The following is a 57,671-nucleotide window of genomic DNA, read 5'->3' on the forward strand; positions in this document are numbered from 1 at the left end:
AGCTGCCTCTGGAATGGCGGATGATCTTCCCAAAACATGGATGACAACACGCGGCAAACTGCTTGCCAGCGAGGATTTTGAAAAGCCGATGGCTCCGTTTACCGGCAAGCCCGTGGGTTTTGCCAGTGGGTTCAGCGGCTGGCGTTACAACTCGGGACCGACGGGCGGAAAGACCGGGCGCTGGCAGGTGGCGGACGGCACCTTCACGGGCATGGAGAGTCCTGAGGCGCACCATCCGGCAACGGCCTCGTTTGGCCTGCAATACAAGGATGCGATCATCCAGTGCGATGTGCGTCTGAACGATGTTCCGGCGGAGGGGAGGCAGTATCGCTCAGTGCTGATCAAGGCCACGGACACCACCGACTATGTGATTTCATTCGGCATGGGGCTTGGTTCCGCCTACCTCATGCCCAGCGATGCAGACCGCATCAACCCCGCAACTAAGCAGCGCATGACCGGCAAGCCCGCTGTGGCGCGAAACCCCGGCAAGCTCAACGAATGGCACACGCTGGTCATGGAGATCAAAGGCGATGAAGTGGTCGGCACGGTGGATGGGAAAAGTGTGGCGTTGAGCAATCCGCTCATCGCCACGGACAAGCACAGCGTCATGCTGGTGGCCGCCACGGAGGTGAGCTTTCGCCATTTCCGCGTGTGGGAGGCGCTGCCGAATCCTGAGTGGCCCGCCAACAAAGCCGCGCTCCTGGCGGCACAGAAGGCGGAGGAGGCCGAGGCAGCGGCGGCGAAATCTGCCGCCACCTTTCGCGCTGAGAAACTGGCGGAACTGGACGCAACCATCGAGCAGGCCATTCATGACTCCATGATCGTCGGCGGGGCGCTGTGGGTGGAGCATGACGGCGTGGCCTACCACAAGGCGTATGGGCAGCGTGCGCTCAAGCCCGTGAAGGAGGCGATGACCGAGGACACGATCTTTGATGTGGCCTCCGTCACCAAAGCCTTGGCAGGTGCCAGCGCCGCGATGCTCTGCCTGGAGCGCGGCTTGTTCAAGCTGGACGATCCCGTGTCGCAGCATCTGCCTGAATTCACCGGCGAAGAGCGGGAGAAAGTCACTATCCGGCATCTTCTGGTGCACTCCTCCGGCCTGCCGGTGAATCTCGATCCGCGCACGCAATCCTTCACCACGCATGACGAAGCCATCGCGCAGATCTGCCGCACCAAGCTGCTGTTTGAGCCCGGCGCCCAGTTTTCCTACAGCAGCGTGGGCACCATGCTGCTGGGCGGAGTGGTCGAGCGCGTGACAGGCAGGAAGTTCGACGAATTTTGCACCACGGGCATTTTCAAGCCGCTGCGCATGAACGACAGCGGGTTTCGCCCGCAGGGCGAGAAGCTGATGCGTGTCGCACCCAGCAGCGCGCCGCAGCGCGGGCTGGTGGATGACACCGTGGCGCGGCTCTCTGGGAATGTCTCGGCGCATGCCTCGCTCTTCACCACCACGGCGGATGTGGCGCGCTTTGCCCGCATGATGCTGAACCTCGGCGAACTCGATGGCGTCCGTGTCTTCAAACCCGAGACCGTCAAGCTGATGACCAGCGTGCAAAGCCCGGCGGGCCTGACCAGCCCCGCTGCCAGGAACCTGCCCGTGCGCCGCGGGCTCGGGTGGGACATCGACACACCCTACCGCACGCCGCCGCATGACTACACGTTGCATCGCGGTGCGCTGTTTCCCACCGGCGGCTATGGTCACACTGGCTGGACCGGGCAGATGCTGTGGATCGATCCCTTCTCCCGCACCTTCGTGATCTTCTTCTGCAACCGCTACGTGGAAGGCGTGCCGGACACACGCCCCGCTGTGTATCAGATGCACCACCGCATCTCCACACTGGCAGCCGAAGCCGTGAAGGGATTTGATTTCGGAAACGTGCCGGGTGCGCTGCCGAAGCATGCGAGCGCTGAGACGGCAGCTCCTTTCAGCAACAGCCTCGGCATGAAGTTCGTCCCCGTGCCCGGCACGAGCATCCTCATGTGCGCGCACGAGACGCGCCGTGCCGACTACGCCAGTTATGCGGCCATCCATCCTGAAGCCAATGCCGCCTGGAAAGACACGAAGCTGGACAGCCGCTCCGCCACCGTCGGCCCTGATCATCCGGTGGTGAATGTGAGCTGGGATGATGCGAAGGCCTTCTGCGCCTGGCTCAGCCAAAAAGAAGGCCGCACCTACCGGCTGCCAACCGACCGTGAGTGGAGCCTTGCGGTCGGCATCGCCGCGCAGGAGGCGGATGCCAAAACCACACCGCAGAGCCTGAGCGGTCAGTTGAAGGACGTTTATCCCTGGGGCAGCACATGGCCTCCCAGCAAGGGCGCTGGCAATTACGCTGACATCGAATGCCAGAAGCAAATCCCGGCGGAGAAGATCATCGCTGGCTATGCCGATGGCTTTCCCCTGACCTCTCCCGTCATGAGCTTTCCGCCCAATGCGCTCGGCATCCACGATCTCGGCGGAAATGTGTGGGAGTGGTGCGAGGACTGGTATAACGCCGACAAAAAAGACCACGTCCTGCGCGGTGCCTCCTGGGGCAGCAGCGCCCCCATGCCGCTGCTGGCCTCCTTCCGCGGTAATCAGCCCTCCACCCGCCGCTGGCGCTGCGATGGTTTCCGCTGTGTCGTGGAGGTGGTGCCGTAGCGGGGAATCATCCGTCCGCCTGCTGCTTAAACGCAAGCTGCTGCACCAAATGATGCAGCACCTGCTTCCACTCCGGCGCAGCTCCCTCATGGTCCGTCAGATGTCACACGTGCTTTCATTGACCCACCGGCTCTCACAGGAAGCAACCTGCGCGTGCGGACATCTTTTAGCGGGGATCGGCCCATCTCCGGCGCACCCGGGCAGCTTCACACCATCCCCAGCTTCATTTTTCCCTCGATGCTGATCATGCCCTGATTCCACGCAGGATCCCACACCAGCTCCACAGCGGCGTCATCCATGTCTTCGATCGTCATGATGCGGCTCTGCGCATCGGCGGCAATCGTCGGGCCCATGCCGCAGCCGGGCGCCGTCAGCGTCATCTTCACCGTGGCCTTGTTTTTGCCCTCGGCATCGGCTTCCACCTTGCAGTCATACACCAGGCCGAGATCGACGATGTTCACCGGGATCTCCGGGTCATAGACATTTTTGAGCTGGTTCCACACCTGGCCTTCCAGATCGCTTACATCCGCGGGAATGTTGGAGGAGGTGCTCTCCTGCTCCTTCTTGCTCGCCTCAGGGTCGATCCCCAGGGCATCCACATCCGCCGCCTGAATGCGCGCCAGCCCAAAGTCCGTGGCCACCGTGTAAGTGCCGCCGAGCGACTGCGTGATGATCACCTTCATGCCCATCGGCAGTTTGATCAGGTCGCCGCTGGGAATCTGGACGGCATCGACTTCGCGTTTGAGTTCAAGGGAGGAGTGCATTTTTGGAAATGAGGAATGACGAATTTAGAATGTCGAATGACCGGACTAGCTGGTTAAGACGATTTTGATTTTGCCCTGCGTTTTACCCGCGGCGCTCAGCGCATCAGCGAGAGTGCCGGATTGATCGACGGCCATGGGGGCGGCGGGAGCAATGGCCGCAGGCTGCTTCTCAGCCTCCAGCGCCGCACGCAGCGCGCCTTCCACCATCTGCCCGCAGTGGATCTTCATCGGCGGCAGCGGGCCCAGCGGCTTGCTGAGCTCTTCAGCCGAAAGCGACAGCGCCTCCTCCTTCGTTTTGCCGCGAATCAGCTCGGTCGCGATGCTCGCCACCGCGATCGCCGTCTGGCAGCCAAAGCTCTGGAAGCTCGCCTTGTCGATCACCTTCCTGCCGTCCTTCTCCTTGTACTTGATCCACAGGCGCACCATGTCGCCGCAGTCCGGGCTGCCCACCGTGCCCACGGCATCGGCATCGGGCATCTCTCCCAGGTTCTGGGTGTCCGTGAGGGCTTGCTGGAGGGCGGCTTCGTCCATGGTCGTGATTCAGTCTTCGATTTCGATACGATAGCGCGGCAGGCTTGGATCAACCTGTGTGCTGTAGGCGTCGATGCCGCCCGTCAGACACTTGGTCTCCGCAAATCCATGGCCGATGAAGTACGCTGCCGCATCCAGCGAGCGCGAGCCCGTGTGGTCATACAGCACCAGCGTCTTTGTCTTGTCGCCGTTGGTAAAGATGTCCTGCACCAGCTCCTGTGTCAGCAGGCGCGCGCCCGGCAGCTTCACCGCCTCATGCTCCTCGCGCGTGCGCACGTCCAGCAGCATCAGGTCCGGCATGTTGCGCAGCAGCACCTCCAGCTCGTGCGGGGATATCTGCAGCGAGGCATCGCCCTTGTGGCTTTCCTGAATGTGCGCCACCGCCTCCGCCACGGGAATGTTTTCATTCCGCTCGCACACCTGCGCCAGCGTCTCCCCCGGCTGAAAGCCACAGCTCCGGCAGCCCCCGATGTGATACTTCGCAAACAAAGCCCGCTGCGCCCCAGGGTAGGCCTGGAGCACCTGGCTCATCGTCATGTCGCCGGTCAGCGGCGGAAGTTCAGCAGTGGGCATGGTGGAAAAAGAGGGGGGGAAGAATGCCATACCGGCAAAACCACTCAATGCAAGCCGGAGGGGAGACAGGGCGCGAGGAAGCACTCCCCCCCCGCCATCTCACTCGGTCACGTTCGGCTCCTGCTTTTCTTCCCCTTCGCCCCACGGATGCTTCAGCAGCCACGTCAGCGCCTTGCGCATGTCCGCCCCCTCCTGCCTGCCGATCCATTCACGCATCTCCTCCGGCCGTATGACCGCCCAAACCCGCAGGGCGCAAAACGTGCGGTCGATCATGCCTCCTTCGTCGGCAAATTCATCCTCGCCGCTAAAAAAGCGCAGCAGGTTTTCCCTGCCAGGCCATTCCTTCTTCCAGCACGGCATGCGTCCGGTTCCAGTTCCGGCTGCCGAAGCCATACACCGCAGCCGTGGCCACTTCTTCAATCGAGTCGCCGTCCTGCGCGCGGACTGCCAGCTCCATCGCCAGTTCCGGGTTCCATGGTGCCAGCACCGCCAGATGGCTGCTCAGGTCTTCCGGTTGGATGCCAGACAGCCACTCCGCCCGCCGGGCTTTGTCCACCTTTGAAATCATGATGCATTTGGCCAGCCATGCTTCCTTGGATTCCTTCATTTCCTCAGAGTCGGCCCAGGCTTCCAAGGTGCCCGGACTGGCCTGGAACCACGTCTGCAAAAACTCTGCCGAGATGGAGGCGTCATGGGCGGCGATGGATCGCATGGCATCCGCATTCCAGTGCTGATGCCGGATGCACTTTACGATGGCAGCCCCTTCCTGCGGACGCTCCACAATCCAGCGGCGCAGGCCCACCTCAAAAGCTTCCGGCAGCATGATCCCATGCGAGTTTACATCGCCTCGTCGCATCCCCTCATACGAGTAAGCTTGAAACATCTTCAGCACCTCCCCGCCCTTGGCGAACCGCTCTGCCGGTGTACCCGGCCAGCTTTTAAACTTTTCAAACCAGAGGTCGGCAAAAGCCTTCATCAAACGCACCCTTTCTGCCTCAGACGCCTTGGATGCCTCCACTCCAAGAGGGTAGGTCAGCAGCGCGTTGCGGCTCAGCCAGTAGCGCGACGCTCGGATGGCCGCCAGATCCTGCACCCGGATCTTCGGCCGCCCCTTCCACGCATCGTACGTCAGCCAGCGATCTTCAAACCCCACCAGCCGCACAAGCTCCTGCGTGCGCTCCCACGCCTGCTGCGGATCACGCTCCGCCCAGATGCGCAGCATCAGCGACACCACGGCATCCGGCACCTGCGCGCCCTCCAGCAGCACCGCTGTGTCGAATGCATACGCAAAGTGCAGCATTGGCACCTGCCGCAGATACTCGCCTAGAACGGCGTAGCGGATGTCAGCATTCGGCTCTCGAAAAATGCGCTCCACAATCTTCGGCACCTCATGCAGTTCCAGCCCCTTCCATGGCAGCTCGGTCAGCGGCACAAAGTCCGCCGCCTTCCAATTCAGCCAAAGCGTCTGCGCCTGCACCCAGGAAATCAGCAGCAGCCAGCAGACAAAAGCCCCTTTCATGCGCCGGATCATGCTGAAACTTCGCCGGGATGTCATGCCTAAATTTCCACCGCCATCGGGTTCTTTGCCCGTTGCTCGTGCTCTCCCACCGCCTAGCATCCGCGCATGCCTCCCTCCCGCCACCCTCTCCTCTTTGCCTCCCTATGGCTGCTTTCGCTGGCGGCGGCGCCTCTTTCCCGCGCGCAGAATTCCCGCGTCACCGAAGGCGTCACCCACACCCTCTTCAAGCCCAGCGCCATCAATCCCGAATCCGACCCTCACTTTGACGAGCCGCACTGGGTCTATGTGCAGCGCGACATCGTGGTGAAGCACGATGCCAGCCTGCCCGCGGACCGCCATGAGCTGCTGCTCTTCATTCCCGGCACCCAGCCGCCCAACCTGAAGGAGCCCGAGCCCGGCAAGGTGCGTGTTTACGCCTCCCACGCGTTCTGCCTCACAGCAGCGTCTCTCGGCTACCACGTCATTTCCCTCAGCTACCCCAACACCATCTCCGCCTCCTCCTGCAACAAGGAGGCCGACCCCGAGGCCTTCGAAAAATTCCGCCTCAGCATCATCCAGGGCGGCGCCTCTCCACACGTCACCGTCAGCCGCACCAACAGCATTGAAAACCGCCTCATCGAGCTCCTCGCCGTGCTCGCCAAACGCTTCCCGCAGGAGGACTGGGGCGCCTACCGCAATGCGGACGGCAGTCCGAAGTGGGAAAAGATCGCCGTGGCAGGCCAGTCCCAGGGCGGCGGCCACGCCGCGCTCATCGGCATTCATCACCAAGTGCCGCGAGTCCTCTGCTTCGGCGCGCCCAAGGACTACAGCATCGCCCTGCAAAAACCCGCCGCCTGGTATCTCAAGTCCGGCGCCACCCCTAAAAGCGCCTACTTCGCCTTCAATCACGATCAGGACCGCCAGGGCTGCACGCCCGCCGCGCAGATTGAAAACCTCAAGGCCCTCAGGCTCGATCAATTCGGCGCTCCCACCTACGTGGACGGTGCCTCCGCCCCCTACGGCGGCGCCCACATCCTCATGACCAACTACCCCGGCACCAAGGTGGACTCCTCCACTGCCCACGGCACCATGCTCAGTCCCAAGAACAAGGAACGCTTTGGCGACGTATGGAAGTACATGCTGACGGCGGAAACGAAGAAGTGAGAATGCGCGGTCAGGTGCGTGCCTTGCCTCCTTGATCCTTTGACCATCCGCCAGCCTCACCTCTTCCCATTCGACATTCGTCATTCTGCATTCACCTTGCAGCCATGTCTCAAGCTTACGAGCCACGCATCCCGGTCCTGCCCACGCTGATGACGGCAGGAAACATCCTCTGCGGCTTCGTCGCCATCCTGCAGATTTTCGACGGCCGGCATCTGGCCATGAACCACCATTACCACTACGCCATCGTCTTCATCCTGCTGGCCTGCCTGTTCGATGCTCTGGACGGCCGCGTGGCGCGCATGGGCGGCACGGAGAGCCCCTTTGGCCGCGAGCTCGACTCCCTGGCGGACATCGTCTCCTTCGGCGTCGCTCCCGCCCTGCTGGTGCATGACATCGTGCTCAAGGAGATCGACACTCCCAAAGGCCTCGGCTGGCTGATCTCCTGCATCTATCTGGTCTGCGGCGCCATGCGCCTCGCGCGGTTCAACTGCCTCGCGGCCATGGATGTAAAATGCAGCATGAAGGGCTTCCGCGGCTGCCCCATTCCGGCGGCGGCAGGTGTCATCTCCTCCCTCACGCTCCTCATCATCTGGCTGGACAGCACCGACCACGAAATTGGAAACTGGAAGTACGCCCTCGCCGGCCTCATGGTCCTCCTCTCCTACCTCATGGTCAGCAATCTGGAGTACCCCAGCTTCAAGGCGGTGAACTGGCGCACCAAGCGCTCCTTCCACTGGGTGCTGGTCAGCATCTTCGTCATCGCCTTCACCGTGATGAACTGGCACTGGATGCCAGCCGTCCTGTTTGTGAGCTACCTGATGTATGGTCTGGTCCGCCCCTGGGTCTCCCGCAAATGGCGCCAGGAGATCGAGATCGAGGCCGAAACCGTCGAAATCGACCCCGAGGTGGAGACCCTGGCGCTGAATGGCACCGACGGCGTGGAGGACACGCGGCAGCAGCCACCGCCTTCAGCGGGCGGCGACAGCACCGTGCAGATTTGAACATTTTCGTTTCACGCCGCGCAGGGACTGTGTAATTGAGGGCCCTCCAACCCCATGGCAGACTTCTATCAGCACGCGCGCGTGCCCACCCTTCACCACCTGGCTCACGCGGACAGCTCCGCACGTGAGGCCGAGATGCTGGACTGGGCGCGGGACAAGCCCGTGGCGCTGCTCCTGCCCGCCCTCTACGCCGAGTGCGAGCGCCCCGCCCTCCCGCGCATCCTTGAGGAAGTCGCCCAGGCCGGCCACATCTCCGAGGTCATCCTCAGCATGAACGGCATGAACGCCGCCGAGCACGAGCGCGCCCTCCTCTTCCTGCGCCAGAATCTCCGTGGCAAAACCGCCCACATCTTATGGAATGACGGTCCTCAGCTCACCCAGGTGTACCAGCGCATGGACCAGGCCGGGCTGGCCGGACCACACGCGGGCAAAGGCTCGAACATCTGGATGGGCATCGCCTACCTGCATGCACGCGGGTTCAAAGGTGTCATCGTCAGCCACGACACCGACATCCTGAACTACAGCCGCGACATCCTCTGGCGCCTCTGCTACCCGCTGCTGCACCCGCGCATGGGCTACCGCTTTGCCAAAGGCTACTACAGCCGTGTGTCTGACCGCCTCTACGGCCGTGTCACGCGCCTGCTTATCTTCCCTCTCATCCAGGCCTGCCGTGATGTGCTCGGCTCCAAGCCCCTCCTCGAACACCTCGACAGCTTTCGCTACCCGCTTTCCGGCGAGTTTGCCGCCGACATGCAGTCTCTGGAGCACTTCTCCCTGCCCGGCGGCTGGGGGCTGGAGATCGCCATCCTCTGCGAAGCCCACCGCCACCTGCCCTGCGGCAGGCAGTGCCAGGTGGATCTCGGCTTCCACTTCGAGCACCGGCACCGCAGCCTGGCGCACGACCAGATCGGCGTGAATGAGCCCGGTCTCATCACCGCCGCCGCGGACGTCGCGCGCTGTCTCGCCTTCCAGGTCCTGCGCGAGGCCGAGCCCCGCTCTGCCGAAAGTCTCATGCGCCTCATCATTGAGCGCTACCGCCCGCGTGCCGCCGAGTGGCTGCAGCGCTACGAGCACGTGGCCCTGCTCAATGGCCTGCATCATGACGTGGAGGAGGAAAGCGCCGCCGTCACCGCCTTCGGCCAGGCGCTGGATCGTCTGCTCCACAGCATGGGAGAAGACGCCCTGCACGTCCCAGCCCTGCGTGACACCCCCTCCCGCACCTTGGAAAAGATCCCCGGCCTCGCCGCTGAGATTCTGGCCGGCGCCATCGTTGTTTGAGCGGGCCCATCCTGCTTGCTTAGCTCCGCCGCCTTGCCTAAGATCGGCCCGCCAGTTCCGGCAACGGCTTCTTTTTTGACATGAAGAAATCTCCCCAGACAGCAGCAGCCAGCCGCAAAACCAAAAGGACGGCTGCTCCCCCCGCCCGGAGAGATGAATCAGCCGCCGCCGCCACCGTCGAGCAGCTCGCCCGGTTTTACCACGATGTCGATGCCGCCCTCTTCAGCCTCACGGTCGGGCCCGGCCGGCAGTTCCACCTCTTCTCGGCCAATGAATGCTTCCTCGGCGCCGCGGGCCTGGAAGGTGCCGCGGTGATCGGCCGCTGCCTCGAGCAAATCATCCCGAAGGCCGCATGCACCCGCGTGCTGAAGCACTGCCGCGAGGCCATCCGCACCCGCCAGACCGTCCGCTGGGATGAAACTTACACCCACCCCTCCGGCGTCAAATACGGCAAGATCTCCGTGACTCCGGTCACGGATGCCAAAGGCCGTGTGACTCACCTCTCAGGCAGCGTGCAGGACATCACCCAGCACCGAAACTCGGAAGCGGCCCTGCATGAGAGCGAGGAGCGCTACCGCCGCATCGTGCAGACCGCCGAGGAAGGCATCTGGACCATCGATGCCGATTCCCTCACCGACTACGTCAACCCCAAGATGACGCGGATGATGGGCTGCACCGCGGAAGAAATGATCGGACGGCCGATCAGCGACTTTCTGGACGATGAAGGCAAGGCCCTCCTCACCGCCCACATCCGCAACCGCAAAAGCGGCATCTCCGACCAGTTCGAATTCAAGTACCTCCGCAAGGACGGCACGCCCCTCTGGGCCTTTGTCTCCACCAATCCCATCACCAACGGCCAGGGGGACTACGTCGGGGCCATGGCCCTGCTCACGGACACCTCCGCCCGCCGTGCCGCCGAGGACGCCATGCTGGAGAGCAACGCGCAGTTCCGCGCCATCTTTGAGCAGGCCGCCGTCGGCGTCGCCCTCATCGACAGCAACTCCGGCCGCTTCCTCAATGTCAACCAGCGCGCCTGCGACATCGTCCGCCTCACCCGCGCCCAGATGATGGCCACCACCTTCAGGCACATCGCCCATCCGGAGGATCTGCAGTCCAAGATGGAGCACATGAAAAAACTCAGGGACGGCAGCATTCAGACCTTCACCATGGAGAAACGCTGCCTGAATGGAGACGGCTCCGTCACCTGGATCAGCCTCACGGTTTCCCCCCTGTGGAAAAAAGGCGAGGCCCCCTCCCGCCACATCGCCATCATGCAGGACATCACCGAGCGCAAGCAGGTGGAGCAGTCCCTGGCGCGCACCACCGATCTGCTGGAACGCACCGGCGAGATGGCCCGCATCGGCGGCTGGGAGCTGGACGTCGCCACCCAAAAGCTCTTCTGGACGCTCGAGACCTGCCGCCTCTTCGAGATCGAGACAAACGAGGCCCCTTCTCTCGAGCAGGCCATCCTCTTTTACGCGCCAGAGTCGCAGCTCGCCATCCGCAAGGCCGTCAGCAAGGCCATCTCTCACGGCACTGCCTACGAGCTGGAGCTTCTCGCCGTCACCACCAAAGGCCGCCACTTCTGGGCGCGCTCCCAGGGTTCCGCCATCCGGAAGGACGGCAAAACCATCAAGCTCGTCGGCACCTTTCAGGACATCACCGCCCACAAAAAGGCGGAGCAGGACTTGATTGAAAGCGAGGTCCGCTTCCGCGCCGTGTTTGAGCAGGCCGTCGTCGGTGTCGGCCTGGTGGACATCACCACCGGCCGCTTCATCGATGTGAACCGCCGCTACTGCATCATCACCGGCAGGTCCCGCAAGGAGATGCTGAAGATGACCTCGGATGAAATGATCCATCCGGACGACCGCGTCAGGAACCGCCGCATGCACTCCCAGCTCAAGTCGGCGCGCTCCTCTGAATTTCAGCTCGAAAAACGCTACGTGCGCCCGGATGGCTCCGTCGTCTGGGTGAATCTCAACGCCTCCCTGCTCAGCACCATGAGCGGCCGCCCCAATCAGCTCCTCGCCATGGTGGAGGACATCACCAGCCGCAAGCTGGCGGAGGCAAACTTCCGCCGCGAGCAGGCCTTCAATGAGATCCTCGCCAGCCACACCTCCGCCATCATCATCCTGCTGGACCAGCACGGCCACCTCATTCACGCCAATGAGGCCACCCTGCAGATGCTCGGCTACAGGCAGAAAGATCTTGTGGGCAAGCCCCCGCCATGGGAGTCAGACTTCATGGACGCGGCGGAGAAGGTCCGCTCCCAGAAACGCTTCAAGGAAATGCTCGCGGGAAAAAACATCCCCTCGCGTGAGGTCACCCTCATCGGCAAGGACGGCAGGCGCCATGTCGTCGCTCTTTCCAGCATCATCACCAAGACCCCCGAAGGAACGGTGGACCGCATCATTGTCACCGGCACGGACCTCACCGAGCGCAACCGCCTGCAAAAGGAGATTCTCAAAATCTCCGAGCAGGAGCAGGCGCGCATCGGCCACAATCTCCATGACGGCGTGGGCCAGACCATGACCGGCGTGGCCACCCTCATCGGCGCCCTGGCAGACGAGCTCACCGGCGCCCAGCACGAGAGCGCCGCCCGCATCCATCACCTCATGCAGGATGCCATCCAGGAAGTCCGCCACATGTCCCACAGCATGTCTCCCGCCTCCGTGAAAAACCGCGGCCTCGGCGGCGCGCTTCACCTCCTGGCCGAAACCATCCGCACCAATCACCGCACCACCTGCACCTGCGCCGTCAATCCCGACATCAAAATCGACGATCAGGAAAAGGAGACGCACATCTACCGCATCGCCCAGGAGGCCGCGAACAACGCCCTGCGCCACGGCCACCCAGCCAGCATCCATCTTTCCCTCCAGCGTCTCGGCAAATCAGAGGCCGTGCTGAAAATCGAAGACGACGGCTCCGGTCTCGGCAAGCGCCCTCATCAGCACGCCGGCATCGGCCTCCGCGTCATGGATTACCGCGCCAACCTCATCGACGGCAGCCTGAAAATCCAGTCGCTCAAAACCGGCGGCGTCAGCGTGACATGCCGCTTCCCATATGGCGGAAACGGCCAGGCTTGAAGGAAGACTAAAGTCCCTGGCGCACAATTTAGTCCGTGAGGTCACGCCGCCTCGCGCCGTAAAGGACAGATGGTCATCACCTCCCTCGACTTCGGCAGACCTGGCAGGCAGCAAGGCTTCCTCCAGGTGCCCTACTCCCACAACCTCGGCGGCTGGGCAAACGTGATGATCCCCATCACCACCGTCGCACGCGGAAAGGGCCCGACGGTTCTCGTGCTCGGTGGCAATCATGGCGACGAGTACCAGGGGCAGATCGCCCTCATGAAACTCGCACGCGAGCTCACGCCCGAGAAAGTCACCGGCCGCATCATCCTCATCCCTTCGTTGAATCTGCCCGCCGCCCGCGCGGCCACGCGCCTCTCTCCGCTCGACGGCATGAACATGAACCGCGCCTTCCCCGGCGAGGCCGAAGGGCCGGTGACCAGCCAGATCGCCCATTACCTCCGCACCGTCCTGTTTCCGCTCAGCGATGTGGTGATCGACATTCACTCCGGCGGGCGCAGCATGGAGTTTGTCCCCTGCTCGCACATGCACCTCGTGCCGGACCTGGAGCAGCGCGCGCGCATGTTTGCCGCCATGCTCGCCTGGGGCACGGAGTTCTGCTTCATCTATGCCGACATCGCCGGCACCGGCCTCCTGCCAGTGGAGGCGGAGAACCAGGGCAAGCTCGTCATCACCACCGAGCTCGGCGGCGGCGAGTGTATCCCCGCCAGCGTGCATCGCATCGCACAAAGCGGATTGAAAAACGTGCTCATCCACGTGGGCGCGCTCAAAGGCCGTGTACAGCCCCGCAAGGCACCTGCCATCATCACCCAGGCCACCAGTCGCGAGGACTACATCCTCGCGCCTGAGTCCGGCATCTTTGAGATCACCGTCGATCTCGGCGCAAAGGTCCGCAAAGGCCAGGTCGTCGGCCACATCCATCATCTGGAGCGCCCGGATCGCGCCCCCGAAGTCATCACCGCCCAAAGCTCCGGTTTTCTCATCACCATGCGCGCGCCCTGCCTCACGCAGCAGGGCGACTGCGTGGCCGTGATCGCCAGACAGGTCAGCGAACGCGAAGTGCTGCGTGCATGAAACCCCTTCCACCGCGCTCCGTTCCACCGCAGGCTGCCACCAGCGCCATGGTGCTCGTCGCCCTCATGTGGTTCGCGTATTTTCTCAACTACTGCGACCGCCAGGCAGTCTTCGCCATGTTTCCTTCGCTGAAGACCAGCCTCAGCATGAGCGATGAGCAGCTCGGTCTCGTGGGCACCGTGTTTCTTTGGGTCTATGCCATTGGCTGCCCGGTTTCCGGTTACCTGGGAGATCGTTTTTCCAAACGCCTGCTCGTGGTCCTCAGCCTCGTCGTGTGGAGTCTCGTCACCATCGGCACCGGACTGGTCGCCTCCGGTGCGACGCTGCTGGCCATGCGCGCGGCCATGGGCGTTTCCGAATCCCTTTACATGTCCAGCGCGGTCGCGCTCACGGCGGGCGCCTATCCTCCCGCACGGCGCTCCCGTGCCGTCTCGGTGCTCATGACGGGCCAGATCGCCGGCACGGTGGCCGGGAGCTGGTTCGGCGGCTGGATGGCGGACCGCGGCCAGTGGCGCGGCGCCTTCTTCGCACTCGGCGCGGTGGGCGTGCTCTACGCCCTGCCTTACTTCGCCTTTCTTCATCGTGTCGAGGAACCGCAGGCGGAGCAGAGTTCCACCACGGCGCGTCTCACCCTCGCCACCCTGGCCCGTGCGCGCACCTTCCTGCTCCTCTGCCTCGTGTTCCCCGTGTTCGTCTTTGGCATCTGGCTGCTGTACGGCTGGCTCCCCGCCTTCCTGCACGACAAGTTCGAGCTCAATCAGGCAGATGCCGCTTTCAACGCCACCGTCTTCCTGCAAACCGCAACCTTTGCCGGAGTGCTCGCCGGCGGGATGATCGCAGACGCCCTCCACCGCCGTCTCCAAACTGCGCGCTTCTGGCTGATGATCTGCGGCCTCATGCTTTCCGCCCCCTGCATTCACGCCCTGGGCAGCAGCGACACGATTCTCGTCACTCGCCTCGCCGCCACCGGCTTCGGCTTGTTCAGCGGCCTCTTCATCGCCAACATCTTCCCCGCCAGCTTCGATGTCGTTTCCGCCTCGGCCCGCGCCACCGCCGTGGGCGTGCTCAATTTCTGCGGCGGCATCACCTCCGGCTTCGCCACGCTTTTCGGCGGCCTGTGGAAGCAGACTCTCGGCATCGACCGCCTCCTCTCCATCACAGCCCTCGCCTACCTCGTGGCGGGCGTCGCCCTCATCATCGGCATCCGCACCCTGTTTCCACGCGACATCGCTCAGTGCCCGGCCTGAGCCCAAACTCTGAACCCGATGAAACAGCCTCTTCTTCTCACCCTCATGCTCCTGGCGCCCTGCGCCGCACTGACCGCAGAACCGCAGGACATCGCCTTCAAATCCGCGCTCGATGGCACAGAGCAGCGCTATGTGGAACTGCTGCCGGAATCCATGGAGAACCTCCAGGCGCACGATGTGCTGATCGCGTTTCACGGCCACGGCTCCGACCGCTGGCAGTTCATCAAAGACCCGCGCGGCGAATGCAAAGGACTGCGCGATGTAGCCGGGAAATTTGGCCTCATCTTTGTCTCCCCCGACTACCGCGCCAAAACTTCGTGGATGGGACCCGCGGCCGAGGCCGATGTGGTGCAGATCATTGCCGAGTTGAAGACACGCCACCATGTGAACCGCGTGTTCATCGCCGGCGGCTCCATGGGCGGCACGGCGGCGCTGACCTTTGCAGTGCTGCATCCAGACCTCGTCGCCGGTGTCTGCAGTCTGAACGGCACGGCAAACCTGGTGGAGTACGAAAAATTTCAGGAGGCCCGCACCGCCTCCTACGGTGGCTCGAAGACAGAGAAACCCGAAGAATACCAGAAGCGCAGCGCGGAGCTGTGGCCGGAAAAATTCACCATGCCGGTGGCATTCACCACGGGCGGCAAAGATGAAATCGTCCCACCGCAGAGCGTGCTGCGCCTGTTCGAAAAGCTGCAGCAGGCCGAACGCAAGGTGCTGAGCATCCACCGCGACGCAGGTGGACACTCGACGACATATGAGGACACGGTGACCGCCATGGAGTTCGTACTCCGCGAGGCAGGCACCCTGCCCCTCGAGCAGAAAGCTGTCTGGGTGGCGCGACTGTCCACATCTCCGGTGATCCAACGTTCCAATGCCGAACGAGAGCGATTGAACGCGGACATAGGCCTCTTCTCCACAGCGGTGGAGCACGCGCTGTCCTTTGACACCGGCTTTTCACCGGCCGACATCCGGCTCATCGAACGAGCTGTCGAGCGGGACACTGAGCGTGCGGTCGCTCCCACCGCCCCCTGGACCACCAAGAAGGGCAAAGTCATTCGCGGCTTTGTCTCCGCCATCGATGGCTCGACCCAGCCCTACGGCCTCATCATTCCCAAAAGCTACGATGGCAGCAAACCGATGCGGCTCGACGTGGTGCTGCACGGCAGTTCCAAACCCGTCGGCATGAGCGAGCTGAAATTCATCAGCCGCTTTGATGAAGGCGATGAAGACAAAGGCAGCGCTCCAGAGGTGGATTACATCGAGCTGCATCCGCTCGGCCGCGTGGAAAACTGCTACCGCTGGGCCGGCGAGACGGATGTGTTTGAAGCCATCGAGGCCGTGTGCCGAAACTACAAGATCGACCGCGACCGCATCGTGCTGCGTGGCATGTCCATGGGCGCTTCCGGCACCTGGCATCTCGGATTGAAGCATCCGGACCGCTTTGTCGCCATCGGTCCTTATTGCGGCTACGTGGACACCCACCGCTTCTCGGAAACCCCAATCCCCGGCTTCATCAAGGTCGGCCCGCTGCCCCCGCACCAGGAGGCCGGCCTGCACATGCTCGACTCCATCGACTATGCGGCCAACGCCGCCATGGTGCCGGAGATCGCCTGCATCGGCGACAAGGACGTCTTCTTCCAGGCGCACGTCATCATGGGCGCGGCCTTCGCCACGGAGGGCCTTCCCTTCACGAATCTCATCTCCCAGGGCACCGGGCACGTCATTGATCCGAAGACCCACGCCGAGCAGATGCGCCGCATCGCTGAGTTTGCCGCCAGGGGAATGAATCACGATCCCCGGCAGCTTCGCTTCGTCACCTGGACGCTCAAATACAACCGCTGCCACTGGCTTGAGCTCCTCAGCCTGGGCAGGCACTACGAGCGCGCCGAATTCCGCGCCAGCGTGACTGCGGAAGACGTCATCGACATCAGCGAAGTCCGCAACGTCACGCGCTTCGCCATCCATCGCCCCGTGCAAAAGCTGCGCATTGCCGGTGCCAGCATCGACCTGCCAGAGCATCACTCCGCTGACGCACTCGTCTTCACCAAAACCGGCGAAACCTGGCGCTGCGATGGCCTGCTCACCCAAGCCACGCTCAGCGGCAAGCAGCCCGGCCTTCAAGGCCCCATCGATGACGCCTTCACCACACCCTTCCTCTGCGTACGCGGCACCGGCCAGCCCTGGAACCAAGAGGTCACCGCCTGGGCTGCCGCTGAACTGAAGCGCTTCGAGTACGAATGGGCGCGCTACATGCGCGGCCCTCTTCCGGTGAAGGACGACACCGAAGTCACCGAGGCAGATGTGCGCGACAAAAACCTCATTCTCTTCGGAGATCCTGGCAGCAATCCATGGATGGCCAGAGCACTGCCGCAGCTTCCGGTGACATGGACACGTGATGAGATCCGGCTGGGGACGGAATTGCACTCCGCCAAAGACCACTCCCCTGCATTCATCACCGCCAGTCCCCTCGCCAAAAACCGTTACCTCGTCATCAACAGCGGCCACACCTTTCACGAGAAGGAGTTCTCCGCCTTCAACTACCTGCTTTTCCCGCGCCTCGGCGACTGGGCGCTGATCAAGGTGGGGGAGAAGGAGGAAATCGTCCAGGCAGGCTACTTTGATGAGGAATGGCGGAAGGCTGGCCGTGTTGCACCGTAGATAGCTCTCCCATGCCCCGCATCCTCATCGCTGAATGCAAACAGGAAGTCTCCACCTTCAATCCCCACCTGAGCGGATACGAAGACTTCACGCTGCGCCACGGCCAGTCGATTCTCGACTACCATCGCCAGGTGCGCAGCGAGGTGGGCGGAGCCCTGAGCGTGTTTGACGCCACACCGGGCGTGGAGCTCGTGCCGGCCTGCAGCGCCCATTTCATCACCTCCGGCGGCACGCTGGCAGATGCGGCGTTTGAGCGCATCGCGGAGGAGCTCCTCTCCAGCATCCGCGCGGCACCACCCGTGGACGGCATCTACTTTTCTCTCCATGGTGCCATGGCCACGCAGAGCCAGGATGATCCCGAAGGCTGGCTGCTGCAGCAGACGCGTAGGATCGTCGGTGAAAAGGTGCCCATCGTCATCTCGCTGGATCTGCATGGCATCCTCACGGACCTCATGCTGGAGCAGAGCGATGCCGCCGTGGCTTTCCACACCTACCCCCATGTCGATTTCTTCAGCACGGGCGAGCGCTCCGCGCGCCTGCTGCTGCGCATCGTGGCTGGTGAGGTGAAACCCGTCACGGCCAAAGTGCGCGTGCCCGCCCTGGTGCGTGGCGATGAACTCATCACCGCCTCCGGCTCCATCCGTCACGCCGTGAATGCCGCGATGGCTTTTGAGCAAAGCGCACACGGACTCTCCGCGGCGATGATGTGGGGCAATCCCTTCACCGACGTACCTGCCCTCGCCTCGAACAGCTTCGTCGTGACAAACAATGATCCCGCTCGCGCGGAGCGTGAGGCCCTGCGCATCGCCAGCCTGTTCTGGGAGCATCACGAAAAGATGCAGGTTCCCCTCATCAGCCTGGTGGATGCGGCGCAGCAGACGATTGAGAACACCTCCGGCACCGTCGTGCTCGTGGATGCAGCAGACGCCACCAGCTCCGGCGCTTCCGGAGACAGCAATGCCATCCTTCGCGCGCTGCTCGAGGCCGGCTATGCTGGCACGGCCTTGATCCCCATCGTGGATGCAGCAGCCGTGGCGGCAGCCTTCCGCGCGGGTGTCGGCCATGACGTCAAAACAACCGTCGGCGGCGCTCTCGATCCCGCGCGCTTCGCACCGCTGCCCATCGAGGGGCGCGTACGCATGCTCTCAGACGGCTGGTTTCACAGCGAGACCACCCGCGAGCTCTGGCAGGCAGGCCCCACGGCGGTGATCCAGACCGGCGGCATCACCCTCATCGTCACCAGCCGCGCCGTCAGCCTTTATGACCGCGCGCTCTTCCTTGCCCACGGCTGCGATCCCCGGCACTTCGGCGCCGTCGTGGTGAAGTCTCCGCAGTGTGAGCGGCACATGTTCAAAGACTGGGCCGCGCGCTACATCGATGTGGATGCGCCCGGCTCCACCAGCGCCAATCTGCGCAGCCTCGGCCACACCCGCTGCGCCCGCCCCATGTTCCCGCTCGATTCCGCAGTCCCCTTTCACCCCCAGGCTACGCTTTTCCAACGTCACCCATGAAAATCCGAGAAATCCGCTGCGCAGGTTTGCGTGGTGCCACCCCCGAAGGCGGCTGGAGCAATGAGCTCCGACCAGAAGACTGCGTCCACACCCTCATCGCCGTGCATACGGATGAAGGAGCCGTCGGCCTCGGCAGCGTCTTCACCAACGATGCGCTCGTGCGTGCCGCCCTGGCCGTGCTGGAGCCGCTTTACCGCGGCGAGAACGCACTCGAGCCCGAGCGTGTGAGCGAGAAGCTGCATCAAAACATGTTCTGGCTCGGCCGCGGGGGCTCCATCACCCACACCATCAGCGGCATCGACATCGCCCTGTGGGACCTCCTCGGCAAAGCCACCGGGCAGCCCGTCGGCCGCCTGCTGGGAGGGCGCTATCGCGAGCGTGTGCAGCCCTATGCCTCGCTGCTCATGGATGAGCCCGCAAAGCTCCGCGACCACCTTCTCCATGTGAAGGCGCAGGGCTTCCGCGCTTTCAAAATCGGCTGGGGTCCCTTTGGCCGCCGCAATGCCGCCACCGACGAGGCCATCGTCCATGCCGCGCGTGAGGCCGTGGGGCCGGACAACAAGCTCATGGTCGATGCCGGTGGCAGCGACGCCCATTGGACCAATGGCTACAAGTGGGCGCTCAACACCGCCAAAATGCTCGCCGATTACGACGTGCACTGGTTTGAAGAGGCACTCACGCCCGACTCCCTCGAAGACTTCGCCAAACTCCGCGAGCACTCCCCCGTGCCGATCAGCGGCGGCGAAGTCCTCACCCGCCGTCAGGCCTTCCAGCCCTTTCTCGAAGCACGCGCCTTCGACATCATTCAGCCCGATGTCACCAAAGTCGGCGGCATCAGCGAAGAACGCCGCATCGCCTGGATGGCGCAGGAGCACGGCGTGCAGTTCATCCCGCACGGCTGGAACACCGCCGTCGGCCTCGCCGCGGATCTCCATCTCGCCTCCGCTTTCCCCGGCACCGATCTGGTCGAATACCTCACGGGCTCCCCCTTCATTGACGAAATAACCCTCGGCGGCTGGAAGCTGGATGCCGACGGCATGCTCGCCATCCCGACCACACCCGGCCTCGGTCTCGCACTCGATCCGGACGCCGTGAAAAAATACTCCGGCGGAGAAAAGCTGCTGGAGTGATCCCTGCTGACCTCTCACCTCTGGAAAACCAAGAGGTGGCTCGGGACGGAATCGAACCGCCGACACGGGGATTTTCAATCCCCTGCTCTACCGACTGAGCTACCGAGCCTCTGACTTGAAGGGCCGGTATAGGAGCAAGCTGCCATCCGGGCGCAACGTGTTTTTCACATGTCTTGCAGATTGCGTTCGCGGGCTCATTTCCCCCTCGCGGACATCGCCACCAGCACCCAGCCGGCCATCAGGCTCAGTCCTCCCAGCGGCGTGATGGCCCCCAGCTTGGTGATGCCGGTGTAGGCCAGCAGGTAAAGCGAGCCGCTGAAGAGCACGATCCCCAGGAAAATCAGCCGCCAGGCCCACACCATGAGCGGCTTGCTCCCGCCCAGCATCGTCAGCAGCAGCAGCACCACGGCATGCGGCAGGTGATACTGCACCGCCGTCTCCCAGTTCGCGCTTTTGCCGATGACCAGCAGCTTCTCATGCACCGGCCCATGCGCCCCCGAAGCCCCCAGTGCGATGGCGAGAAAACCCATGAGGGCGGAAAGGCGAAGGCGGAAAGGATCGGGATTCATAAAAGTACTCGCGAGCTTTAGCTCGCTCTGGGGCGCACGCAAGCCATCCAGAGCGAGCTAAAGCTCCCGAGTACTTTCTTCAAATCCACTCCTTCATCACCCGCCCCGCCACATCCGTCAGGCGGAAATCACGTCCCTGGAAGCGATGCGTCAGCCTCAGGTGATCAAAACCAAACTGGTTCAGCAGCGTCGCATGAAAATCATGCAGATCCACCGGATCACGCACGATGCTCCAGCCGATCTCGTCGGTTTCGCCAAAAATCTGCCCGCCTTTGATGCCGCCGCCCGCGGCCAGCATGGTGAAGGCAAAGGGGTGGTGGTCACGCCCCGTGGCATTCGGATTGCCGCCGCGGTTTTCCCCCAGCGGCGTGCGGCCAAACTCGCTGCCAAAGACCACCATCGTGTCTTCCAGCAGCCCGCGCTGCTTCAGGTCCGTCAGCAGCGCCGCGATCGGCTGGTCCGCCATGCCCGCATTGTAGGCCAGCTCATCGTTGAGATTGCTGTGGTGGTCCCAGCTCGCATGCATGATGCTCACAAAGCGCACACCGCGCTCCACCAGGCGCCGCGCCAGCAGGCAGTTCGTGGCAAAGGCCTTGTACTGCCCCGGGCCGCCGCCACGTGAGGCCTTGATCGGCGGGTCCGCTCGGTCCACGCCATACATCGCCCGCGTCGCGGCGCTTTCATCCTTCAAATCGATCAGTTCCGGCGCCGAGGCCTGCATGCGGAACGCCAGCTCATACGCCGAAATGCGGCTCGCGATCTCCGGATCGCGCAGATGCTCATAGCGGCTCTGGTTCAGCTCCATCAGCGTGTCCAGCCCCTTGCGCTGCAGGCTCATCGGAATGCCCGGCGGATTTTTCAAATTGAGCACCGGCTCGCCCTGATTGCGAAACAACACCCCCGCATACGAACTGGGCAGGAAGCCGCTCTGCCACAGGGAGGCCCCGCCGCTGGTGCCGCGTCCCGCGCTCAGCACCACATACCCCGGCAGATTCCGCGAGGTGCTGCCCAGCCCGTAGTTCAGCCACGAGCCCACCGTCGGCAGGCCAAACTGCGCCCGCCCGCAGTGCAGCACGAGCTGCCCCGGGTGATGATTGAACTGGTCCGTGTGCAGGCTGCGGATCATGAGCCAGTCGTCCGCATGCTTCGCCATGTGCGGCAGCAGATCGCTGAAATCCATCCCGCACTGCCCGTGCTTGGCAAACTTCCGCGGGCTGCCCATCAGCCGCGCCGTTTCCTTGCGGATGAAGGCAAAGCGCACGTTCTTCGTCATGCTCTCCGGCAGCGGCTGCCCGTTCAGCTCATTGAGCTTCGGCTTCGGATCAAACAGGTCCATCTGGCTCGGCCCGCCTTCCATGAAGATGAAAATGCAGTTCTTCGCCTTCGCCGGAAAATGCGGCGCTCTGGGCGCCAGCGGATCCTGCATCACCTCCTCCGCGCCCAGCGCCGTCGAAGATGAAATCAGCCCCTGCTCCGTCAGCAGCGCACCCAGCGCCAGCGCGCCGATCCCGTTCGCACCCGTGGCAAGGAATTCACGGCGCTTTTGCAGGAGTTGATGTTCGACCGGATGCATGCAAGGATAACGCATCAAGCCTGCCTGAACTAACGACTTCCCGCCGGGTCCCGTCTCTCCGCTTCCACCTCCCGGTGATACAGCCGTCTCTCGCGCCTGATGCGAATCTCAGCCATCAACATGATAAGCAAACTGCCCATCAACCTCCCGGCCTCGAAACTGATGCTGCTTTGGCTGGGACTGGGATTTGCCACGGCACTACTGGCCGCTCCAGCCCCGCGCCAGATCCTTCATGTGCCGCCCGCCGCAGGCAGCCCCGGCATCAACAAAGCCCTGGCCGCCCTCGGCAAAGACGGCGGCGAGGTGGTCCTCTCGCCCGGCACCTATCGCATCACCCTGCCCGTCATCATCCGTCAGGACAACATCACCCTGCGCGGCGCCGGCCCTGCCACGCTGCTGCGGCTGGGGGACCTGGCCAACTGTCCGGTGCTCATCGTCGGAGACGAGGCCTCCGCCCCACGCCGCACCGTCCGCAGCGTCTGTGTTGCGGACCTTCGTATCGATGGCAACCGCACCCACCAGCACGACGAATGCTGGAACGGAGCCTGCGACACCGGCTCCCTGACTGCCATCCGCAGCTCCGGCCTGGTGATCCGCCGTGCCCGGGACATCCTCGTTCTGCGCGTGGCCGCCGACCACTGCCGCTCCGGCGGGCTCGTCACGGAAAAAGAGTGCCGTCACCTCGTCGTGGAGGACTTCTCCGCCAGTGACAACGAGTTCGACGGCCTCGCCTGCTACCAGACCGAGGACAGCCGTTTTACCCGCCTCTATCTGCATCACAATCGCAGCGCCGGCATCTCCACTGACATTAACTTTGACCACAACACCCTCAGCCACCTGCGCCTCTTCCACAACGGCAGCCACGGCATCTTCATGCGCAACTCCAGCCGCAACACTTTCGAGCACCTTCAGGTGAAAAACAGCGGCCGCGCCGGCATCTTTGTCGATCAGGTGGACAAAAACCGCCGCACCGGCTCCGTGGGAAACCGGTTCACCGATGTCACCGTTACAGCCTCTGGCGGACCTGGCTTCCAGGTCAATGCGGCAAGCTGCAAAAACACCACCCTCACCCATGCACGGCTGGAAAACAACACAGTGGGCATCTGGGCCGCCGCCCCGGACCTGGTGACCCAGGAGGAGGTGCTCGTGCGGGACAAAAACACACGAGCCCCCGTTCAGGTTGAACGCTGAGCCTCCGCCGCGCATCATTCCACCATCATGAAACGCGTGCTCGTTCTGCTCATCGAAGGCTTCGAAGACATCGAGATGATCACCCCTGTGGACCTGCTGCGGCGGGCCGGTGCCGAGGTCGTGCTGGCCTCGCTGGGCCCCGGCATTCACCTCACCAGTTCCTTGCACGTCACCCTGCATGCCGACGCCATGCTTTCAGACGCCCTCGCCTCCGGCCCCTTCGACCTCCTCATGATACCCGGCGGTCCTGGCGTCAAAGCCCTGCGCGCAGACGGCCGCGCCGCGGAGATTGCCAAAGACTTCGCTCAGTCCGCCAGGCCTGTCGCCGCCATCTGCGCCGCCCCCACCGTACTGGCAGACGCCGGCCTTCTGGAAGGCAGACGCTACACCGCTCACGATTCCACCTATGGCGAGCTGAAGCAGGCGCTCGCAGACCAGCGGGTGGTGCAGGACGGCGGCATCATCACCTCCCGTGGCGCGGGCACCGCGCTGGACTTCGGCCTGGCGCTGGTCACGCGGCTCTACGGCCAGGAGAAAGCGGACGAAATCGCCCGCCGCATCATGGCGTGAGCGCTGCTTCCCGCCCCTCCCGCACCGCCTCAATAAACCGCGCCACCAGCAGCAGATCCTTGCTGCCCGGCATCGACTCCACACCGCTGGCCACATCCACCGCCACCGGCTGCGTCTGCTTCACCGCCTCGCTCACATTCTCCGGCGTCAGTCCTCCTGAGAGCAGAATCTGCTTTCCCGGAAACATCTCCTTCGCCCGCACTGCCAGCTCCCACGGAAAGACATGCCCGCCGCCGCCATAGGTCCCGGGATTGTAGGCATCCAGCAAAATGGCCTCGCAGGGAAATTCCCCAATCTGTGCCAGCGATGCCGCATCGCGCACCTGCAGCGCCTTGATCACGTTCACCCCGCGCTTCATCAGCCGCTCCACATCCGCCGGTGTTTCATCACCGTGCAGTTGCAGCGCCTGAAACAGGCCGCTCCCCACCGCCGCGTCCAGCAGCGCAGCATCCGCGTTCACCAGCACGGCCACCAGCGCGTTTTTCGCCGCGATCTCCTGCAATGAGCCCGCCGCCACTTCCAGCGGCATGTGCCGCTTGGATTTTGGCCAGAGGTTGATCCCCACCGCATCCGCTCCCAGCGCAAACAGCACCCCAGCCTGCTGCGGCTGGGTGATGCCGCAGATCTTCACACTGAGGCGCTGGGGATCAGGAAACATGAGGAGGCGGAGAAAGAGGTGGAAAGGCCATGCCCTGCCGTTCTGGCAGCAGCTTTGCCGTCACCGAAAGAAGCACGTCCAGCTTTGGCGGCAATGGAATGCTGCCCCGCACCCGCACATCGCGCTGCAGTTCCTGAAAGCGCAGCATGTCCGCCGGTGGGATGAGAAAAATCACCGGCGGCGCCGCATGCGCCCCGGCATGCACCATCGGGTACGCCTTGCTCACCAGGCGGTCCAGCAGGTCGCCGCCCATGTCCGGCAGCGGCAGCGAAAACAAAAACAGCGAGTACTCCCTCCGCAGCGCCATCTCAAATGCCCGCTCCCCGCTCGGCGCGTCATCCACCTCGCACACGCGGAAGGCCAGCAGCGCCTCGCGGATCACACGCCTGTAGGGCAGGCTCTCCTCCGCCAGCAGGACTCTTGGGACGGCGGCTTCAACCGGAACGGCAGTGGTCATGCGGAGCGCGCTCAGCTTTCAGGATACACCGCCACGGCCATCACGCCTTCACTCGGCAGCCACCCCACCACTTCCACACGCTTCACCGGCTTCGCGGAGGACTCCATGCCCTTGCGCACCGTGTCCAAAACCTTCTTCTGCGTGTCCTCCGTCACCTTCGAGCCAAACAGCCCCGCCAGATCCGAAAGCATCGGTGCGGGCGCGCTCACTCCACCCGCCGTTGTCACCGGCGTCCGCGTCTGACCGCAGGCCAGAATCGTGTCACGAATGGCCTCCGGCGTCATCGTCCCGGACACCACCACCAGGCGGCGCAGGCGGGTCTCCGCCGTCGGCGTCTGCACAATGGCCGGCACCGGCTGCGCCACCGTGTCGTTCGCCGGCGGCTTGATCGACTTTGAAGGCTTCAGAAAGCCCCGTGGCCCGTTCGCAGGAAACGCCCCCCCGCCATTCAGCGCCTGCGGCAGCACAGGCTCCTCCGCGCTCAGAGCAGCGGCAGAGAAAAGAAAAGCGGTGACGAAACGAAGGGCGGTCAATTTCACGAAAGAAGGCGCGGTTTTTATCATGCCCCCTCTGAAGTGACAATCATAAAAAACCACGAAAAAGCGGAATTCGCCCCCGCCACCCTCTTCGTGCCCTCGGTTGTCGCTCAAAAAATGCGCCCCCTTCACGCCTGAGATCCAGTTCACGCCGCCATCGGCAGCGCGGCAGGCTGCCACGCCGCGACCCCGTCACCCCTGGACTCCCGCGCCCCCGCCTTCCCCGCCGTCACCTCCCTCCCGCACTCCACCTCATAGGCCAGCACACACAGGTCACACGTCACCCGGTTGGCATAGTGGCACAGGCAGGTTATCAGCCTCGAGTAAAACTCAGCCGCGTTCCCCGCTGGCACGCCCAGCGCCGCCGCCAGCGGCCTGCGCTCCGGCTCATAGGGATTCGCCACTGCACCCAGCGTCCGCAGCGCAAGGCCTGCCCCGGCTTGCACCCGCGCCTCACAGCCACGCCGTGCCTCCGCCGTCGCACCCCGGGCATGCTCCAGCCACAGGGACTCCACACACACCGCCGTGATCTGTGCCATCGCGGCCGCCAGCGCCCGCTGCGCCTCCACCAGCACGCTCACCTGCCCGCGCCACTCCGGCGCCGTCTCCTCCTGCTGAAACCGCCCAGCCAGCGCCGCGCCGATCCGTGTCCACGCCGCCTGCTCAAACACCGCCATTTGCTTGGAGATGGCCTCGTATTCCCGCAGAGACTCCGCCTGCGCCGCCATCACGGCCGCGCCGTTGCGCGCATCCACCCCGGCCGGAACGAGCCCCGTCACATCCTGCCCGCCCTGCGTCAGGCGGCAGGCCAGCGTGCCTCGGCACAGCCTGTCTCGCTGCTGCTTCTCACGCTCGCAGGCCGCTCCATATTCCCCCTTCCAGGCCTTCACCATGGCGGCCGCCGGTTCCCACGCCTCCGCCGCCACCATCGGCACCGGCATCAGCCTCTCCGCAGAGGGCGGATGCCCAAACATCTCCCTCACCGCCGCTTCCCCCAGCCTCTCTCTCCGCGCCTGCTCTTCGGCCTGCCGTGCCGTGCTTTCCCGCTCTTCCGCCTCCCGCTCCGTGCGCTTCCGGTTCTCCGCCAGATGCCGGTTCGGCACCTCCTCGGCCACCAGGTTGAACTGGTTCAGGTCCAGCCCCAGCTCCACGTCATACCAGTAGAGCGACACCGTCTTGCACAGCCCGGTGAAATCATGAAACAGCTCCTCTGCCGGCAGGTCCAAAGTGCACACGCCCGGCGCGGCCAGCTCCTCCAGCTTCTCCTTCCGGTCCTTCAGCGCCGGGTGCGTGCTCCACCAGGAGGTCTCCTCCGCCAGTTCCTTGCTCTTCACCTGCTTGCGCTGCGCCTCCGGCATCGCCTGTACCTGGCTGGCGATCCGCCCCGGCACATTGTCCGGCAGTTCCCCGTCCTTCAGCCGGGAGAGCATCGTTTTCACCATCGCCGTTTCCGCGTGGTCCAGCAGCCCCAGTTGCAGCAGCGCGTTCTCCATCTCGCGGCTGCCCGCCACCTTGGCCCCATACGCATCCGCATCATACTCCCTGTGCCGCGACATGAATCCACTGATCGCGCCCCCCAGGTGCATCAGCAGCAGCATCACCCTCCGCCCCAGGTTCACCATGATCCTCGCCACATTTCCCAGCATGCCGCTGTATCCCTCCGCATTTCCCAGCGCCTCCAGCCGTTCATCCCAGCCATCGCGCTCCAGCACCACGCGCGCAAACCAGCGGTTGATGCTCCGCACCAGGTAGTTCAGCCGCATGCTCCCTCCCTGCGCAAAGTGCCCAAACTCATGCGCCAGCACCCCCGCAAACTGACGTGCCGTCATCCCCGCCACCAGCGGCATGCCGATGCTCAGCACCAGGTCATGGCTGAAAAAACTCGCCATGCCGCGCCGGAACGACGCCGAGGCGTTCACCCGCGAATCCACCTCCACCATCACCGGCCGCGGCGCCCCCACCAGATCGCAGATGCGGTAGATCAAGGCAAACAGCGCCGGCTGCGAGATGGGGTCCAGCGTCACCGTCGGCGGCTGCTTCGGCAGCGGTGCAAACAGCGGCTTCATCATGAACAAAATGCAGATCACTCCGGCCACCGCCACGGCCAGGTACAAAAATCCCGCCAGCAGCACCATCCTCCCGCTTCGATATCCACCCCACTCCGAAGCGCTGCTCATCCATACCACATCATGCTGCACATGCCACGCCAGCAGCCACCCCATCCCCGCGATCACCGCCAGGTATAGCAGCGGCAGAATGAGCAGCGCCAGGAGCACCAGCACCACGCCCAGGCGATAAGCGATCGATACATGGCCCCGCGCAAAGCTTCCTGAAAAAGCCTCCCGCACCAGCCTCGTCATGTCTGCTCCCGCCGTCCCCTGCATGAAAAAACGGAAACCTACGCCCCCTGCTTTTTACCCGTCAACTTCGAGCCCGCACACTCGCAACATTCATTCTCATCGCAGTGCTGAGACGCATCCAAAACTACAGCGCTCTGCTTCAAAGATAAACGTCACCACCATTTCATTCGTCCAGAGCAGACTCAAAACCCCATTCACATTTCCGTGTATTCTGTGTATTCCGTGGTTCACATCTGACTTCCCCATGAACCGCCGCCGCCTGCTCCAATCCGCCACCGCAGCAGCCCTCGCCCCGGCAGCATGCACCAAACGGACTCCCCAAGCCCCGCCTCCTTACGCCACCCTCGCCGATCTCAGCACCCAGCTCACTTCAGAGCAGACCACGCCGCTGCACCTGGTGGAGCACTTCCTCGCCCGCATCGCCCAGTTCGACAAATCCGGCCCGCGCATCCATGCCGTGCTCGAATTGAATCCCGCCGCCAAAGACATCGCCACGCATTGCCCCGCCGGCCCGCTGCACGGCCTGCCCATTCTGATCAAGGACAACATCGAAACCGCCGATGCCATGCACACCACCGCAGGCTCGCTGGCCCTGCGCGATCACCCGCCCAAGGAAGACGCCGCCCTCGTCTCCCGCCTCCGCGCCGCCGGCGCCGTCATCCTTGGCAAGACCAACCTCAGCGAATGGGCCAACATCCGCTCCCCGAACTCCACCAGCGGCTGGAGCGCACGCGGCGGCCTCACGCTCAATCCCCACAAGCTCGCCCACAGCGCCAGCGGCTCCAGTTCCGGCTCCGCCGCCGCCGTGGCTGCGGGCCTCGCACCGGCCGCCATCGGCACCGAGACGAACGGCTCCATCGTCAGCCCCGCCAGCGCCTGCGGCATCGTCGGGTTCAAGCCCACCGTCGGCCTCATCAGCGGCAGCGGCATCATCCCCATCACCCACTGGCAGGACACCGCCGGTCCCATGACCCTCACCGTGCGCGATGCCGCCCTGCTCATGCAGGTGCTCGCAGAAGACTTCACAGCAGACTTAAAATCTGCCGTCCTCAAAGGCGCCCGCCTCGGCGTCATCCGCGGCCACTGCGGCAGGAACCCGCAGGTGCTCGCCCTCTTCGAAACCGCCCTGCAAAAACTCCGCGAAGCCGGAGCCACCATCATCGACCCCGTCAAACTGCCCAACACGCGCGAAGCCGGCGCCCTCTCCTGGAAAGCCATGCTCATCGAGCTCCGCACCGAGCTCAACGCCTACCTCGCCCAGCGCGCTGGCGACGTCCGCTCACTCGCCGACGTCATCGCCTTCAATGAAGCGCACCGCGACACCGAGATGCCACACTTCGCCCAGGAATTTTTCGAGCAGGCCGAAAAACTCGGCACGCCCGAGATCATCGCCGCCGGTGCCGCAGCCCGCGAAAACGCCCGCCGCCTCGCCGGCCCCGAAGGCATCTCCGCCGCCCTGCGCGAATATCAGCTCGACGCCCTCATCTGCCCCACCAACGACCCCGCCGGCCGCATCGACCTCGCGCACGGAGACACCAACGAACGCGTCGCCAGCACCCCGGCCGCCGTCGCAGGCTATCCCCACCTCACCGTCCCCCTCGGCATCGTCGATGGACTGCCCATCGGCTTCTCCTTCATGGGCGATGCCCGCGCCGACGCACGCATCCTCGCGCTGGGCCACGCGTTTGAGGAGATCACGAAAGCGCGAAGAGCGCCGGAGTTCCAGCCAAAGTAATCGCGAGCTTCAGCTCGCTCCGGCCAGCGCTCACGCCATGCCAAAAGCTCTCATCAACCCGCCAGCCGCATTCACAAGTGTTCGTGTTCACCAAGCTTGGCCCTCAATCAGCCAGACATCACGCGGGCAAGGCAATATCCTCATCTGTCCCCTGGTTAGCCAGCGGTTGCGCGATGGAGGCAGGCACCTTCTCCGCATGCTTGGCCACCTCACGCTTCATGCCCTGCCGGATCCACCACCGCACGAAAACGGAAAACTCGCCTTCCTTGCCCGGATCGAAGCGCTCCACCGCCTTCATCAGGCCGATATTGCCGCCGGAAATGAGGTCTAAAATGGGCACCTCGCACGAGTCGCGTTGCTCCAGCGCAAGCTCCACCACCAGCCGCAGGTTCGCCCGAATCATGCCCGCCCGCACTTCGCGTTCTCCCGGCTCCCCCTCCTGCGCAGGCATCAGCGGCTTCGCCATGTCGATCTGTTCGAGATAGACCTTGAGCCCTGCCTTATCGGCTGTGTTGAATCCGCGCACGAAGAGACAACGCAGAAAAGCCCTCCCGTTTTTCCGCCCCGCAAAAATCCGTGGGTAACATTCCGGCCAAAAAAGCGTGGATGCACTCTAGCCATGAATTCATCTGTCTCCAAACGACATGTCTTCCCCGTCACCGGCACCCGCTCGTTGCCCGGCACCCGCCTGGAAGAAACGCCGCAGATGGCTCAAAGATGGCCCCACATCGACTGGCGGCGCAGCCAGGCTTTCCACCACGTCCCATGCCTCCGCTCACCCTCCGTCCACCTTCATCCCTATGTTCACCCAGGTTTCCCTCCGCTCAGCACGCCATGAGTCCGGTGATACCATCTTTGTGGCAGATCAGGAACGCGCGGCCTACGAGGACGAGTACGTCAAAACCACGCTCCAAGCCGATTTCCTGCGCGGTGTCGTCCCCCTCTATCGCCGCACCCTCAAAATCACCGTAAAGGGTCGCCGCGCCATCTCCCGCATCATCCAGCCTCGCGAAATGATCGACCGCATCCGCCAAGGCTTCTCCTTCCTCGGCATCCCCACCGAAGAAATCGCCCCTTACCCCCCTCCATCTCCCATTCCTCATTCCTCATTCTGATTTCGTCATTCACCTCCTCTTCGGCCCCTTCGGCGCCCTCTCCTCCCGATACTGCGCCGGCGTCATCCCCATGACGCTGCGGAAGCATCGCGTGAAGTGCGCGTGATCAAAGAACCCCAGCTCCACCGCCAGCGCCGCCACCGTCTCCTCCGTCTCCGCCAGCCTCCGGCACGCCGCCTCCACCCGCACCCGCAGCAGGTACTGTCGCGCGGAGGAGCCAAACACACGCCGGAAGCTCCGGTCAAACTGGCTCTGGGACAGCCCGCACATCCGCGCCATCTCGGCGCTGCTCAGCGCGGCCTCAGGGTGCTTGTGCATCTGCTCGATCACCTTCGCAAACCGCGCCTCGCCCGAGCTGCGGCTGCGCACCTGCTCCACCTGCCGTGAAAACCCCGCCACGCCGATGATGTGCCCCTCCGCATCTCGCAGCGGGATCTTGCTGGACATCACCAGCCGCGGCGAGCCCTCCGCCTCCGGCGCGCTCTCCAGCCGGTTCACGATCGGCTTGCCCGTCCGCATCACGATCTCGTCATCCTCCTGGTATTCGATCGCCCGGCTGTGCGGGAAGAAATCCAGGTCCGTTTTGCCGATCGCATCCTTCTCATGCTTCACCCCGCAGTAGTCGCAGCCGCGCCGGTTCACCGCCATGAACCGCCCCTGCCGGTCCTTGATGAAAAACGACATGTCCGGCAGCAGGTCAAAGAGCCGCGCCAGCTCCGCCCCGCGCACCCGCCGCAAAAAGACCTGTGGTGAAATAGACGCCATAATGCGCGTATTTTACACAAGCATGCCATGCGCATGCAAGACGTGATTGCCACCCGCAGCGTATTCTAGGGTATGATCAAAGCCCTGCATTCCCTGCCCCAGCGCCGCGAGCGGCTCCGGCGGCTGGCAGCCAGCCTCCATCGTGGGAACACGCGTGAGGTACACCTGCTCGACGACCTGCTCCGCGATGCGGAAGTCGTCACCTCCTGCAATGACGAGGAGCTGAAGGACCTCATCCTCGTGGTGAAGCACCACCGCCCCGATCTCGCGCTCAATCTCCTCACCCACGTGCGCGCCCCGAAGGAGCGCATCAGCCTCGGCAACTGCCTGGCCGCCATCTGGAGCCGCATCGACATCAATGCCGCCTGGAAAGCCATCACCGCCAGCAGCCTCCCCGAATCCGAGCGCCTGGCCCTCCGCAGCGCCATGGTGTGAGGCCACCTCGCCCTCGGCTTCCCCGCTCGTCCTCGTCCTCCTACTCGAACTCGTCCTCGATCCAATCGCCCCGCATCATCCAACGCTCCGCAGCAGGCCCTAATCTTCCTCCTACTCCTACTCTTCCTCCCTTTTCCGGAAAAAGGGAGTAGGAGTAAGAGTAGGAGGAGGGGGAAGATCAGGCTCTCATTCGTCATTCTCGCCCCTCGTCCCACTACCGCTTTGATAAACGAGGCCCCCATCCCTCGTAAGCATATTCATACCAGTCCGAGACATTTCCATACCAAACCGTCCCCACCCACCGCATGCGCCTCGATCTCACCCTGCTCCTCTCGCTTCTCGCCACCTCCGCAGCGACGGCAGCGCAGCCCATCGGCTTTAACAAAGACATCCGCCCCATCCTCGCGGACGCCTGTTTCCATTGCCACGGCCCCGATCCAGGAACTCGCAAGGCGGGCCTGCGCCTCGATACCGAAGCCGGATTCTTCACCGCCAAGGAAGGCGAGCAGCCCACCGTCATCAAAAACAAGCCGGAGATCAGCGCCCTCTTCCAGCGCCTCATCACCAAGGATGAGGACGACCTCATGCCGCCGCCGGATTCGCACAAGACCCTGAAGCCCGAGCAGATCGCGCTGGTGAAGGAATGGATCGCGCAGGGAGCGCCGTGGCAGCCGCACTGGTCGCTCATCGCCCCGCACAAAGCCCCGCTGCCTGCGGTAAAAGACAGCGCCTGGGTGAAGACCCCGGTGGACCGCTTCATCCTTTCCAAGCTGGAAGCCATCGGCCTCACACCGGCCGCCCAGGCGGAAGACCATGCGCTGATCCGCCGCGTGTCGCTGGACCTCACCGGCCTGCCGCCCACGCCCGAGCTCATGGCGCGCTACCTGCCGCTCACGGAGCAAAAGTATTCTGCACTGGTGGACGAGCTTCTCAAATCCCCCGCCTACGGCGAGCACCGCGCCCGCTACTGGCTGGATGCCGCGCGCTACGCCGACACCCACGGCCTGCACTTTGACAAGCCGCGCGAAATGTGGCCCTACCGCGACTGGGTGGTGAAAGCCTACAACAACAACGAGCCCTTCGACAAGTTCACCGTCGAGCAGATCGCCGGCGACCTGCTGCCCAAGCCCAGCGAAGACCAGCTCATCGCCACCGGATTCCAGCGCTGCAACATCACCACCAATGAAGGCGGCACCATTGATGAAGAGAACCTCGCCAACTACGCCTCCGACCGCGTGCAGACCATGGGCTGGGTGTACTTCGGCCTCACCACGAACTGCTCGCAGTGCCACGACCACAAGTTCGACCCCATCACGCAGAAGGACTACTACTCCATGGCTGCCTTCTTCCGCAACACCACGCAGAAGGCCAAGGATGGCAATGTGAAGGACGGCCTCGGCCCCATCCTGGTGCTGCCCACGGACAAGGACCGCCCGCGCTGGACCGCGCTGCCCACGGAAATCGCCGCTGCCAAAACGAAGCAGGACGCCGCACGCAAGACCGCCAAGCCGCTCTTTGACCTCTGGCTCACTACCGCCAAGCCGGAAGACCTGGACAAGGACGTGCCCACCAAGGGCATCACCGCGCACCTGCCGCTGAATGAAGGCACCGGCGCTCAAATCTCCGCCACCTGCGGCGAGGCCAAGACCTTCAAAGCCGCCGGCGAAGTGACCTGGAAGCCCGATGGCAAACTTGGCCCCGCCCCCGTGATGAAACCCGGCAGCACCTTTGAGATCGGCGACGTGGGCGACTACGAAAAAGATCACGCCTTCAGCTACGGCGCGTGGATTCGCGCGGGCAAGGTCACCGGCATCTCCGGCAGCATCCTCAGCCGCATGGATGAAAAGAACGGCCATCGCGGCTGGGATCTCTTCCAGAGCGATAATAAACTCTCCGTGCACATCGTCAGCAAGTGGCCGGAAGACGCCGTCAAGGTCAGCACCGCCAAGCCCGCCCTGCGCCCGAACGTGTGGCAGCATGTCTTCGTCACTTATGATGGCAAAGGCAAGGCCGGCGGCGTGCGCATCTTTGTGGATGGCGTGGAGGCGCAGATCCGCCCGGAAGTGAATGCGCTGAAGGGCAGCATCAAAACGACAACGCCCACGCGCATCGGCCAGCGCAGCCACGGCTCCTACTTCATGGACGGCGGCGTGCAGGACGTGCGCATCTATGACCGCCAGCTCACCGCCGCGGAAGTGATGACCCTTTCCAAAGTCGGCCCGCTGCGCACCATGCTCGCCGCGAAAAAGCAGGGACCGAAGCAGCAGGAGGCGCTGTTTGAGCACTACCTCATCACGCGTGACGCGCCCTACCAGACCGCCCTCGCCACCAGCACCAAGCTCACCGCCGAGCAGGAGGCCATCAAAAACCGCAGCCCCATGACCCACGTGCAGGAGGAGAAGATGGACACCAAGCCCATGGCCAACATCCTCATGCGCGGCCAGTACGACAAAGTCGGAGACGCCGTGGAGGCCGCCGTGCCCGCCGCTCTCGGCAAGCTGCCCGCCGATGCTCCGAAGAACCGCCTCGGCCTCGCCAAGTGGCTCGTCAGTGACAACAACACCCTCACCGCCCGCGTGACCGTGAACCGCATGTGGCAGGAGCTTTTCGGCAGCGGCCTGGTGAAGACGAGCGAGGACTTCGGCATCATGGGCAGCGCCCCTTCCAACCCCGAGCTGCTCGACTGGCTGGCCGTTGAGTTCAAGGAAAGCGGCTGGGATGTGAAGCGCTTCTACAAGATGCTCGTCACCTCCGCCGCCTACCGTCAGGCCGCCGTCATCACGCCCGCCAAGCTGGAGAAGGACCGCGACAACGCCCTGCTCTCCCGCGGCCCGCGCTTCCGCATGGACGCCGAAATGATCCGCGACTATGCCCTCGCCGCCAGCGGCACCCTCTCTCCACGCATGGGCGGCCCAGGCACCCTACCCTACCAGCCGGAGAACATCTGGGAAGTCGTCGGCATGGGCACTGAAAAGTACGTACAGGACAAAGGTGAAAACCTGTACCGCCGCACCCTCTACGACTTCTGGAAGCGCATGGCCCCGCCCGCGAACATGGACATCTTCAACGCCCCCAGCCGCGAGATGAGCTGCGTCCGCCGCGACCGCACCAACACCCCGCTGCAGGCCCTCGTCACCATGAACGACCCCCAGTTCATCGAAGCCGCCCGCAACCTCGCCCAGCACACCCTCGCAAAGGTTCCCGGCGACGACACCGCCAAGCTCGAGTCCATCTACTCCCGCCTCCTCTGCCGCCCCCTCAAGGACGCCGAGAAACCCATCCTCACCGCCACGCTCGCGGACATGCGCAAATTCTACGGAGCCAATGCCGCAGACGCCGAAGCGCTGCTGAAGGTGGGTGAATCCAAAGCCGATGAAAAGCTCGCCAAACCCGAACTCGCCGCGTGGACCATGCTTTGCAACGAGGTGATGAATCTGGACGAGGTGCTGAACAAGTAGGCCAAAGTTAAAAGTTTAAGGTTAAAAGTTTCAAGTTCTCCGACGCGAACACTCCATGGTTAACAGCGAGCAACTGCCCCATTCTTGAAAACTCCCTCAAACTTGTTCCAACTTTAAACCTTAAACTTGAAACTTTAAACTTCCCCATGGCCAACATCGAACAATTCGAAGACATTCTCGCCTGGCAAAAAGGCCGGGAGCTGACTCGGCTTGTTTACAGGGCCTCCCGAAAGGGAGAGTTCGCGAAGGACTTCGCGCTGCGCGATCAAATTCGCAGTGCTTTGATCTCCATCACTTCAAACATTGCCGAAGGCTTCGAACGTGGGGGCACCAAAGAATTCATTCAATTCCTCGGCCATGCCAAAGGCTCATGCGGCGAAGTCCGCTCCCAGCTCTATGTAGCGCTCGACGAAGCCTACCTGACTCAGCCCGAGTGGCAGGAACTCCACAACCGCTGCCTCGAAGTCAGCCGCCTCCTCGACGGCTTCATCAAATACCTTCGCCAAACCGAAATCAAAGGCCGCAAATTCCAAACCACCTCCGCAAGTCCCAAAGACTGACACCGTCCCCCGCCACCACCACCCACGAAGCGTCCCCAACTTGAAACTTTAAACCTTAAACTTTTAACTCTGCCTTGCCCCCCGATGCCCCATATCCCTTCCCGGGACTGAACCCCTACTTTGAAGAGCAGTGGTTTCAGGTGCATCCGACGATGATCGCGTCGTCGCTTTCGCGCTTGCAGCGGCAGATGCCTGCGGACCTGAAGGTGTCCATCGAGCAGGGCATGAAGATTTCCACGCGCTTCGATGACGACAAAGGCTTTAGGCCGGATGTCAGCGTGTGGAAGGTGCGAGAGGACACGCTGCTCGCCTCGGCCCCGCCGAATTTCTCTCCGCCCATCGTGCGGGATGTCACTGCCCCCAAACCACGTCATCTCACCATCCGCGAACTCGGCGGCGATCTTGTGACCGTCATCGAGCTTCTCAGCCCCACGAACAAGCACGGCGCAGGTGCTCTCGCCTACCTGCAAAAGCGCCTCGGCCTCATGGAGTCATGCGTCAACCTGGTGGAGATCGACCTCATTCGAAAAGGAGGCCTCGCGCTTCTTCGATTTGAAGATGATGGCATGGCCGAAGCGATCCGCATGGACAGCGGCAGGCTGCCCCCTCACGCCGTCACCGTTTTTCGCGCGGAGCAGCCCCAGCAGCGTGAGCTTTATCGCGTCACCTACCAGGAGTCCCTGCCCGCCATCCGCGTCCCGCTCCGCCCTGATGACCAGGACGTCTGGCTGAACCTCCAGGAACTCGCCGGGCAATGCCACACCGACTGCGGCTTCGACAAGTCCACCCACTACTCCCGCGATCCCGAGCCACCGCTGATGCCTGAAGACGCCGCCTGGCTCCACACCCATCTCCAATCCACCCACCGTCGCTGAACACGCAGCGTCCCCCAACTTGAAACTTTAAACCTTAAACTTTTAACTCCTTTCTCTTCCTCCTATGAGCATCTTAAACGAATGGGACACCTACCAAACCCGCCGCCAGCTTTTTGCACGCGGTAAAAACGTTCTCGGCGGTGCCGCGCTGGCTTCACTTCTCGGCGAATCCTTTGCGAACGCATCGACGGGAGGCGCCATGGGCCCTCACTTTGCCCCAAAGGCCAAGCGCGTGATCTACCTGCACATGGTCGGCGGGCCTGCGCAGATGGACCTCTTCGACTACAAGCCGGAGATGATGAAGTGGTATGACAAAGATCTGCCGCCGAGCATCCGCAACGGGCAGCGCCTCACCACCATGACCAGCGGGCAGGCGCGCTTTCCCATCGCGCCGTCGAAGTTCAACTTCGCCCAGCGTGGCCAATGCGGCATGTGGATGAATTCCGACCTGCTGCCCCACCTGGCTAAAAACGCGGACGACATCTGCTGGATGCGCTCGCTGCACACGGAGGCCATCAATCACGAGCCCGCCATCTGCGCCATGCAGACGGGCAACCAGATCACCGGCCGCCCCTGCCTCGGCTCCTGGGCGTCCTACGGCCTCGGCAGCATGAATTCGAACCTGCCCACCTTCGTCGTCCTCATCGCCACGCCGACGAACCGCGAGCAGGAGCAGGCCATCTCATCGCGCCTGTGGTCCAGCGGTTATCTGCCCGGCGAGCACGCGGGCGTTTCCTTCCGCAGCAAGGGCGACCCCATCCTCTTCATCAACAACCCCGCTGGCGTGCCCAGCAGCGTGCGCAAGCGCACCATCGAAGGACTCAACGCGCTCAACGAGATCAACTACAAGGAAGTCGGTGACCCCGAAACGCACACGCGCATCCAGCAGTATGAGATGGCCTTCCGCATGCAGGCCAGCGTGCCCGAGCTTACCGACATCAACAGCGAGCCCGAGCACATCTTCAAAATGTATGGCGATGAAGCCAGGAAGCCCGGCACCTTTGCCAACAGCGTGCTCATGGCCCGCCGCTTGGCCGAGCGCGGCGTGCGCTTCACCCAGATCTACCTCAACAACTGGGACCACCACAGCAATGTGGGCGGCCGCATGCCCAGCCAGTGCAAGGACGTGGACCAGGCCTGCCACGCCCTCATCGAGGACCTCAAGCAGCGCGGCATGTTTGACGACACCCTCATCATCTGGGGTGGCGAATTCGGCCGCACCATCTACAGCCAGGGCGGCCTCTCCAAAGAGAACTACGGCCGCGACCACCACCCGCGCTGCTTCACCATGTGGATGGCCGGCGGCGGTGCCAAAGGCGGCGCCATCTACGGCGAGACCGACGACTTCAGCTACAACATCGTCAAAGACCCGCTTCACATTAGCGACTTCCACGCCACCGTGCTGAACCTCCTCGGCTACAACGCCGACCGCTTCACCTACAAGTTCCAAGGCCTCGACCAGAAACTCATCGGCATCAATCCAGCAAAGCCCGTCAAGGCGCTGATCGCGTGATGCCGCGGCTCGGACGTAGGATGGGTGTGGCGACAGCCCGGTTTATCCTTCGAAGCACGCAGTGCGAAGAATGGACCCGTCCATGAGCGCGCTGCAAACACCTCGGCATACGAACTTCCTCGACGCGCACTGATCGGGAGTACCATAGGCTGGCTTCGCCTGTCTCCACATAGCCTCGGCTCTTTTGTCTGTCGATCAGCTCACTTCCTCAACCCTCGAAACTTCCCCGGCGCCATCCCCGCATACCGGCTGAAGTGCCGCGTGAACGCACTCTGATCACACCACCCCGTCTCGATCGCAATGTCCGCCAGCGAGCGGTCCGTCTCCCGCAGCAGCCGCGTCGCCTCATCCAGCCGCAGCTTGTGCAGCAGTTGCAGCGGGCTCATTTGAAACAGCCGCTGCACCCGCTGCTCGAACTGATACACACTCAGCCCCGCCTTTTTCGCGATGTCCTCGATCCGCAGGCTTTCCGCAAACCGCTGCTGCATGTGCTTCAGCGCCGCCGCCAGCTCTGCAAAGCCTCCCGCCTTGTCGCTCGGCGCATTCAGATCCCGCGAGATCCCCGTCACGCCCACGATGCACCCCCTCCCATCGCGCAGCGCATGCTTCGTCGTCAGGCACCACCCCGCCTTGTGCCCAGGGTAAATGTGCAGCTCCAGTTGATGCGCCACCGGCTTCCCCGTCTTCAGCACCGCCTCATCCTGCCGCGCATAGCTCGCCGCCAGCGCCGCCGGAAACACCTCCTCCGGCCTCTTGCCCCTCAGCTTCGCCTTGTCCCCACCCGCGCAGCGATCCGCCAGCGTCTGATTCACCCGCACATACCGCCCCGCCGCATCCTTGATAAAAAACACCACATCCGGCAGCGCATCAAACAGCGCCTCCGTCGTCGCATGCTCAGAGAACATCCCGCCCGATTCCATCATTTTGACTGAATTGGCAGCCTCCCGCCCAAAAAGCAATCAAGACCCTCAACCCCTCAAACCACAATATCGTGCCCAGTCACGCCTCATCCAATTTCCAATTTTCAGTTTTCAGTTCCCAGTTTTCAGTGCGTCCCCCTCTTTTGGTCATTCATTCGTCATTCCTCATTCTGGTTTCGTCATTCTCACTTCCCCCTCTCCTTATGTCATCCCTCCCCCAATGGTCCGGCGTCTTCCCCGCCGTCGTCACTCAGATGCACGAAGATCAGTCCCTCGATCTCCCCTCCTCCGCCCGCCACTTCGAGGCCCTCATCCAGTCCGGCATCTCCGGCCTCATCGTCTGCGGTTCCCTCGGCGAAAACCAGTGCCTGCAGCCCGATGAAAAACGCGCCGTCCTCCAGTGCGCCATCGAAACCGCACGCGGCCGCATCCCCATCGTCAGCGGCGTCGCCGAGATGAACACCCGCGCCGCCATCCAGTACATGCAAGACGGCGCACAACTCGGCGCCGCCGGCTTCATGATCATGCCCCCCATGGTTTACAAGAGCGATCCCCGCGAGACCGAGCACTGGTTCCGCACCCTGGCCAAAGCCACACCGCTGCCCTGGATGCTCTACAACAACCCCGTCGGCTACCACACCGACGTCACGCCCGAGATGTTCGCCCAGCTCGCCGACATCGAAAACCTCACCTCCATCAAGGAAAGCAGCGCCAACCCCCGCCGCATCACCGAGCTGCGCAATCTCGTGGGCGACCGCTACCAGCTCTTCACCGGCGTGGACGATCTCATTCTCGAGTGCAGCATCCTCGGCATCGATGGTTGGGTCGCCGGCAGCGGCATCGCCTTCCCGCAGGAAAATCAAAAACTCTGGGACCTCACCCGCGCCGGAAAGTGGGACGAAGCCCGCACCCTCTACCGTTGGATGCAGCCCCTCATGAAGCTCGATACCCACATCCACTTCGTGCAATACATCAAGCTCCTCTGCCAGGAGACCGGCCTCGGCAAAGAATGGTGCCGCGAACCCCGCCTGCCGCTGGCGGGCACCGAGCGCGACCAAGTCCTCACCATCATCCGCGACTCCCTCGCCAACCGCCCGCAAATCTAGCTCCGCATTCCAAAGCGGCCCAGGAGCGCGGGCCTCGGAGCCCGCAGCACTCCGCAAGCACCCACCGCCCCGCGAAAGCGCAAGCATAGTGGTCCGCACAGTCCTCTGTGCGGCGCTCCGCAAACACCCACCGCCCCGCTCCCGCGCCAGCGTCCCCAACTTCAAACTTAAAACCTTAAACTTTAAACCCCTCACGCTCCGCATCGCTCATGCACCCCACCACCACATTCCTCCTTCTCCTCGTCTTCCTCACCGTGGTCGGTCCATCCTCCGCTCAAAACAACAACACCACCACCGCCGACGCCAAACTCGAATCCTTCTTCAAGACCTACCTCGAAAAGACCTTCGAACTGCGCCCGCTCGATGCCACCATGCTCGGCGATCACCGCTTCGACGACAAACTCGACGACATCTCCCCCACCGCCCGCGCCTCCTGGCTCGCTCTCGCCAGGCAAACCCTCGCCGCACTGCCCCAGGCCGTCCCTTACGCACAGCTCTCGCGCAATTCGCAGATCGACTTCGAAATCCTGCGCGATGACCTCACCCGCAGCATCTGGCTCACCGAAAACACCCACCCCTTCGAGGAAGATCCCCGCACCTACGGCAGCTACATCAGCGACAGCGTTTACACTCTCCTCGTTCAGTCCACCCTGCCAAAGGAGACCAACATCAAAAACGTCATCGCCCGTCTGGCTCTCATCCCCCGCATCATCGCCACCGCACGCGAGACACTGCAGGCCGTCCCGCACTCCATCCTCGACACCGCCATCCTGCAAAACCGCGGCGCCATCTCATTCTATGAAGAAGAGCTCTTCACCCTCGCAGGCTCCACCCCTCAACTCCCCGCCTTGCAGTCCGCCGCAAAACCCGTCGTCGCAGCCCTGAAGGAATACCAAACCTTCCTCGAATCCGACCTGCGCAAAAAAGCCACCGACCACTGGCGCATGGGCAAAGAGAAGTTCGCACGCAAGCTCGAGCTGGAACTCGACACCGGCCGCACCGCCGATGAAGTCCTCGCCGATGCCGAAGCCGAATACGACCGCGTGCAGCGCGACATGTACATCATCGCCCGCCAGCTCTGGAGCCGCCACTTCCCCAAAACACCTCTCCCTCCCGATGATGCCCAAGGCCGTCACGACACCATCGCCCAAGTCATCCGCGCCGTCAGCCGCGACCACGGCACCCCCGAAGCCCTCATCACCGATACCCGCGCCACCGTAGCTCGTATCAAGACCTTCATCAGAGAACACGACATCCTCCGCCTGCCCGAGCCCGACCGCTGCCAGATTCTCGAAATGCCTGAGTTCCGCCGTGGCAACTCCGTCGCCTATCTCGAATCCGCTCTCCCGCTCGATCCCTCCGGACCCAGCACCTACGCCGTCAGTCCTCCCCCATCCGATTGGAAACCCGAGCGCGTGCAGACCTTCCTCGAAGAATACAACAAGCACATGCTCCAGGTGCTCACCATTCACGAAGCCTACCCCGGCCACTACGTGCAGCTCGAGTATTCCACCCGCTGCCCCTCGCTCATTCGTCAGGTCCTCCAGTCCGGCACCTTCAAGGAAGGCTGGGCCGTCTACACCGAGCAGATGATGATCGACCAAGGCTACGGCGGCGGCGATCTCTCCCTGCGCCTCAACCAGCTCAAATTCTACCTCCGTGCCGTCGTAAATTCCATCCTCGACCACAAGATGCACTGCACCGCCATGACCGACGACGAGGCCATGCACCTCCTCACCCACGGAGCCTTCCAGTCCGAAGGCGAGGCCAAACTGAAAATCATCCGCTCCAAGCAAAACACCGCGCAGCTCAGCACCTACTTCGCCGGTCGCATGGCCTTCTACCGCCTCCGCCAGCAGACCCAGCGCGAACAGGGCGAAAAATTCGACCTCGGCCGCTTCCACGAAGCCGCCATCGACCACGGCTCCCTCCCCGTCAAATTCCTCCCCGAACTCGTCCGCACCCGCCTCACGCAGCCCCGCTGAGCCCAAGTGATGCGGGCACTCCTGCCCGCAGTCGGCCTCCGCAATCCCTTCCCGCTCCGCACCGTCCAAAAACCTCCCCAACTTTAAACCTTAAACTTCAAACTTTAAACTATCCCCGCCCCGTTGAAACGCATCCCCATCATCGACTCCCACACCGGCGGCGAGCCCACCCGCGTCGTTCTCGGCGGCGTCACTCCTGAGACCCTCGAAACCTACCGCCGCGCCATCCTTTGCGAGCCCCGCGGCCACGAAGTCATCGTCGGCGCTCTTCTCGTCCCCCCAACGTCCCCCGCATGCGCAGCCGGAGTCATCTTCTTCAACAACGTCGGCCTCCTCGGCATGTGCGGCCACGGCATGATCGGCCTCATCATCACCCTCCGTCACCTCGGCCGCATCTCCCCCGGAGAGCACCGCATTGAGACTCCCGTCGGCATCGTCACCGCCACCCTGCATGAAGACGGCCGCGTCAGCATCCGCAACGTCCCTTCCTACCGCAAAGCCAAAGCCGTCCAAGTCGCTGGCGGCATCACCGGAGACGTCGCCTATGGCGGAAACTGGTTCTTTCTGGTATCCGACCACGGCCTCGCCCTCACCCGCGAAAACATCCCGCAGCTCACCCAGGCCGCTCTGCAAATGCGTGCCGCCATTCACGCCGCCGGTTATCCCGAAGTCGATCACGTCGAACTCTTCTCCCCTCCGCACGATCCCGCCAATCACAGCCGCAGCTTCGTCCTCTGCCCCGGCGGCGAATACGACCGCTCCCCCTGCGGCACCGGCACCAGCGCCAAGCTCGCCTGCCTCGCCGCAGACAACAAGCTCGCCCCCGGCGAAACATGGCGTCAGGAAAGCATCATCGGCAGCGTCTTCACAGCCATCTACTCCCCCTCCGGTGACCACATCATCCCCACCATTACCGGCACCGCCCACATCACCGCCGAATCCACCCTCATCCTCGACCCAGCCGACCCCTTCCAGTTCGGCATCGGCACCACCACAGCATGAACCTTCCTCTGTGTCTCCTCGTGGCCTCCCAAATGACTTCCACAGCTCCGCAGCTCATCTGAGTACGTAGTTCGGGCTTTAGCCCGTTCTGGAAGCCCCGCAACACCCCAAATCTGAAACCCCGCCAGCGCAAGTATTGTAGTACCGGCTTTCTCGTCCTCCGTAGCTCGAAGAGCGAAGGAGGAAGCCGGAATCTGGAAGCTCTCTTCGTGCAAACAGCTCTCAAATGAACTCAACTTGTTCCACCCCGTTCCACGATCCAGCCGCCTTGAGTTCAAGTGCTCTGTGATTAATCCATTCCCCTTCATTTGACACCACAGAGCCCATACCGAGTTACACAGAGTTACAATCCATGAAAACCCTCCTTCAATTCATTCTTCTGTGCCTCTCTACGGCTTCCGCAGCAGCCCAGGAAGACCGCTTCGAACAAGCCCTCAGTCTCCCCAAGCGCACCGAAAACCTCGTCTTCCGCGACCACCTCAAGCCCAGCTGGCTCCCCGACGGCAAATCATTCTGGTACCGCATCCAGATCGCCCCCAAAAAACACGAGTTCGTCCTCATCAACGCCACCACCGGCACACGCAAAACGGCGCCATCCCTCAAAGCCCTCGGCCTCCCAGAACAAGAGTCTCTCAAGTCCTCCACCGCCAAAATCGAACTGCGCAAAACCTCGCGCACCGGCGCGGAGTCCGGCCTCAAATTCATCAACAAGCTCGACACTGACGTCGAACTCTTCTGGATCAATAGAGAGGGCCAGCACCAAAACTACGGCCGCATCCGCGCCGGCAGTGAGCGCGAGCAGCACACCTTCGAAGGCCACGTCTGGCTCATCACCAGCCGCACCGGCGAGCACCTCGCCGTCATCGAGGCCGCCGCCTCGCCTCAAACCCTCATCATCGACGGCAAAGGCATCTCCAAAGCCAAAGAGGAGCAGCCGCAGAAAAAAGAACGCGGCACCCAGTCCCCCGACGGCAAATGGTCCGCCATGATCGAGCAGGAGTACGTTCTTCTGCATGATCGCACCGCAGACAAAACTCTGCGCCTCAAAATCGAATCCGCCGCCAGGTCACCCCTGCGCGGCCCCATCCGCTGGTCCCCGGACTCCAAGGCCTTCGTCGTCACCAGTTGCGTCCCCGTTTCCCTCCGCAAGCTCGCCATTGTCGAATCAACCCCCAAAGGCCAGGTCCAGCCCAAGATCTACGAACGCAACTATGCCAAGCCCGGCGATCCGCTCCCCAAGCCCTTCCCCGTCCTCTTCACGCTGACCGACTCCGGCTGCGAGTGGAAGCGCATCAACTCAGACCTCTTTCCCAATCCTTTCACCGAAGTCGAGCAGCTCGACCTGCAATGGGCCCCTGACGGCAGAGAATTCCACTTCGACTACAACCAGCGCGGCCATCAGCTCTACCGCATCCTGGCCGCCGACGCCAAAACCGGCGCTGTCCGCACCATCGTCGAAGAAACCAGCAAGACCTTCATCGACCACGCCAAAAAAACCTGGCGTCACTGGCTGCACAAAACCGGTGAACTCCTCTGGATGAGCGAGCGCGACGGCTGGTGCCACCTCTACCTCTACGACATCAAAACCGGCCAGCTCAAAAACCAGGTCACCAAAGGCACATGGCCCGTCCGCGAAGTGCTGCATGTGGACGACACCAACCGCCAGGTCTGGTTCCTCGCCAGCGGCCTGCGTAAAGGGGAGACCTTCGTCATGGACAGCGGCATGCATGTCCCCGAAGACCCCTACCACCTCCACCTCTGCCGCGTAAATTTTGATGGCAGCGGCTTCCAGCAGCTCACCCAGGGAGATGGCAACCACCACATCGAGTTCTCACCCAATCGAGAGACCTTCATCGACACCTACTCCCGCGCCGACTTCCCACCCATTCACGAACTCCGCCGCAGCAGAGACGGCAGCCTCGTCACCCTTTTGGAAAAGGCCGACGCTTTCCCCCTCCTCGCCGCAGGCTGGACCATGCCGGAGCGCTTCGTCGCAGCGGGCCGTGATGGCACCACCGACATCCACGGCATCCTCATCAAGCCCTCGCACTTCGACCCCGCGAAGAAATACCCCGTCATCGAAAACATCTATGCCGGACCTCACGATGCCCATGCCCCCAAGGACTTTGAGCGCCAGCTCCGCATGCACCAGCTCGCCGAACTCGGCTTCATCATCGTCAAACTCGACGGCATGGGAACCAACCATCGCGGCAAAGCCTTCCACGACGTGTGCTGGAAAAACATCAAGGACGCCGGATTCCCCGACCGCATCGCCTGGATCAAAGCCGCCGCCAAAACCCGCCCCTGGATGGACCTCACCCGCGTCGGCATCTACGGCGGCAGCGCTGGCGGGCAGAATGCCATGCGTGCCCTGCTCGATCACCACGACTTCTACCACGTCGCCGTCGCCGACTGCGGTTGCCACGACAACCGCATGGACAAAATCTGGTGGAACGAGCAGTGGATGGGCTGGCCCGTCGATGACAGCTACAAACTCAGCTCCAACACCGAAGACGCCCACAAACTGGAAGGCCATCTCCTCCTGATCGTCGGCGAACTCGACACCAACGTCGATCCCGCCACCACCACCCAGGTCGTCGGCGCGCTGCAAAGAGCAAACAAGACCTTCGACTTCATGCCCATCACCGGCACCGGCCACGGCGCCGCCGAAACACCCTACGGCTCCCGCCTCCGCATGGAGTTCCTCGTAAAACATCTGCGCCCATAAAGTAGCCTTGTTCCTGCGGAACAAGGAACCGCCCCGCCACACCCACATCCCCAGTAGTCCCTCAGCCCTTAAGTGATGCGGGCACTCCTGCCCGCAACCCTGCGCTCCGCCACACCCACCTCCCCGGCAGTCCCTCAGCCCCTCTGTCTTTCGCCTCAATGCCCACCCACATCACCATCCTCGGCGCAGGCGTCATCGGCCTCAGCACGGCGCTCTACTGCGCCCGGCGCGGCATGCAGGTCACGGTCATTGAGCGCAATGCCGCCCGGCGCGATGGCTGCTCCTTCGGCAATGCGGGCATGGTCGTCCCCAGCCACTTCATCCCCCTCGCCGCTCCCGGCATGGTCAGCCTCGGCCTCAAGTGGATGTGGAACCCCGAATCCCCCTTCTACATCAAGCCCCGCCTCGATCCCGACCTCCTCTCCTGGGGCCTGCACTTTTGGAAAGCCGCCACCAAATCCCGCGTCGCCGCCGCCGCACCCGTCCTCCGCGATCTGGGCCTCCTCAGCCGCCAGCTCTTCGAAAACATCGGCCTCGACTTCGGCCTCGTCAAAAACGGCCTCCTCATGCTCTGCAAGCAGCATCACACCCTGGACGAAGAAGCCCGCATGGCCGCCCAGGCGAACTCCCTCGGCATCCCAGCCCAGGTCCTCGACGCCAAAGCCACCGCCGCCCTCGATCCCGCCGTCACCATGGACATCTGCGGCAGCGTCTACTTCCCCAAAGACTGCCACCTCCCCCCCGCCCGCTTCATCGCCGCCCTCGAATCCGAACTCACCCGCCTCGGCGTCCAGTTCCTCTGGAACACCGAAGTCACCGGCTTCAAAACTGAAAACCGCTCCCTCCGGGCCATCCTCACCTCCAAAAGTCAAGTCGAATGTCAAGAAGTGGTATTGTGTGGTGGGGTCTGGTCCGCAAATCTCGCGGCCGGTCTGGGCCTCAAAATCCCGATGCAGGCCGGCAAGGGGTACAGCCTCACATTGCCGAATCCGACACAAACTCCGCACCTTTGCAGCATCTGTACCGAGGCCCGTTTGGCCGTCACTCCCATGGACGGCGCCCTCCGCGTCGGCGGCACCATGGAGATCGCCGGCCTCAATGAATCCGTCACCCCTGCGCGTGTACGCGGCATCACGCGCTCCTTTGCCACCTATTTCCCCGCCTTTGCTGAACGCGACTTCGCCGAAATCAAACCCTGGACCGGCCTCCGTCCCGTCTCCCCCGACGGCATGCCCTACATCGGCCGCATCCAGCGCTGGAAAAATCTCACCCTCGCCACCGCCCACGCCATGATGGGCCTCAGCCTCGCTCCCGCCACCGGGCAGATCGTCAGCGACCTGATCGCTGGAGAGAAGCCGCACGTCTCGCTCGATTTGATGTCACCCGACCGCTTCGCATGAAAACCCTCCTTGCCATCCTGCTGCTCGTTTCATCCGCCGCGCTCGCGCTGGACCGGCCCAAGCTCCAGATCATCAATGCAGCACCTCATGCGGTCGAAGTGTTTTGGATCAACCCGGAAGGCGGCCGTGTGCCGAATGGCAGGATCGAACCGGGAAAGGACAACATCATCGGCACCACGCTCGGGCATCGCTTTGTCATCGTGGATGGCACGCGTGAGACGGAGGTGGTGAGCAAAGTGCCCGTACAGGGTTTTCGCTACGATCCCGCGGCGAAGGATGGCGTGCCTGCCTGCTACACGCAGCGGGAGAGCGCTCACGGCTTTCCCATTGTCGCCACAGCAAAGACGAATCCCTATGCGCTGAAGGAGGTGGCGTATCTGCTCAATCTCATGCTCGACCACCGGCCCGATGTGCGGCAGGCCATGATCGACAGCGGCGCCCGCATGATCATCATGGCGCATGATGAATTCACCACCGACCTGCCGGAGTTTGCCCGCATGGCGGACAAGCCGGTGAAGGGTTTTGAAACTCTGGCGGCCAGAACCTACTGGAACGTGCGCGCACGCGGCCTGGGCGGCAGCAAGACGGATCCCTTCTGCTCCTGCGCGGAGGAAAACGTGCTGGCCTTTCCTGGCGATCCTTATGAGAAGGAGTGCATCGTCATTCACGAGTTTGCACACTGCATCCACCTGCGCGGCCTGGTGAATGTGGACCCCACTTTCGACAGGCGGCTGAAAGAAACCTATGACGCGGCGATGAAGGCAGGCCTGTGGCGCGGGAAGTACGCCAGCGTGAACCACAGCGAATACTGGGCCGAAGGTGTGCAGAGCTGGTTTGACGACAACCGCGTGAACGACCATGACCACAACCACGTGCACCTTCGCTCCCAGCTCATCGAGTATGATCCGGGCCTCGCCGCGCTGTGCCGTGAAGTCTTTGGTGAAACCGAACTGCACTACACCAAGCCGCCCACCCGGCTCACGGGCCACATGGCGGGTTACGATCCCGCCAAGGCTCCCACCTTTGCATGGCCGGAACCGCTGCAGGCAGCCAGGGAGATGATCAAGGACAAGGCCCGCAAGCGCGATGCAGACGCCAATGGAGCGCGCGAGGTCCGTAGCATCGAAGGCTGGAGCGTGAGCATCAGCCGCGAGCTGTTGCAGAAGGAGGCGGAGCTGACCGAGAAAGCGCTGAAGCTCCTGGCGCTGCAGTTGCAGGAGATCGTGCGTGTGGTACCGCCCAAGGCCGTGGCGGAGTTGCGCAAGGTGCCGCTGTATTTCAATCCCGAGTATCCCAAGTCCCACCCGCGTGCCGAATACCACCCCGGCGCAGGCTGGCTCAAGGACAACGGCCGCGATCCGGTGATGGTGAAGGGTGTGGAGTTCACCAATGTGCGAATCTTCGAAGCCGAGACCCGACGCATGCCGAACTTCGCCCTGCATGAGCTGGCCCATGCCTACCACGACCGTGTGCTGGGCTTTGAAAACGCGGAGATCGAAGCCGCCTTCCAGGCTGCGAAAGCTGCGGGCAAATACGACAAGGTGCAGCGCCAGGATTCCGAAGGACGCAAACGCATCGCCAAGGCCTATGCGATGACGAATGCGAAAGAGTACTTTGCCGAATGCTCGGAGGCCTTCTTCAGCCGCAATGATTTCTCCCCCTTCACCAAGGACGAGCTGAAGCAACATGATCCCGTGATCTACGCGCTGCTGGAAAAGCTTTGGGGCGCATGACTCATCCCTGCCGCGAGCGCCGCCGGTGCTCGGTGGGAGATTCGCCTGTGACTGCCCGAAAGGCCCGTGTGAACGCGCTGTGATCAGCAAAGCCGCAGTCCAGCGCGATCTGAGCGATGGAGGCATCCGTCTCCCCCAGCAGCCGGCTGCCGATGGTGATGCGCGTCTTGGTGATGAGCTGCATGGGGCTGATGCCATGGATGCGCCGGACGATGCGTGCAAACCTGGCGGGAGTCATGCCGGCCTTCCTCGCGAGCGATGACGGACTCACCGGATCGCCGCAGGAAGTTTCAAGGAGGCTCAGCACCCGCGCTATTTTAGGCGAAACATCATCAAGACTCACCGGTGCCGAGAGATCCTTGGAAATGCCGATGAGGCCCGTCACGCGCCCATGCGCATCGCGCACGGGCAGCTTGCTGGTGAGGCCCCACACGGGCACGTTCGGCTTGCGCCAGAAAAGTTCCAGACGCTCCACGATCGGCTGTCCCGTGCGCAGCACCTGCTCATCCTGCTCCGTGGGAATGCGTCCGTAATCCCCGGGGCAGACCTCACAGGGCCTCCGCCCGAGCATCTGCGATTTATGCCTGAGCCCGTGCCGCTCCACGAGCGATTGATTCACCACGAGATAACGCCCCGAGGCGTCCTTGATGAAAAACGCGGTGTCGTGCATCAGATCCGCGAGCTGCTCCACCATACGGGCGTCCACCAGCAGTGCGCTGTTGGCGGAAAGCAGTCCCGGGAAAGCTGAAGCGGTTTTTTTCATGCGGAGAAGAGCTGCCACCCAATACGGCAGTCGGATGCGGGACTTCCGCACACCTGCGCCATTATGCCGTTTTTGACAAATCCGCGCGGCATAAATGTCAAGACAGAGGGACCGCCTCCACCTGAGAATGGAGGCGAATAATTCTCCTGTTCCCGCCCGTTCCTCCTGCCCGGATCTTTTGACTATTATCATGGACCGATTGTTCCTGCTCCTCCTCGTCCTCCACTCTGCCGCCTTTGCCGCAGCCCCGCGTGATGCACTGCCGCTGGATGCCCCTGAATGGCCGCTAAACTACCGGCTGCACCTCGACGGCGCAGCGACGGTGAAGCTGGGCGAGAGTCTGATCATTAAGCTCGATGCGCAGGGTGCGCATGACATCGCCGTGGAGCACCCGGCAGAGGGCGCGCCGGTGCTGCGCGTGTGGAAAGACGGCAAGCTGGTGCGCGGGCCTGAAGATGTCGCGTCGCTGGCGCAAACGGGCGCAAAGGATTTCGCCGATGCGAACCTTGACCTCGGTGCGGACTTCACGGCGATGGCGGTGTTTGAGGCGAGCGGCGAAGGCACCCTGTTTTCCAAATGCGCGGCGCAGGACAAGTGGTCGCCCGATGCCAAGGCGCTCTTCATCCGAAAAGGAAAGCTTGTCTATGACATCGGCTGGCTGGGTGCCATGAACGGCGGCCCGAAAGTGAACGATGGCAAGAAACACACCGTCGTCCTCACCGTCCGCGAGGGATTGGCAAAGCTCTGGCTGGATGGCAAATCCATCGCGGAGAAGGCGGGCTTCACCAGGCCAGATCAAAAGGAGCATGTATTCAAAGTGGGGCGCGCCGCGCCGAATTTTGCGGGAGATTTTGCCAAGGGAAAAATCCACGCCGTGCGTGTGTGGAAGCGTGCGCTGCCGGAGGCGGAGATGGCGCTGCTTTTTAAAGCGGACGCCGCCGGGGCCAACACGCCCGACTTCACCTATCAGCCCAAGTCCTCGGGCAAGCCTGTGGTGGAAGGCGGCAGCGGCTGGGTGCAGGCGCTGGAGCGCAGCGACCACGCTGAGCTCGTGAGGGGCTGGAATGAGAAGACACTGGCGGAGGGTGCCGCCATCTACAAGACGCTCTGCGTGGTATGTCATGGCACCAAGGAGCAGCCCGGCTCCCTGCCCACGGCGCTGCGCTTTGCGGAAGGCCAGTTCAAAAACAGCTCGGACCCGTATTCGATGTATGTGACGCTGACGAAGGGCTTTGGCCAGATGGTGCCACAACCGCAGTACACCACCGCGCAGAAGTATGCGGTCATTCAATACATTCGCGAGACCTTCCTGCGTCCGCACAATCCATCCCAGTTAAAGGATGCCGACCTGGCCCTCCTGCCACGAGGACTCGTGCACGCAGAAGCGGAGAAGCCGGACACTTCCCTGCCGCCCTACAAGCGCATGGATCTCGGCCCCGCCTTGTTCTGGACGCTGGAAGTCGCACCGGATAACATCGCGCAGAAGGGCATCGCCATTCGCCTGGATGATGGGCCCGGCGGCGTGAGCAAGGGCCGTGCGTGGATGATTTATGACCATGACACCATGCGCGTGGCCACGGCGACCACGGGAGATTTTGTGGACTGGAAGGGCATCGCGTTTGACGGCAGCCACGGCACCCACACCGGCCTCACGGGCGAGCGCCATTTCATCAATCCGACCGGCCCGGGATGGAGTCTGAACAGCTTTGAGGACAAGCGCGCCTCGGCGAAAGACGGGAAGAAATACGGCCCGCATGCAGGTCTGAAATTTGCCGGCATCTACACGCACCAAAACAAAGTGGTGGTGGCGGCGGACATTTACAGCACGCGCGTGCTGGAGTCTCCCGCATGGCTGGACTACGGCAGCACGCCAGTCTTTGTGCGCACGGTTAACGTGGGCGAGGCGAAGCAGCCTTTGCTGCTGCGAGTGGCCCCTGAAAGCGTGAATGTCATTCTTCGTGGCGAAGGCGTGCTGAGCAAAGCAGACGGCTTCTGGGTGGCCAAACTGGCCTCGGGAGCGAAAGCACAGCTCTTCATTTCACGCGTGGATGCAGGCTCTCTGGACACACTGGCCAAAACCTTTGCCGCATCGCCTGACCTCAAAGCTCTGACTCAGGGAGGCCCCGCGCAATGGCCGCAGGTGGTGACGACGACCTCCGTGGCGGGCAAGGAGGACGGTCCGTTTGCGGCAGATGATTACCCGCTGCCGATCGAGAACCCATGGCAGAGCTGGATGCGCCTGGGAGGGTTTGATTTCACGCCGGATGGCAAAGGAGCCATCGTGGCGCTGTGGAATGGTGACGTCTGGCGTGTGGATGGTGTGTTGCAGAAAGCTCCGGCCGCGCTGACGTGGCGCAGGATCGCCGCAGGGCTCTTCCAGCCGCTGGGTGTGAAGTTTCGCGGCGAGGAACTTTTCATCACCTGCCGGGATCAGATCGCACGGCTGCGGGATCTCAATGGCGATGGCGAAACCGATTTCATCGAATGCTTCAACGACGACGCTCAGGTGACGGAGCATTTCCACGAGTTTGCCATGGGCCTGCAGACGGATGCGGCGGGAAATTTCTACTATGCGAAGTCCGGCAGGCATGCGCTCGACAGCGTGGTGCCGCAGCACGGCACGCTGCTGAAGGTGAGTGCGGACGGATCGCGCACGGAGATCCTAGCAACCGGATTCCGCGCGGCGAATGGCGTGTGCCTCAATGACGACGGCACCTTTTTTGTCACGGACCAGGAAGGCTTCTGGACACCGAAGAACCGCATCAACCGCGTCAAAGCGGGCGGCTTCTACGGCAACATGTACGGCTACACGAGCGTGACCGATGAATCCGACTCGGCGATGGAGCAGCCGCTGGTGTGGATCACGAATGAAAAGGATCGCAGCCCCGCCGAACTTCTGTGGGTGCCGAAAAATGCATGGGGCGGCCTTGGCGGCTCGTTGCTGAATCTCAGCTACGGCACCGGGCGGATCTTTGTGGTGCCGCATGAAGAGGTGAACGGCCAGTGGCAGGGCGCGGTGTGCGAGCTTCCCCTGCCCGCCTTTTCCACGGGCATCATGCGTGGACGCTTCGGCACGGATGGCGCGCTCTACACCTGTGGCATGTTTGCCTGGGCAGGAAATGCGACAGCGCCCGGCGGCTTCCATCGCGTCCGCAGCACGGGCAAAGCGGCCCAGGTGCCGCTGGCGGTGCATGCAACAAAAGGCGGCATGACTGTGACCTTCAGCGATCCCATCGAGGCCAAGGACTGCGCGATCAAAGCTTGGCACCTTCAGCGCAGCAAGAACTACGGCTCGAAGCACTACGATGAACACACGCTGAACATCCGTGCGGTGCATCAGAGCGCAGACGGGCGCAGCGTCACTCTGGACATTCCAGACCTCGCGCCCACGCAGTGCTACGAGCTTAAAATTAACGACCGCATTCTCCACGGAACGATCCACCAACTCGCCAAACCATGAAACACGCCCTCAAACTGCTGCCACTCCTGCTGTTCACAGCCCAGCTCCATGCGAAGCCGCTCAAGGTCTTCATCATGGCCGGGCAGTCCAATATGGAGGGCCACGCAAAGATCGAAACGTTTGACTACATCGGCGATGATCCCGCCACCGCTCCGCTGCTGAAGCAGATGCGCGGAGCGGATGGCCAGCCGACGGTTTGCGATCACACGTGGATCTCCTATTACACCGGCAAATACGATGGCAGCGCGAATGGAGAGGGCACGGGCAAGCTCACGGCTGGCTATGGTGCGCGAGACGATGCAACCAAGTCGAACGGCAAGATCGGGCCGGAGTTCACCTTCGGTCTCACGATGGATGCCGCGCTGAAGGAGCCTGTGCTCATCATCAAGACCGCGTGGGGCGGCAGAAGCCTGAACACCGAGTTCCGCCCGCCGAGCGCGGGGCCGTATGAGCTCAATGACTACCAGAAGAAGCTCTACTACGGCCCGCCGGGACATGGAGTGCCGAAGGACATGAACCAGTGGACCGAGGAAAAGAAAAAGGAAACCGGCCGCTTCTATCGCTACATGGTCGAGCATGTGAAACACGTGCTCGCAGATCCGAAGCGCGTGTGCCCGGCCTACGATCCCGCACAGGGCTACGAGATCGCGGGCTTCATCTGGCTGCAGGGATTCAACGACCTGGTGGACGGACACACCTATCCTGATCGCGGCAAACCCGGGCGATTTGCGGTTTACAGCGATCTGCTGGCCAAGTTCATCCGCGATGTGCGCAAGGATCTGAACGCCCCCAAGATGCCGTTTGTAATCGGTGTCCTTGGCGTTGACGGAATGAAGGCCAAACAGGACATCCTTTCCTTCCGCGAGGCGATGACCGCGCCCTCCTTGCTCCCTGAGTTCAAGGGCAACGTGATGGCCGTGCAGACAGCGCCGTTTTGGTCTGACGAACTCGGTGCCATTGACGAAAAGCGGGCGCAAGTGCGGCAGATGGGTTTCAATTTAAACTCGAAGAACAAGGGCCATGCCAATGCCGACGGTCACATGACGGAGGAGCAGAAGCGCCAGTATTTGAAGGAGTACGAGGCCAAGTTGATTTCTCAGGCCGAAGAGACGCTGTGGAAACGCGGTGCCTCCAATGCTGGCTACCACTACCTCGGCTGCGCCAAGACCTTTGCGCTCATGGGCCGTGCCTTTGCCGAGGCAAACCTGGCGATGATGAAAAAGTGATCCCACCTGAAGCAACGCACACGATCTCATGAAACGTCTTCTTCCTCTTCTCAGCATCGCATTGCTCACCCTCCCTTCTGTGGCCATGTCCGCAGAGCCACAGGATGGCGAGATGGCAGGCTATCTTTTTGCACCCACGGAACGGGTGCCGGAGGAGTTCAATGCGGGCTTCTCACTCTATGCAGCAGCATGGCCGCTGGTGGACACCTATCCGGGCCACCGGTTTCAAACCGGGCTCTGCGGCACGTGGATGCACCCGCAGTATGAAGAAGGAAAGAAGCCGGAGGGCAAATGCTACACGGACATCGAGGGCGGGCTGGGTTGGTGGCGCGACACGCATTTCCCCACCACCACGCCGAAGTTCATCATGGGCGGAGTGGGGCCGAATTTTTCCTTCATCGCGAACGGTCCAGGCTACGGCGCGGGCACTTGGGAAAAGCCCCGCGGTCAATACGGAGTGGCACAGCTCAGCCCCTGGCTGCTGTTTCCGCTCGATGGTTTAAATCTGAAGCAGGGTGCTCGCGGCGAGCTGTTTGGCTACGGCTATCTGCCTCTGCCATTGACGAATGCGAAGACCACCACGGCGGGTAAAAATGTACCGACGGGGAATCAGTGCTGGACGCTGTTTCTCAACACAGGGAACTTCAAGGGACCGGCAGCCTTTTTTACACCTTTCTTCTGGTCGCAGGCAAAAATCGAGCATCCCGAATGGGCAGAGATGCTGCTGGATACACGACCTGCTGGACCGAACAAAGCCATCCAGATGGAGACGCAGCATGTGCCTGCCATTCTGACGAAGGATGCGAGCGGCAAGGAGTTTGCACGCGTGGCGCCCACGTCCTTTCCCATCGGCACGGACGGCACCTCCACCGTGCTGCATCGGCTGACAGCGTACAAGAAAGCGGCGCTTTGGGATGATGTGGAGAAATGGTTTGCCGGTGGCGCGGCTGCGGATGGCGCGATCAAGGCGGACGCCTCGGTGGTGCATCCCTTCCGCTCGGGCGGCGGCTCAAATTGGAGCATCTATCCGCCTGGAACCAAGCGTGAGGAAAAAGTGCCGCTGGCCTGGAATGCCTTTGCCACGTCCTTCGCGCCCCAGCCGAACACGTTTGCCTACAAGTGGGACGCGCAACTCACACGCAGCGCTGCAGGACTGGTGACACTGCCGGAATATTTTTCTTTGGGCCTCAACGCCAACGGCAAAAAGCCGCAGTGGAATGTGCTCCCACCGAAGGAGGTGCCTGCGGAGCTGGGCCTCACACAGCACCAGTTCACCACCCCCGCTGAAAAACCGCAGGAGCCGCGCACCACGCCAGATGATGTGGCGAGCGCCTGGAAGAAGCCGGGCCCCATGGCCGGCCCCTTCAAAGCCCGCCTGGGAGACGGCAGTGTGGTGACGTATTATTGGTATCGCTTTGCCGACCAGCCCGCGATGATGAACGCCGACCTGACGGATGCGGAACGCGAAGAAGTGCAGAAGCGCGTGGAGAAGCTGCATCGCGCATGGACGAAGGATCGCAACTACCTCACTCCTCCTGATTTCGGTACGCTGGCAGACATTGACCCCGCGCTGATCCTCACGCCGCCGAAGGGTTTTGAGATTGGCTACGTGCCCATCGCCACACGGCAGGAGCTGGAGAAATAAGTGCTCGTGTTCTGCATGAAGACCCCACGCCTCATCATCACGCTGATCACACTTGGGTCCAGCCTGAGCATTGCTGCCGAAAGGCCGAATGTCCTGCTGATCCTCGCGGATGATCTGGGGTATGGGGATGTGCGCTGCTACAATGCGCAGTCCAAGGTCGAGACGCCGAACATCGACCGCCTTGCAAAGGAGGGCATGAGGTTCACCGATGCGCACAGTCCTGCCACTGTGTGCACGCCTTCACGCTACAGCCTCATGACGGGGCAGATGGCGTTTCGCGTGCCAGGCGGTGGTACGGTGTTTCAAGGCGCGGGTGGTCCCAGCTTGATCGCGCCGGGCAGGCTGACACTTCCGGCGATGCTGAAAAAGCAGGGCTACTCCACCGCTGCCATGGGCAAATGGCATGTGGGTCTGACCTTCCGGGACTCGGCGGGCGAGGCGATTCACAGTGGGAAACTGGACGATGCACGGCGCATTGACTTCACTCGCCGCGTGGAGGGCGGGCCGCTGGATCATGGCTTTGAGCGCTTCTTTGGCACGGCCTGCTGTCCCACCACGGACTGGCTGTATGCCTTCATCGACGGCGACCGCATCCCAGTGCCGCCGCAGGGTCCGCTGGATCGCTCCAAGCTGCCGAAGCATCCTTATGCCAATGACTGCCGCGGGGGATTGATCGCGCCGGATTTCCCGATGGAGGAAGTGGACCTACTCTTTCTGAAGAAGAGCCGCGAGTTCATGCAGGAACACATGCGCCGCACGCCGGAGAAGCCTTTCTTTCTCTATCATGCCACCCAGGCGGTGCACCTGCCATCCTTTGCAGCACCGGAGTTTCGAAACAAGACACAGGCAGGACCGCATGGTGATTTCATCGGCGAGTTTGATCACATCGTGGGCGAGTTGATGAAGGAGCTGGAGACACTCGGCATCGCGGACAAGACGCTGGTGCTTCTCTCCAGCGACAACGGACCCGAGACCACCAGCATCGTGCACATGCGCGCGGACTATCATCACGATGGCGCGCGCCCTTGGCGAGGCATGAAGCGAGATGCATGGGAGGGCGGGCACCGCGTGCCATTCATCGTGCGCTGGCCGGGGCATGTGAAAGGCGACAGCACCAGCGATCAACTCGCCTGCCTCACGGATGTGATGGCGACGCTCGCAACAATCACCGGCGCGG

The 57,671-nt window shown here is 62.8% G+C and carries 44 protein-coding genes and 1 tRNA gene (2 of these 45 running past the window's edge); 29 read left to right on the forward strand and 16 right to left on the reverse strand.

Going from position 1 to position 57,671, the window contains the following annotated elements:
• Positions 1 to 2,638 carry the 3' portion of a serine hydrolase gene (locus ACILSQ_RS19155; protein ID WP_395745259.1) on the forward strand. It extends 50 nt beyond the left edge of the window, so the window shows 2,638 of its 2,688 coding nt (coding positions 51-2,688); its start codon lies beyond the left edge, outside the window; it ends in the stop codon at positions 2,636 to 2,638.
• 206 nt (positions 2,639 to 2,844) lie between these two features.
• Here the strand turns inward: ACILSQ_RS19155 and sufT are convergent, their stop codons facing one another.
• From sufT to ACILSQ_RS19180, 5 genes are all read right to left on the reverse strand, one after another.
• Positions 2,845 to 3,402: a putative Fe-S cluster assembly protein SufT gene (gene sufT / locus ACILSQ_RS19160; RefSeq protein ID WP_395745260.1), complete on the reverse strand. Its 558-nt coding sequence runs from the start codon at positions 3,400 to 3,402 to the stop codon at positions 2,845 to 2,847.
• Between the two features lie 45 nt (positions 3,403 to 3,447).
• Positions 3,448 to 3,933: an iron-sulfur cluster assembly scaffold protein gene (locus ACILSQ_RS19165; RefSeq protein WP_395745261.1), complete on the reverse strand. Its 486-nt coding sequence runs from the start codon at positions 3,931 to 3,933 to the stop codon at positions 3,448 to 3,450.
• 9 nt (positions 3,934 to 3,942) lie between these two features.
• Entirely contained in the window at positions 3,943 to 4,506 is a 564-nt protein-coding gene (locus tag ACILSQ_RS19170) for a rhodanese-like domain-containing protein (RefSeq protein WP_395745262.1), read from the reverse strand.
• A 99-nt stretch (positions 4,507 to 4,605) separates the two neighbouring features.
• Positions 4,606 to 4,866, reverse strand: a complete 261-nt coding sequence (locus ACILSQ_RS19175; protein ID WP_395745263.1) for a hypothetical protein — start codon at positions 4,864 to 4,866, stop codon at positions 4,606 to 4,608.
• Positions 4,811 to 6,025: a hypothetical protein gene (locus ACILSQ_RS19180; RefSeq protein WP_395745264.1), complete on the reverse strand. Its 1,215-nt coding sequence runs from the start codon at positions 6,023 to 6,025 to the stop codon at positions 4,811 to 4,813. The genes ACILSQ_RS19175 and ACILSQ_RS19180 overlap by 56 nt, the downstream gene beginning before the upstream one ends.
• Positions 6,026 to 6,130: 105 nt before the next feature.
• Between ACILSQ_RS19180 and ACILSQ_RS19185 the strand changes: the two genes are divergently transcribed.
• The 9 genes from ACILSQ_RS19185 (at position 6,131) to ACILSQ_RS19225 (ending at position 20,156) form a co-directional block, all read left to right on the forward strand.
• Positions 6,131 to 7,168 (forward strand): BPSS1187 family protein, encoded by a 1,038-nt coding sequence (locus ACILSQ_RS19185; protein ID WP_395745265.1) that lies wholly within the window; start codon positions 6,131 to 6,133, stop codon positions 7,166 to 7,168.
• Positions 7,169 to 7,272: 104 nt separating this feature from the next.
• Positions 7,273 to 8,169, forward strand: coding sequence for a CDP-diacylglycerol--serine O-phosphatidyltransferase (pssA, locus tag ACILSQ_RS19190; protein ID WP_395745266.1), 897 nt, complete (start codon positions 7,273 to 7,275; stop codon positions 8,167 to 8,169).
• A gap of 54 nt (positions 8,170 to 8,223) precedes the next feature.
• Positions 8,224 to 9,447, forward strand: a complete 1,224-nt coding sequence (locus ACILSQ_RS19195; RefSeq protein ID WP_395745267.1) for a hypothetical protein — start codon at positions 8,224 to 8,226, stop codon at positions 9,445 to 9,447.
• A gap of 80 nt (positions 9,448 to 9,527) precedes the next feature.
• Positions 9,528 to 12,533: a PAS domain S-box protein gene (locus ACILSQ_RS19200; RefSeq protein ID WP_395745268.1), complete on the forward strand. Its 3,006-nt coding sequence runs from the start codon at positions 9,528 to 9,530 to the stop codon at positions 12,531 to 12,533.
• 69 nt (positions 12,534 to 12,602) lie between these two features.
• On the forward strand, positions 12,603 to 13,610 hold the full coding sequence (locus ACILSQ_RS19205) for a succinylglutamate desuccinylase/aspartoacylase family protein (protein WP_395745269.1): 1,008 nt from the start codon (positions 12,603 to 12,605) through the stop codon (positions 13,608 to 13,610).
• Positions 13,607 to 14,857 carry an MFS transporter gene (locus ACILSQ_RS19210; protein ID WP_395745270.1) on the forward strand — a complete coding sequence of 417 codons (1,251 nt, stop codon included), beginning with the start codon at positions 13,607 to 13,609 and terminating at the stop codon, positions 14,855 to 14,857. Before ACILSQ_RS19205 ends, ACILSQ_RS19210 begins: the two co-directional genes overlap by 4 nt.
• 18 nt (positions 14,858 to 14,875) lie before the next feature.
• Positions 14,876 to 17,515, forward strand: coding sequence for a prolyl oligopeptidase family serine peptidase (locus tag ACILSQ_RS19215; RefSeq protein WP_395745271.1), 2,640 nt, complete (start codon positions 14,876 to 14,878; stop codon positions 17,513 to 17,515).
• 11 nt (positions 17,516 to 17,526) lie between these two features.
• Positions 17,527 to 19,026: a M81 family metallopeptidase gene (locus tag ACILSQ_RS19220; protein ID WP_395745272.1), complete on the forward strand. Its 1,500-nt coding sequence runs from the start codon at positions 17,527 to 17,529 to the stop codon at positions 19,024 to 19,026.
• A complete protein-coding gene (locus ACILSQ_RS19225) occupies positions 19,023 to 20,156 on the forward strand; it encodes a mandelate racemase/muconate lactonizing enzyme family protein (protein ID WP_395745273.1) in 1,134 nt (377 codons plus the stop codon). The genes ACILSQ_RS19220 and ACILSQ_RS19225 overlap by 4 nt, the downstream gene beginning before the upstream one ends.
• 36 nt (positions 20,157 to 20,192) lie before the next feature.
• Here the strand turns inward: ACILSQ_RS19225 and ACILSQ_RS19230 are convergent.
• The 3 genes from ACILSQ_RS19230 to ACILSQ_RS19240 all read right to left on the reverse strand — a co-directional run bounded on the left by ACILSQ_RS19230 (position 20,193) and on the right by ACILSQ_RS19240 (position 22,298).
• Positions 20,193 to 20,265, reverse strand: a tRNA-Phe gene (locus tag ACILSQ_RS19230).
• 85 nt (positions 20,266 to 20,350) lie between these two features.
• Positions 20,351 to 20,725: a DUF423 domain-containing protein gene (locus ACILSQ_RS19235; protein ID WP_395745274.1), complete on the reverse strand. Its 375-nt coding sequence runs from the start codon at positions 20,723 to 20,725 to the stop codon at positions 20,351 to 20,353.
• A gap of 79 nt (positions 20,726 to 20,804) precedes the next feature.
• The gene (locus ACILSQ_RS19240) at positions 20,805 to 22,298 is read right to left on the reverse strand and encodes a DUF1501 domain-containing protein (RefSeq protein WP_395745275.1); all 1,494 of its coding nucleotides are present in this window, start codon (positions 22,296 to 22,298) and stop codon (positions 20,805 to 20,807) included.
• 120 nt (positions 22,299 to 22,418) lie between these two features.
• Between ACILSQ_RS19240 and ACILSQ_RS19245 the strand changes: the two genes are divergently transcribed.
• Both ACILSQ_RS19245 and ACILSQ_RS19250 read left to right on the forward strand, forming a co-directional pair.
• Positions 22,419 to 23,489 (forward strand): right-handed parallel beta-helix repeat-containing protein, encoded by a 1,071-nt coding sequence (locus ACILSQ_RS19245; RefSeq protein WP_395745276.1) that lies wholly within the window; start codon positions 22,419 to 22,421, stop codon positions 23,487 to 23,489.
• Between the two features lie 27 nt (positions 23,490 to 23,516).
• Positions 23,517 to 24,059, forward strand: coding sequence for a DJ-1 family glyoxalase III (locus ACILSQ_RS19250; protein ID WP_395745277.1), 543 nt, complete (start codon positions 23,517 to 23,519; stop codon positions 24,057 to 24,059).
• Here the strand turns inward: ACILSQ_RS19250 and ACILSQ_RS19255 are convergent.
• From ACILSQ_RS19255 to ACILSQ_RS19270, 4 genes are all read right to left on the reverse strand, one after another.
• Positions 24,049 to 24,717, reverse strand: a complete 669-nt coding sequence (locus tag ACILSQ_RS19255; RefSeq protein WP_395745278.1) for an N-(5'-phosphoribosyl)anthranilate isomerase — start codon at positions 24,715 to 24,717, stop codon at positions 24,049 to 24,051. The two genes, ACILSQ_RS19250 and ACILSQ_RS19255, sit on opposite strands and share 11 nt — an antisense overlap.
• Complete coding sequence (locus ACILSQ_RS19260) at positions 24,707 to 25,174, reverse strand: hypothetical protein (protein ID WP_395745279.1); 468 nt, start codon at positions 25,172 to 25,174, stop codon at positions 24,707 to 24,709. The genes ACILSQ_RS19255 and ACILSQ_RS19260 overlap by 11 nt, the downstream gene beginning before the upstream one ends.
• Positions 25,175 to 25,185: 11 nt before the next feature.
• The gene (locus tag ACILSQ_RS19265; RefSeq protein ID WP_395745280.1) at positions 25,186 to 25,713 is read right to left on the reverse strand and encodes a hypothetical protein; all 528 of its coding nucleotides are present in this window, start codon (positions 25,711 to 25,713) and stop codon (positions 25,186 to 25,188) included.
• Positions 25,714 to 25,856: 143 nt separating this feature from the next.
• Positions 25,857 to 28,094, reverse strand: a complete 2,238-nt coding sequence (locus ACILSQ_RS19270) for a M48 family metalloprotease (protein WP_395745281.1) — start codon at positions 28,092 to 28,094, stop codon at positions 25,857 to 25,859.
• A gap of 220 nt (positions 28,095 to 28,314) precedes the next feature.
• Here ACILSQ_RS19270 and ACILSQ_RS19275 point away from each other — a divergent pair, with 220 nt between their 5' ends.
• Positions 28,315 to 29,805, forward strand: a complete 1,491-nt coding sequence (locus ACILSQ_RS19275) for an amidase (protein WP_395745282.1) — start codon at positions 28,315 to 28,317, stop codon at positions 29,803 to 29,805.
• A 118-nt stretch (positions 29,806 to 29,923) separates the two neighbouring features.
• Here ACILSQ_RS19275 and ACILSQ_RS19280 read toward each other — a convergent pair whose 3' ends face one another.
• On the reverse strand, positions 29,924 to 30,331 hold the full coding sequence (locus ACILSQ_RS19280) for a sigma factor (protein ID WP_395745283.1): 408 nt from the start codon (positions 30,329 to 30,331) through the stop codon (positions 29,924 to 29,926).
• Between the two features lie 274 nt (positions 30,332 to 30,605).
• On the opposite strand from ACILSQ_RS19280, the gene ACILSQ_RS19285 reads away from it, so the two are divergent.
• Positions 30,606 to 30,920: a hypothetical protein gene (locus ACILSQ_RS19285; RefSeq protein WP_395745284.1), complete on the forward strand. Its 315-nt coding sequence runs from the start codon at positions 30,606 to 30,608 to the stop codon at positions 30,918 to 30,920.
• A gap of 9 nt (positions 30,921 to 30,929) precedes the next feature.
• Here ACILSQ_RS19285 and ACILSQ_RS19290 read toward each other — a convergent pair whose 3' ends face one another.
• Positions 30,930 to 31,685, reverse strand: coding sequence for a helix-turn-helix domain-containing protein (locus ACILSQ_RS19290; RefSeq protein WP_395745285.1), 756 nt, complete (start codon positions 31,683 to 31,685; stop codon positions 30,930 to 30,932).
• Positions 31,686 to 31,757: 72 nt separating this feature from the next.
• Here ACILSQ_RS19290 and ACILSQ_RS19295 point away from each other — a divergent pair, with 72 nt between their 5' ends.
• The 5 genes from ACILSQ_RS19295 to ACILSQ_RS19315 all read left to right on the forward strand — a co-directional run bounded on the left by ACILSQ_RS19295 (position 31,758) and on the right by ACILSQ_RS19315 (position 38,526).
• Positions 31,758 to 32,120 carry a hypothetical protein gene (locus ACILSQ_RS19295; RefSeq protein ID WP_395745286.1) on the forward strand — a complete coding sequence of 121 codons (363 nt, stop codon included), beginning with the start codon at positions 31,758 to 31,760 and terminating at the stop codon, positions 32,118 to 32,120.
• Positions 32,121 to 32,425: 305 nt separating this feature from the next.
• Complete coding sequence (locus tag ACILSQ_RS19300; RefSeq protein ID WP_395745287.1) at positions 32,426 to 35,578, forward strand: DUF1553 domain-containing protein; 3,153 nt, start codon at positions 32,426 to 32,428, stop codon at positions 35,576 to 35,578.
• A gap of 146 nt (positions 35,579 to 35,724) precedes the next feature.
• Positions 35,725 to 36,138, forward strand: coding sequence for a four helix bundle protein (locus ACILSQ_RS19305; protein WP_395745288.1), 414 nt, complete (start codon positions 35,725 to 35,727; stop codon positions 36,136 to 36,138).
• 74 nt (positions 36,139 to 36,212) lie between these two features.
• Positions 36,213 to 37,013 (forward strand): DUF4058 family protein, encoded by an 801-nt coding sequence (locus ACILSQ_RS19310; protein ID WP_395745289.1) that lies wholly within the window; start codon positions 36,213 to 36,215, stop codon positions 37,011 to 37,013.
• A 64-nt stretch (positions 37,014 to 37,077) separates the two neighbouring features.
• Positions 37,078 to 38,526: a DUF1501 domain-containing protein gene (locus ACILSQ_RS19315; protein ID WP_395745290.1), complete on the forward strand. Its 1,449-nt coding sequence runs from the start codon at positions 37,078 to 37,080 to the stop codon at positions 38,524 to 38,526.
• A gap of 200 nt (positions 38,527 to 38,726) precedes the next feature.
• Here the strand turns inward: ACILSQ_RS19315 and ACILSQ_RS19320 are convergent, their stop codons facing one another.
• Positions 38,727 to 39,431, reverse strand: coding sequence for a helix-turn-helix domain-containing protein (locus tag ACILSQ_RS19320; RefSeq protein WP_395745291.1), 705 nt, complete (start codon positions 39,429 to 39,431; stop codon positions 38,727 to 38,729).
• Positions 39,432 to 39,649: 218 nt separating this feature from the next.
• Between ACILSQ_RS19320 and ACILSQ_RS19325 the strand changes: the two genes are divergently transcribed.
• From ACILSQ_RS19325 to ACILSQ_RS19350, 6 genes are all read left to right on the forward strand, one after another.
• Complete coding sequence (locus ACILSQ_RS19325; RefSeq protein ID WP_395745292.1) at positions 39,650 to 40,552, forward strand: dihydrodipicolinate synthase family protein; 903 nt, start codon at positions 39,650 to 39,652, stop codon at positions 40,550 to 40,552.
• A 209-nt stretch (positions 40,553 to 40,761) separates the two neighbouring features.
• A complete protein-coding gene (locus ACILSQ_RS19330; RefSeq protein WP_395745293.1) occupies positions 40,762 to 42,537 on the forward strand; it encodes a DUF885 domain-containing protein in 1,776 nt (591 codons plus the stop codon).
• A gap of 123 nt (positions 42,538 to 42,660) precedes the next feature.
• Complete coding sequence (locus ACILSQ_RS19335) at positions 42,661 to 43,539, forward strand: proline racemase family protein (RefSeq protein ID WP_395745294.1); 879 nt, start codon at positions 42,661 to 42,663, stop codon at positions 43,537 to 43,539.
• Between the two features lie 352 nt (positions 43,540 to 43,891).
• Positions 43,892 to 46,267 (forward strand): prolyl oligopeptidase family serine peptidase, encoded by a 2,376-nt coding sequence (locus ACILSQ_RS19340; protein WP_395745295.1) that lies wholly within the window; start codon positions 43,892 to 43,894, stop codon positions 46,265 to 46,267.
• 158 nt (positions 46,268 to 46,425) lie between these two features.
• Positions 46,426 to 47,667 (forward strand): NAD(P)/FAD-dependent oxidoreductase, encoded by a 1,242-nt coding sequence (locus ACILSQ_RS19345; RefSeq protein ID WP_395745296.1) that lies wholly within the window; start codon positions 46,426 to 46,428, stop codon positions 47,665 to 47,667.
• Positions 47,664 to 49,400, forward strand: coding sequence for a zinc-dependent peptidase (locus tag ACILSQ_RS19350; protein WP_395745297.1), 1,737 nt, complete (start codon positions 47,664 to 47,666; stop codon positions 49,398 to 49,400). Before ACILSQ_RS19345 ends, ACILSQ_RS19350 begins: the two co-directional genes overlap by 4 nt.
• 1 nt (position 49,401) lies before the next feature.
• On the opposite strand, the gene ACILSQ_RS19355 is transcribed toward ACILSQ_RS19350, so the two are convergent.
• Positions 49,402 to 50,163 carry a helix-turn-helix domain-containing protein gene (locus ACILSQ_RS19355; RefSeq protein ID WP_395745298.1) on the reverse strand — a complete coding sequence of 254 codons (762 nt, stop codon included), beginning with the start codon at positions 50,161 to 50,163 and terminating at the stop codon, positions 49,402 to 49,404.
• 190 nt (positions 50,164 to 50,353) lie between these two features.
• Here ACILSQ_RS19355 and ACILSQ_RS19360 point away from each other — a divergent pair, with 190 nt between their 5' ends.
• The 4 genes in view from ACILSQ_RS19360 to ACILSQ_RS19375 are tightly spaced (at most 28 nt apart) and all read left to right on the forward strand, a layout consistent with a single transcriptional unit that may run on beyond the window.
• Positions 50,354 to 53,623: a DUF6797 domain-containing protein gene (locus ACILSQ_RS19360; RefSeq protein WP_395745299.1), complete on the forward strand. Its 3,270-nt coding sequence runs from the start codon at positions 50,354 to 50,356 to the stop codon at positions 53,621 to 53,623.
• Entirely contained in the window at positions 53,620 to 54,849 is a 1,230-nt protein-coding gene (locus ACILSQ_RS19365; RefSeq protein WP_395745300.1) for a sialate O-acetylesterase, read from the forward strand. The genes ACILSQ_RS19360 and ACILSQ_RS19365 overlap by 4 nt, the downstream gene beginning before the upstream one ends.
• A gap of 28 nt (positions 54,850 to 54,877) precedes the next feature.
• Positions 54,878 to 56,494 (forward strand): hypothetical protein, encoded by a 1,617-nt coding sequence (locus tag ACILSQ_RS19370; protein WP_395745301.1) that lies wholly within the window; start codon positions 54,878 to 54,880, stop codon positions 56,492 to 56,494.
• 15 nt (positions 56,495 to 56,509) lie between these two features.
• On the forward strand, positions 56,510 to 57,671 hold the 5' portion of the coding sequence (locus ACILSQ_RS19375) for a sulfatase-like hydrolase/transferase (protein WP_395745302.1). 374 nt of this gene lie beyond the right edge of the window; only the first 1,162 of its 1,536 coding nucleotides appear in the window; it begins with the start codon at positions 56,510 to 56,512; its stop codon lies off the right edge, out of view.

The sequence above is a fragment of the Prosthecobacter sp. genome (assembly GCF_044227185.1).
Taxonomy (GTDB): domain Bacteria; phylum Verrucomicrobiota; class Verrucomicrobiia; order Verrucomicrobiales; family Verrucomicrobiaceae; genus Prosthecobacter.

Bases quoted from the DNA above. Each gene is read 5' to 3' on its own strand.
- ACILSQ_RS19290 (WP_395745285.1), bottom strand. From the start codon at position 31,685: ATGGCGTCTATTTCACCACAGGTCTTTTTGCGGCGGGTGCGCGGGGCG.
- ACILSQ_RS19225 (WP_395745273.1), top strand. From the start codon at position 19,023: ATGAAAATCCGAGAAATCCGCTGCGCAGGTTTGCGTGGTGCCACCCCC.
- ACILSQ_RS19305 (WP_395745288.1), top strand. From the start codon at position 35,725: ATGGCCAACATCGAACAATTCGAAGACATTCTCGCCTGGCAAAAAGGC.
- ACILSQ_RS19250 (WP_395745277.1), top strand. From the start codon at position 23,517: ATGAAACGCGTGCTCGTTCTGCTCATCGAAGGCTTCGAAGACATCGAG.
- ACILSQ_RS19340 (WP_395745295.1), top strand. From the start codon at position 43,892: ATGAAAACCCTCCTTCAATTCATTCTTCTGTGCCTCTCTACGGCTTCC.
- ACILSQ_RS19175 (WP_395745263.1), bottom strand. From the start codon at position 4,866: ATGCCGTGCTGGAAGAAGGAATGGCCTGGCAGGGAAAACCTGCTGCGC.
- ACILSQ_RS19345 (WP_395745296.1), top strand. From the start codon at position 46,426: ATGCCCACCCACATCACCATCCTCGGCGCAGGCGTCATCGGCCTCAGC.
- ACILSQ_RS19170 (WP_395745262.1), bottom strand. From the start codon at position 4,506: ATGCCCACTGCTGAACTTCCGCCGCTGACCGGCGACATGACGATGAGC.
- ACILSQ_RS19350 (WP_395745297.1), top strand. From the start codon at position 47,664: ATGAAAACCCTCCTTGCCATCCTGCTGCTCGTTTCATCCGCCGCGCTC.
- ACILSQ_RS19320 (WP_395745291.1), bottom strand. From the start codon at position 39,431: ATGTTCTCTGAGCATGCGACGACGGAGGCGCTGTTTGATGCGCTGCCG.
- ACILSQ_RS19370 (WP_395745301.1), top strand. From the start codon at position 54,878: ATGAAACGTCTTCTTCCTCTTCTCAGCATCGCATTGCTCACCCTCCCT.
- ACILSQ_RS19270 (WP_395745281.1), bottom strand. From the start codon at position 28,094: ATGCAGGGGACGGCGGGAGCAGACATGACGAGGCTGGTGCGGGAGGCT.
- ACILSQ_RS19180 (WP_395745264.1), bottom strand. From the start codon at position 6,025: ATGAAAGGGGCTTTTGTCTGCTGGCTGCTGCTGATTTCCTGGGTGCAG.
- ACILSQ_RS19365 (WP_395745300.1), top strand. From the start codon at position 53,620: ATGAAACACGCCCTCAAACTGCTGCCACTCCTGCTGTTCACAGCCCAG.
- ACILSQ_RS19355 (WP_395745298.1), bottom strand. From the start codon at position 50,163: ATGAAAAAAACCGCTTCAGCTTTCCCGGGACTGCTTTCCGCCAACAGC.
- ACILSQ_RS19205 (WP_395745269.1), top strand. From the start codon at position 12,603: ATGGTCATCACCTCCCTCGACTTCGGCAGACCTGGCAGGCAGCAAGGC.
- sufT (WP_395745260.1), bottom strand. From the start codon at position 3,402: ATGCACTCCTCCCTTGAACTCAAACGCGAAGTCGATGCCGTCCAGATT.
- ACILSQ_RS19295 (WP_395745286.1), top strand. From the start codon at position 31,758: ATGATCAAAGCCCTGCATTCCCTGCCCCAGCGCCGCGAGCGGCTCCGG.
- ACILSQ_RS19165 (WP_395745261.1), bottom strand. From the start codon at position 3,933: ATGGACGAAGCCGCCCTCCAGCAAGCCCTCACGGACACCCAGAACCTG.
- ACILSQ_RS19200 (WP_395745268.1), top strand. From the start codon at position 9,528: ATGAAGAAATCTCCCCAGACAGCAGCAGCCAGCCGCAAAACCAAAAGG.
- pssA (WP_395745266.1), top strand. From the start codon at position 7,273: ATGTCTCAAGCTTACGAGCCACGCATCCCGGTCCTGCCCACGCTGATG.
- ACILSQ_RS19285 (WP_395745284.1), top strand. From the start codon at position 30,606: ATGTTCACCCAGGTTTCCCTCCGCTCAGCACGCCATGAGTCCGGTGAT.
- ACILSQ_RS19275 (WP_395745282.1), top strand. From the start codon at position 28,315: ATGAACCGCCGCCGCCTGCTCCAATCCGCCACCGCAGCAGCCCTCGCC.
- ACILSQ_RS19315 (WP_395745290.1), top strand. From the start codon at position 37,078: ATGAGCATCTTAAACGAATGGGACACCTACCAAACCCGCCGCCAGCTT.
- ACILSQ_RS19240 (WP_395745275.1), bottom strand. From the start codon at position 22,298: ATGCATCCGGTCGAACATCAACTCCTGCAAAAGCGCCGTGAATTCCTT.
- ACILSQ_RS19195 (WP_395745267.1), top strand. From the start codon at position 8,224: ATGGCAGACTTCTATCAGCACGCGCGCGTGCCCACCCTTCACCACCTG.
- ACILSQ_RS19185 (WP_395745265.1), top strand. From the start codon at position 6,131: ATGCCTCCCTCCCGCCACCCTCTCCTCTTTGCCTCCCTATGGCTGCTT.
- ACILSQ_RS19255 (WP_395745278.1), bottom strand. From the start codon at position 24,717: ATGTTTCCTGATCCCCAGCGCCTCAGTGTGAAGATCTGCGGCATCACC.
- ACILSQ_RS19220 (WP_395745272.1), top strand. From the start codon at position 17,527: ATGCCCCGCATCCTCATCGCTGAATGCAAACAGGAAGTCTCCACCTTC.
- ACILSQ_RS19260 (WP_395745279.1), bottom strand. From the start codon at position 25,174: ATGACCACTGCCGTTCCGGTTGAAGCCGCCGTCCCAAGAGTCCTGCTG.
- ACILSQ_RS19300 (WP_395745287.1), top strand. From the start codon at position 32,426: ATGCGCCTCGATCTCACCCTGCTCCTCTCGCTTCTCGCCACCTCCGCA.
- ACILSQ_RS19235 (WP_395745274.1), bottom strand. From the start codon at position 20,725: ATGAATCCCGATCCTTTCCGCCTTCGCCTTTCCGCCCTCATGGGTTTT.
- ACILSQ_RS19325 (WP_395745292.1), top strand. From the start codon at position 39,650: ATGTCATCCCTCCCCCAATGGTCCGGCGTCTTCCCCGCCGTCGTCACT.
- ACILSQ_RS19360 (WP_395745299.1), top strand. From the start codon at position 50,354: ATGGACCGATTGTTCCTGCTCCTCCTCGTCCTCCACTCTGCCGCCTTT.
- ACILSQ_RS19330 (WP_395745293.1), top strand. From the start codon at position 40,762: ATGCACCCCACCACCACATTCCTCCTTCTCCTCGTCTTCCTCACCGTG.
- ACILSQ_RS19215 (WP_395745271.1), top strand. From the start codon at position 14,876: ATGAAACAGCCTCTTCTTCTCACCCTCATGCTCCTGGCGCCCTGCGCC.
- ACILSQ_RS19210 (WP_395745270.1), top strand. From the start codon at position 13,607: ATGAAACCCCTTCCACCGCGCTCCGTTCCACCGCAGGCTGCCACCAGC.
- ACILSQ_RS19245 (WP_395745276.1), top strand. From the start codon at position 22,419: ATGATAAGCAAACTGCCCATCAACCTCCCGGCCTCGAAACTGATGCTG.